Here is a 57115-nt window from a genome sequence, read left to right as displayed (position 1 = left end):
CGGCCCCTGCCAGAAGGCGATGAACTCGCGCTTGCCCGCGTCGCCGCGCACCACCACGTGGTCGTAGGAGCCGGGGGCGGCGAATCCGGAGTACTCCATGCCGAGGTCGTACTGGTCCGAGAAGAAGTAGGGGACGCGGTCGTAGACGACCTCCTGGCCGAGCATGGCGCGGGCGGCGGCGGGGCCGCCGTTGAGGGCGTTGGCCCAGTGCTCGACCCGCAGCCGCCGGCCGAACAGCGGGTGCTCGGCCGAGGCCACGTCACCGGCGGCGAAGACCGCCGGGTCGGAACTCCGCAGCGAGGCGTCGACGGCGATGCCCGCGCCGTCCGCAGCCTCGGCGATCGCGAGACCCGCGGCCTCGGCCAGCGCCGTCTGCGGGGCGGCGCCGATGCCGACGAGAACGGCGTGCGCGGGGTGCTCGTCCCCGTCGTCGGTGTGCGCGGCCAGCACCATGCCGTCCTCGCCCTCGATACCGGTGACGGAGGCGCCGAAGTGGAACTGCACGCCACGGTCCTGGTGCAGCTGTGCGAAGAACGAGCCGAGCTCGGGCCCGAGTGCCCCGTACAGCGGGGTGGGCTGAGGCTCGACGACGGTGACCTCCGCGCCGTAGCCACGGGCCGCCGCGGCGACCTCCAGGCCGATCCAGCCCGCGCCGATGATCAGCAGCCGCCCGTTCTCCCGGCCCAGGGTCTGCAGGGTGGCCCGCAGCCGCTCGGATTCGGAGAGCTTCCGCAGGTAGTGGACGCCGCCCAGGTCGACGCCGGGGACGTCGAGGCGGCGCGGGGCGGAGCCGGTGGCGAGCAGCAGCCGGTCGTAGCCGAGGACGGTGCCGTCCCCGAGGTGGACCGCGCGAGCGGCCCGGTCCAGCAGGGTGACCGGCGAGCCGAGTCGCATCTCGACCTCCTGCGCGGCGTACCAGTGCGAGTCGTGCACGAAGAGGTCGGCCCGCGGCGTGTTCGCCGCGAGGTAGCCCTTGGACAGCCCCGGCCGCTCGTACGGGGGCTCGCGCTCCTCCCCGACGAGGATCACCCGGCCGGTGAAGCCCTCGGCGCGCAGGGTCTCCGCCGCCTTGGCCCCGGCGAGCCCGGCACCGACGATGACATGGGTCTCGTGTGCGTCCACCACGGATGGTCTCCTGTCGGGTCATGGAACTGTGCTCAGCAGCGTCCCGCACCCGGAGGGAACGGTGAAGGGTGCGAACCTGTCGGGCTGCTGCCCGGCCGGGCCCGGCTAACGGGTGGTCAGCGCGCGATGTCGGGCCGCGGCCGACGCGTCGGTGAGGGTCGCGATCTGGTCCACCACGGCCCGCAGCCGGGCGGCGTCGTCCCGTGCCTCCTCGTACAGCGCACGGAAGACCGGGTCCAGGCCCTCCGGAGCGGCGTCGACCAGCACCTCCGCGAGCTCGCGGATCACGGTGCGCTGCCAGGTGCGCAGTTGCTCCTGGTCGTCGCGCTGCATGACGTAGCGGTCGGCGACGGCCTTCAGCACCGCGCACTCCAGCCGCACCCCGCGCGGGACGATCAGGTCCGCCCGGTAGCGGCTGAGCGGCCCCGGACCGTACTCGGCGCGGGTGGCCTGCTCGGCGGCGGTGCAGAAGCGGCCGATGAGCTGGCTGGTGGCGTCCTTGAGCGTGGCCCGGCCCCGGGCGGAACCGTCGTAGCTTCTGGGCCACCATTCCTCGTCCTGGAGCCGGTCCAGCGCCTCGGCGAGCTCGTCGGGTTCGGCGTTCGGGGCGTAGCGGGCGGCGACCAGGAACAGTTCTTCGCGTTCCTGCGGGGAGTGCAGGGCGGCCGGGGCGACATGGCCGGCGTGCAGGCCGTCCTCCACGTCGTGGACGGAGTAGGCGACATCGTCGGACCAGTCCATCACCTGGGCCTCCAGGCAGCGCCGGTTGGCCGAGGCGCCCTGGCGGAGCCACTGGAACACCGCGAGGTCGTCCTCGTAGACGCCGTACTTGTGCGGAAACTCCGGGTGGCTGCCGCGGGTCCAGGGGTACTTGGTCGCGGCGTCCAGCGCGGCGCGGGTGAGGTTCAGCCCGACGCTCCGACCTGACGCATCGTCAGTACTGCGCCGTGGTTCCCCGCCGTCGGTGCTGCGCCGTTGTTCCCCTCCGGCTCCGCCGTCAGTGCTGCGCCTTTGTTCCCCTCCGGCTCCGCCGTCAGTGCTGCGTCTCTGTTCCCCTCCGGCTCCGCCGTCAGTGAAGCGCTTCGGCTCCAGTCTGGTGAGGATGCGCAGGCTCTGCGCGTTGCCCTCGAAGCCGCCGCAGCCGGCGGCCGCTCGGTCGAGGGCCTGTTCGCCGGTGTGCCCGAACGGGGGGTGGCCGATGTCGTGGGCGAGGCAGGCGGTCTCCACCAGGTCGGGATCGCAGCCCAGGGCGGCGCCGAGCTCCCGGCCGACCTGGGCGCACTCGAGCGAGTGGGTCAGCCTGGTGCGCGGGAAGTCGTTGGCGAGCGGAGCGACGACCTGCGTCGTGCCGGCGAGTCGGCGCAGCGCGGCGGAGTGCAGCACGCGGGCGCGGTCACGCTGGAACGCGGTACGGCCGGGACGCTTGTCCGGCTCGTCCACCCAGCGGGCCTGGGCCGCGGCGCTGTACTCGGAACTGACGTGATCCCTGTTCTTGTCGTCCATATACCCGCAACCGTAGCCCGGGGGTAGGACAGCCCAGGCCAGACACGCTTCAGACAGTTCGGTCCGGGTCCGCTCAGACCGCGGCGCGGATCGCGCCGAGACGGTTCGCGGCGGCGCTGTCGCGAGCGACGTCGTAGCGGTCCAGCAGCAGCCGCGCCATCGCCTGCTGCGCGCCGAGTGGCGGCGCGACCAGCCAGGGTGCCGCACCGGCGGCGAGGGACGCGAACTCGCCGGGGGCGGTGAAATAGGAGGAGACCGCGATCCGCCGGTAGCCGCGTTCCCGCAGCGCGGCCACGGCCTGCGGCACGCTGGGCGCCGCGGCGGAGACGTAGGCGGGGACGACGGGGACGTGCAGCCGCGCCGCGAGCAGCAGCGCCTGAGTCTGCGCGTCCTTGGCCGAGGCGGGGTCCTTGGACCCGGAGGCGGCGAGGACGACCGCGTCGCGGGCGTCGCGGCGACGCTCCCTGGTGACCTCGGGGTCGTCCCAACCGACCTCCGCGAGTCGCAGCCGCAGGGCCTCGGCGAGCAACGGGTGCGGGCCGAGCGGGGTGGCGACCGCCGCGTCCAGCCGGGGGTGCCGGGCGACGGCCGCGGGTATGTCGACGCGTACGTGGTGGCCCCGGCCCAGCAGCAGCGGGACGAGGACTGCCTCGGCCGACCGCAGGTCGGCGAGGACGTCGTCGAGCAGCGGTTCGTTGAGTCCGAGGTGGGCCAGCCGGACGTCGAGGCCGGGACGCAGCGCACGGACCTGTTCGAGGAGCAGGCTGACGGTCTCGCGGGCGGCGGGGTCGCGTGAACCGTGGGCGACGGCGACGAGCACGGAACGCGCCGGACCCCGGGCGCGCCGGCCGGAGCGCTCCCGTCGGATGTCGACCGGGCGGATGTCGACCGGGCGGGACGAGAAGCTGTGGGCGATCTCGGCGATCAACTCGGCGTGGCTGCTACCGAGAGGGCCCCCTTCGGGGGTGGAGTCGGTCGGCGTCATGACGCCAAGCGTGCCGGACCGGTGTTTCGCCGCAGTTGCACGTCCGTCACGGGGGATTTCCCGCAGCTCACAGCCCGCAGCGGAGCGCGGAGCGGCAGCGCCGGCTTCGGCGGGGCCTCGGCGAGGCGTGGGCGCGGACTCAGCCAGGCCTGGGCGTGGACTCAGCCGAGTGCCTCGGCCTCCTGGTAGAGGGATTTCACCGCGCCGCCGAAGTAGCTGGCGTAGGAGATGTCGGGCGTGTCGCCGCCCTCCTGGTAGCCACCGATGACGCCGACCAGCGTGCCCCGCCCGGTCGCGGCGTCGATGCCGGTCAGCACGGGTCCACCACTGCTGCCGTCGGCAAAGCCGACGCAGTCGAACTCGGACTGCGTCGCCGCGTACGGCTTGAGGGTGTTCAGGCAGGCGACGGGCTGCTCCGCGGCGGTGGGGTAGCCGATCACGCCGACAAGCTGAGGGCGCTGCGGCGAGAAGCCGATGTGCTGGGCGCCGACGAGGTCGGCGAGCCGGGCCTTGGGTGTGCTCGGCTGCTGGACCACGACGAACGCGACGTCGTAGTCGGGGTCGTTACTCGCCGACCAGTGCGGGTCGACCAGGACCTTCACGGCCGTCCACTCCCCGTACGGCTCCACGCCGTCGTGGTAGCCGGGGACAAAGACGAACTGCGAGGTTGTCGGCACTCCGTTGACCGCGCTCTCCACGCAGTGGGCGGCGGTCGCTATGACGTCGCCCCCGGGGCTGTCGACCACGCTGCCGGTGCAGTAGTGGTGGTGGTCCGACCGGCCCTGCTGGTCGACGGTGAAGATCGCTCCGACGCTGGGCAGTCCGGTGAAGGGCGCACTGGCGGTGGCCGCCGCCGCGTGCGGGCCGGCCAGCGCCGCGGGCACGGACACCGAGGCGTCGGCGGCGGGAGCGGGTTGGGGCGGCGCGGGGGCCGGCTTACTACCGGCCTCGGCGCGATCGAGCACCAGAACGAAGCACACCCCGAACACGAGGACTCCGAGAATGCGGGAGATCACGCGCAGTTGGGAGCGGGTCACGCCGACGTGCTCCTTTCCGAACCAGAGACTAGATCGGATGATATGCATGAGTCGCTTACCCGTACACAGCCGCGACACGCTGCGGCGATGCCTCCCCTTCGTGCCGACGCCGGGGTCCGCACTCTCGGTGAGGGTGGCCATTTCCGGAATTATGCCGCAAGCCGGGGCGTGGGGCCCCGCGCCACCGTGTGCCTGACCAGGTGCCGGACCTGCCGCGAGGCCTGCGCGCCGGCCCGGCTCACACCCGCCCGCGGGCCGCGCTGAGGGCACCGTACCTGCGGGGTAACGCTGGGGATGCCGTCGCGAAACCCGGCCACCGCAGGCTCGCGGTATGGACGCCGCCACCATCCCCGACGCTGCCGCCCCCGTACCGACCGTGGCCGCAATGTCCGCCGCAGCCACCGTCGCGGCCGGTACCACCGCGACGCACTGCCCCTACTGCGCCCTGCAGTGCGGTCTCGGCCTGCAGCCCAGCAGCGGCGGACCGGTACCGCTGGTGGTCGTGGAACGGCCCGACTTCCCGGTGAACCGTGGGGCCCTCTGCGGCAAGGGAGCCACCTCCGCCGCCCTGCTCGATCCGGCGCTGCGGCTCACCACCCCCCTGGTCAGGGACCACCGTGGCGCCGCGCTGCGCCCCGCGAGCTGGGACGAGGCCCTGGACCGCACCGCCGCCGCCCTCTCCGCGGCCGCGCTGCGACACGGCCGGGACTCCGTCGGGGTATTCGGCGGCGGCGGCCTGACCAACGAGAAGGCGTACCTGCTGGGGAAGTTCGCCCGCACCGTGCTGCGCACCTCCGCGATCGACTACAACGGCCGCTTCTGCATGTCCTCGGCGGCGGCAGCGCAGATCCGGGCGTTCGGCCTCGACCGCGGCCTGCCGTTCCCGATGGAGGACATCACCCGCACCGGCTGCCTGATCCTGGTCGGCGGCAACCCGGCCGAGACCATGCCGCCCTTCGTCCGCTTCCTGAGCGAACTGCAGGACAACGGCGGCACCCTGATCGTCGTCGACCCGCGCCGGACCCGCACCGCCGAGCTCGCCGACCTCCACCTGCAGCCCCGTCCCGGCACGGATCTCGCGCTCGCCCTCGGCCTGCTGCACCTGCTCGTCGCCGAGGGCCGCACCGACGACGCCTACATCGCCGAGCGCACGACCGGCTGGGCCGAGGCCCGCTCCGTCGCCATGGCGCACTGGCCCGAGCTGGTCGAGTCGATCACCGGCGTGCCGCTCCCCCAGCTCCGGGAGACGGCCCGGCTCTTCGCGGACGCGCACTCCTCGATGGTGCTCACCGCGCGCGGCCCCGAGCAGCAGTCCAAGGGCACCGACACTGTCAACGCCTGGATCAACCTCTGCCTCGCCGCCGGCCGCCCCGGCCGGCCGAACTCCGGCTACGGCTGCCTCACCGGCCAGGGCAACGGCCAGGGCGGCCGCGAGCACGGCCAGAAGGCCGACCAGCTCCCCGGCTACCGCAAGATCGACGACCCGGTGGCACGCGCCCACGTCGCCGCGGTCTGGGGCGTCGACCCGGAGAGCATCCCCGGCCCTGGCCGGTCCGCGTACGAGTTGCTCGACTCGCTCGGCAGCGACGTCCGCGCGCTGCTGGTCACCGGCTCCAACCCGCTGGTCTCCGCACCGCGTGCGGGGCACGTGGCGCAGCGCCTGGCCTCGCTGGACTTCCTCGCCGTCGCCGACGTGGTGCTCTCCGAGACCGCTGCGACCGCCGACGTCGTCTTTCCGGTCACCCAGTGGGCCGAGGAGACCGGAACCATGACCAATCTGGAGGGCCGCGTCCTGCTGCGCCGGCAGGCCGTCACCCCGCCCGCGCAGGTCCGCAGCGACCTCGAACTGCTGCACGGCCTGGCGGCCAGACTCGTCGAGCCTTTGGGTGGACTGGACGAGCGGGCCTTTCCGACCGACGCCGAGAGCGTGTTCGCCGAGCTGCGCCGCGCCTCGGCGGGCGGGCCCGCCGACTACGCCGGCATCAGCTACCAGCGGATCGAGGCCGAGCAGGGCGTCTTCTGGCCCTGCCCGCAAGCGCCGGAGGGCGACCGCCCCGGGGCGAGCCACCCGGGCACGCCCCGCCTTTTCACCGAGCGCTTCGCCACCCCCGACGGCCTGGCCCGCTTCGTCGCCGCCGGACACCGTCCGAGCGCCGAGGAGCCCGACGCCGACTACCCGCTGCGGCTGGTCACCGGGCGGGTCCTGGCGCAGTACCAGTCCGGGGCGCAGACCCGCCGGGTCGCCGACCTCAACTCCGCGGCCCCCGGCCCCTACGTCGAGCTGCACCCGAGGCTCGCCGAGCGCCTGGGCGTACTCGACGGGGCGCCCCTGTCCGTCGTCAGCCGCCGCGGTCGGGCGACCGCCCCGGCCCGGATCAGCACGGCGATCCGCGAGGACACCGTGTTCATGCCGTTCCACTGGTACGGGGAGGGCCGGGCCAACTCGCTCACCAATCCGGCACTCGACCCGGTGTCCAGGATGCCCGAGTTCAAGCTGTGCGCGGTGAAGGTCACACCTGCGTAGTCCCTGACCGGGACGCTTTCCTGTACCTGCTGGTCGTCGCCACCAGCGCCGAGGACCGGTTCAGCCGCGTCGCCGACATCACCGCCCTGCAGAAGGCCGCGCAGCGGCCCACCACGGTCGCCGCCCCGCTGATCCTGCCCACCGGCGGCCACAACCGGAACACCTGGCAGCGGATGTTCCCCACGGTCTTCCTGACGGCGGGCGTTCGCTCACACCGGACCCGGTGGTGCGCTGAGCGCACTGTTCCTGCGGTGAAACGCCGTCGGACGCGGCGGGTAACACCGGCCGTCGACCGTGGAGTACATGACCCCACCCGAGAGCCTCCTCAACCCGCCGCGCGGCGCGGCCCGTCGCACCGTGGTGGTCGGCGCGGGGACGGCCGGGCACCGGGTGGCGGCCCAGCTTGCCGCCGCCGGCGGCGGCGGCGCCGACGACGGCAGCGAGATCACCGTCCTCGGCGAAGAGCAGTGCTCTCCTTACAACCGCGTCCTGCTCGCCGAGGTGCTGGCCGGCCGCTACACCCCCGAGGTCGCGGCGCTGCCCTCGCTGACGGGGCCGATCGTCCTGCGGCGCGGCGTCCGAGCCGTGCGGATCGACCGCCGGCAGCGCCGGGTGCTGTGCGACGACGGCTCGGTCGAGCGCTACGACGACCTGGTACTCGCCACCGGCAGCAACCCGGTCCTGCCTCCGCTGCGCGGCCTGTTCGACGACTCCCGAACCGGCGCTGAACGCCACCAACTCCCCGACGGCGTCCACGCCTTCCGCACCATGGACGACTGCGCCGCCCTGGACGCCCTGCTCCGGGCCGGCGGCGGGGGTACCCGCGCCGTGGTCGTCGGCGGCGGCCTGCTCGGCGTCTCCGCCGCCCGCGCACTCGCCGCTCGCGGCGTGCCGACCATGCTGGCCCACCAGGGCGAGCACCTGATGGAGCGCCAGCTCGACCCGGCCTCCGCGGCGCTGCTCGCCGCGCACCTGGAGTCACTGGGGGTCGAGATCCATACCGAGTGCCGGGTCCGCTCCATCCGGACCTCGGCCGCCGGGCGCAGCGTGACCGGCGTCGAACTCGCCGACGGCTACCGCCTCGACGTGGACCTGCTGGTGCTCGCCTGCGGTGTGCGGCCCCGCGTCGGCCTTGCCGCCGCGGCCGGGCTGGCGGTCCGCAGGGGCGTCGTCGTGGACGACCGCCTCCGCACGGACGACCCGCGGATCCGCGCCGTCGGCGACTGCGCCGAGCACCGCGGAGTCAGCTACGGCCTCGCCGGCCCCGCGCTGGAACAGGCCGACCTGCTCGCCCGGATGCTCGCCGAGCCCGAGCGGGCGGCCGACCCCGAACGGGCGGCCGACCCGCAGCCCGAGCGGCAGGCCGGCGTCCTCCGCTACGACGGCAGCCGCCTGCTCACCCGGCTCACCCTGCCCGGCACCCCCGGCCTGGACCTCGCCGCGTTCGGCGACCCAGGGGAGGTGAAGCCCGACGACCACGTACTCCAACTCGCCGACGGCACCCGCCGTGCGTACCGCAAGCTCGTCGTCCGCGACGACCACCTGGTCGGCGGCATCCTGCTGGGCGACCTGGCCACCGTCGGCGACCTGGCCCAGGCCTGGTCCGCCGACACGGTGCTCGACACCCCACCGCTCCACCTTCTGACCACTCACGGAGGGCATTCCTGATGACCACCAAGCCCACAGTCCTGCTCGTCGGCTACGGCATGGTCGGCCACCGCTTCCTGGAGGCCCTGGCCGAGAGCGGCGCCACCCAGCGCCTACAGCTGACCGTCCTCGCCGAGGAACCGCGTCCGGCGTACGACAGGGTCCACCTGACGTCGTACTTCTCCGGCACCAGCGCCGAGGAGCTGCTGCTCGCCGAGGACGGCTTCGCCGAGAAGCACGGTATCGACGTGCGCCTCGGCGACCCGGTGACGGCGATCGACCGCGAGGCCCGCACCGTCACCACCCGGGCCGGACACGTGCTCGGCTACGACACCCTGGTGCTGGCCACCGGCTCGTACCCGTTCGTCCCGCCGGTCGAGGGCAAGGACGCCGAGGGCTGCTTCGTCTACCGCACCATCGAGGACCTGCACGCCATCGAGGCGTACGCGCAGCAGGCCAAATCCACCGGACGGGGCGTCGGCGCGGTCGTCGGCGGCGGGCTGCTCGGCCTGGAGGCGGCCGGCGCGCTCAAGGGCCTGGGCCTGGAGACGCACGTCATCGAGTTCGCCCCGCGGCTGATGCCGGTCCAGGTCGACGACGGCGGCGGTGCTGCGCTACGCCGCACCATCGAGGATATGGGGGTCGTCGTCCACACCGGGATCGGCACCAGGACCATCACCGTCTCCGACGGCGGCACGGCCACCGGCATGACCTTCACCGACGGCTCCGACCTCGCCGCCGACCTGGTGGTCTTCTCCGCGGGCGTCCGCCCCCGCGACGACCTGGCCCGCTCCAGCGGCCTGCCCGTGGGCGAGCGCGGCGGCATCGTCGTGGACGCCCAGTGCCGCACCGAGGACCCGGCGGTGTACGCGATCGGCGAGTGCGCCCTGGCCGTGGACGGCAGGGTGTACGGCCTGGTCGCCCCCGGCTACGCCATGGCCGAGGCCGTCGCCGCCCAGCTCAACCAGCAGTCGGGCAGTTTCACCGGCGCCGACCTCTCGACCAAGCTCAAGCTCCTCGGCGTGGATGTGGCCAGCTTCGGCGACGCCTTCGGCGCCACCCCGGGCGCGCTCGACGTCGTCTACTCCGACTCCCGCGCCGGCGTCTACAAGAAGCTGGTGGTCACGGCGGAGGGCGCACTGCTCGGCGGCATCCTGGTCGGCGACGCCGAGGCGTACATGAGTCTGCGCCCGCTGGCCGGCACCGGCACCCCGCTCCCCGTCTCCCCCGAGGCCCTGGTCCTCCCGGCCGGACTCGGCGCCCCGGTCTCCCTCGGCGGCTCGGCGCTGCCCGACGACGCCGTGGTCTGCAACTGCCACAACGTCACCAAGGGCGAGATCCGCGCCGCGGTGACCGAGCACTCCTGCGCCTCCGTGCCCGAGGTCAAGAAGTGCACCAGGGCCGGCACGGGCTGCGGCTCCTGCGTGAAGCTGCTGGGCACCCTGGTCGACGAGGAGTTGGAGGCCTCCGGCGTCGTCGTCGACAAGGGCCTGTGTCCCTGCTTCGCGCACACCCGCACCGAGTTGTACGAGATCGTCCGGGTCACCCGTATCCCCACCCACGCCCGGCTGCTCGCCGAGCACGGCCGCCCGGAGGCACGCGACGGGGAGGGCTGCGAGGTCTGCAAGCCGACCGCAGCGTCGATCATCGCCTCCCTCGCCCCCGAACTGGACGCCTCGGGCCACATCCTCGACGGCGAGCAGGCCGCCCTGCAGGACAGCAACGACCACTTTCTCGCCAACATCCAGCGCAACGGCTCCTACTCGGTCGTCCCGCGCATCCCCGGCGGCGAGATCACCCCGGACAAGCTGATCGTCATCGGCGAGGTGGCCCGCGACTTCGGCCTCTACACCAAGATCACGGGTGGCCAGCGGATCGACCTCTTCGGAGCGACCGTCGACCAGCTGCCGCAGATCTGGTCCCGCCTGGTCGACGCCGGGTTCGAGTCGGGGCACGCCTACGGCAAGGCCCTGCGGACCGTGAAGTCCTGTGTCGGCTCGACCTGGTGCCGCTACGGCGTGCAGGACTCGGTCGCCATGGCGATCCAGCTGGAGCTGCGCTACCGGGGCCTGCGCAGCCCGCACAAGCTCAAGTCGGCCGTGTCCGGCTGCGCCCGCGAGTGCGCGGAGGCGCGCGGCAAGGACTTCGGCGTCATCGCCACCGCCGAGGGCTGGAACCTCTACGTCGGCGGCAACGGCGGCGCGACGCCCCGCCACGCCGACCTGCTCGCCAAGGACCTCACCGACGACGAGCTGATCCGGCTCATCGACCGCTACCTGATGTTCTACGTCCGCACGGCCGACCGACTGGAGCGCACCTCCGCCTGGCTGGACCGGATGGAGGGCGGCCTGGAGCACCTCCGCCAGGTGATCGTCGAGGACAGCCTCGGCATCTGCGCCGAACTGGAGGAACTGATGGCCCATCACGTCACCGACTACCAGGACGAGTGGGCCGCCACCCTGCGCGACCCCGCGCGCCTGGCCCGGTTCACCTCCTTCGTGAACGCCCCCGGCGTCCCCGACCCCTCGGTCCGCTTCGTCGCCGAGCGCGACCAGATCCGCCCCGACCTGAACGTCCTCACCGCAGAGGACGAGGAAATCCTCGCCATGCCCGCGCTCATCGCGGGTCCGCTCCTGGAGGTACGTTCCCGATGACCGCCCCGACGATGGACCCCGCCGCGCTCGACCTCACGACCCGCGTCGAAATCCTGGTGAACGGCGCCTGGATCCCGGTCTGCGACGCCTCGCTGCTGGTCCCCGGCCGGGGAGTCGCCGTGCTGCTGCCGGACGGGCGTCAGGTCGCCGTCTTCAGCGACCGCCACGGCCGGGTCCACGCCATCGGCAACCGCGACCCGTTCACCGGCGCGTTCGTCCTCTCGCGCGGCCTCACCGGCTCCGCCGGGGGCCGCCTCTACGTGGCCTCACCGCTGCTCAAGCAGCGCTTCGACCTGACCACGGGCGAGTGCCTGGAGGACGACAGCGTCTCCGTCCCCGCGTACTCCGCGCGCACGAACTGAACCCAGGTCGTCAGAGCTCGCCGGAGCCCGAGCCGTCGCCGTGTTCCGCCAGGAACTCCTCGAAGGCCCGGCCGAGCTCGTCCGCGGACGGCAGGTCGGCCGGCTCCGCCAGCAGGTTCTCCCGGTCGGCGGCGCCGGCCACCGCGTCGTACTGCTGCTCGAGCCCTGCCACGGCGCCGCGCAGTTCCTCGTCGCCCTCCGCGATCTGCAGGTCGATGTCCGCCCGGACCTCGTCCAGCTTGGTGCGCAGCGACACCCCCGGCAGCACCAGGCCGGTCGCGGACTGCACCGCCTCCAGCACGGCCACCGCGGCCTGCGGGTAGGGCGTCCGCGCCAGGTAGTGCGGGACGTGCGCCGCGAAGCCCAGCACGTCGTGCCCGACCTCGGCGAGCCGGAACTCCAGCATCGCCGCGACGCTCGCCGGGACCTGGACCTTCTCGAACCAGCGCGGGTACAGGCCCAGCAGGTCGTCGCGGTTGCCGTGCGGGGTGAGCCCGACCGGTCGGGTGTGCGGCACGCCCATGGGGATCCCGTGGAAGTTCACCGACAGGCGCACGCTCAGCCGCTCCACCACCTGGCGCACGGCCGCCGCGAAGCGCTCCCACTCCACGTCCGGCTCCGGTCCGCTGAGCAGCAGAAACGGCGCGCCGGCCGAATCGTGCAGCAGGTACAGGTCGATCGCCGGGGCCTCGTAGGAGGCCCACTTGTCGCGGTCGAAGACCATCGCGGGCCGGCGGGCCCGGTAGTCGACCAGCCGGTCGGCGTCGAAGCGGGCCAGCAGCGTGCGTTCGGGGTCCTCCAGCAGGTGCTCGACGATCTGGTCGCCGACCTCTCCCGCGTCCATGAAGCCCTCGAAGAAGTGCAGCAGCACCGGGCCCGCCGAGGCAGCGCCCGACGCCTCGCCACCGCCCATGCCGAAGGCCGCCTCGACGGCCTCCAGAGCCTGCGGCTCGAATGCGTACAGCGCCTGCGGATCAAGCACGGTGAACCCAATCTCCCGAGGTCCGCGCCCCACTGCGCGCGGACTCCACTATCCAATCACCAGCATCCCCGACCTGCCGCACATTCCCGACCAGCGCAGCTTTCCCGAATCCGGCACCGCGTGAATACTTCGGGCGCGGCGCAGGATGACTTGGCTGCCCGCTGCCGGTATGGTCCTCTCGCTGCACCGCATCGCTGCCGTCAGCAGACCTTGCCACCGTTGTACCCTCGCACCACCCGCAGCACCCACGCATCGCACCTTGCCTTCACCTGGCCGCCCGCTGTCCTTCGCGCTCTCGTTCCTTCCTCGGCCATCTCCTGGACAGACACTGTCCCCCCGCTCCCTGCGCCGCCACGGCTGACGCGCTCCGTCGCCGTACCCGGTCCCGGCAGGGCGCACCCTCCTGTCCCGCCGCCTGAAGGACACAAGGCCCGTGCCTCTTCCTGTCTTCCTCCTCGGCCGCACCGTGCGGCTGGAGCCCCTCGCGGAGCGCCACATCGAGGCGCTGGCCGCCGCTGCCGCCGAGGATCGCAGCAGCTATGCCTTCACCCCCGTCCCGCACGGGACCGAGGCGACCGCCCGCTACGTCGCGGACGCCCTGGCCGCTCAGGAGGCGGGGCGGGCGCTGCCGTTCGCCACGGTCAGAGCGAGCGACGGCCTGGTCGTCGGCTCGACCAGATTCTGTGATCTTGATTACTGGCAGGGCCCGGTGATCTGGCCGCCGGCGCCGCGCGGGCCGGTCGGCGATCCGCTCGCCGCCATCCCCGACGCCACGGAGATCGGCGCGACGTGGCTGTCCGCCCGCGCCCAGGGGACCGGGATCAACACCGAGGCCAAGCTGCTGATGCTGCGTCACGCCTTCGAGACCTGGGGTGTGCGCCGGGTCTCCATGCGCGCCGACGCCCGCAACGGGCGCTCGCGTGCGGCGATCGAGCGGCTGGGGGCGGTCCTGGAGGGCGTGCACCGGGCGCACACCCGCGGGCTGGACGGGCTGGTCCGGGGCACGGCCTTCTACTCGATCCTGGACGAGGAGTGGCCGGCGGCCCGCGCTCAGCTGGAACGCCGGGCCTTCACCCCGCGAGTCGCCGCGGAGGACTCGAGACCGCTGATCTCCGCCTGACGCGCGGGCGCACCGACGCGCGGGCGGGGACTGGCGCCTCTCGTGGGGCTGCGCCCCACACCCCGCCCCCGCTGCGCGACACACCCGCCCGGCGGTCCGGGGCACCAGCCCCGGCGGGCGCCACACCCGCCCGGGGTCCGGGGCGGGAGCCCCGGGGGCGGCGGGGGACCTGACTGCACAATGCCGGGGCGGGTCGCCCCCGGACGCCATTGTCCAGGGGTGACCCGCCCCAGCGTCACGGCGGCTACTCTGCGCCGAGCTCCGCCGCGACCGTGGGCGGGCAGCTCCCCCTCCGGCCCTCATCCTTGGTCGGGGACGGGGGTGTGTGGAGGGGGTTGCCTCACGCTGACACCGGGTGAGGGTTCCCTGCGGAGGGACCCGGTGAGGGGTATGTCAGCGCGAGTCGCTGCCCGCGGTCTCGATGGCGGCGCGGCCTGCCTCCAGGCGCGCCACCGGGATCCGGAAGGGCGAGCAGGACACGTAGTCCAGCCCGGCCTCGTGGAAGAAGTGGACCGAGTCCGGGTCTCCGCCGTGCTCACCGCAGACGCCGAGCTTGAGGTCGGGCCGGGTCGCCCGGCCCTCCTTCACGGCGTGCTTGATGAGGGCGCCGACGCCGTCGCGGTCGATGGTCTCGAACGGGGACACCCCGAAGATGCCCTTCTCCAGGTACGCGGTGAAGAACGAGGCCTCCACGTCGTCCCGGGAGAAGCCCCAGACCGTCTGGGTGAGGTCGTTCGTCCCGAAGGAGAAGAACTCCGCCGCCTCGGCGATCTGGCCCGCGGTCAGTGCGGCCCGTGGCAGCTCGATCATCGTGCCTAGCTTGATGTCGAGCTTCACGCCGGTCGCGGCCGCGACCTCCGCCAGCACCTGCTCGCACTCGTCCCGCACTATCTCCAGCTCCTGGACCGTGCCCACGAGCGGGATCATCACCTCGGGGCGCGGGTCCCCGCCGCCCCGGCGCCGCTCCGCGGCGGCCTCGGCGATGGCGCGGACCTGCATCCCGAACAGGCCGGGGATGACCAGGCCGAGGCGCACGCCGCGCAGGCCCAGCATCGGGTTGGACTCGTGCAGCTTGTGCACGGCCTGGAGCAGGCGCAGGTCGTTCTCGTTGGGGTCCTTGCGGGCCTCGGCGAGGGCGACGCGCACCGACAGCTCGGTGATGTCGGGGAGGAACTCGTGCAGCGGCGGGTCGAGCAGGCGCACCGTCACCGGGAGCCCGTCCATCGCCTGGAAGAGCTCGACGAAGTCGCCCTTCTGCAGCGGCATCAGGGTCGCCAGCGCCGACTCGCGGTCCTTGTCGTTGTCCGCGAGGATCAGGTGCTCGACCTCCTTGCGGCGCTCCTCACCGAGGAACATGTGCTCGGTGCGGCACAAGCCGATGCCCTGGGCGCCGAAGCGGCGGGCGCGGTTGGCGTCGTCGGCGTTGTCGGCGTTGGCGCGTACTCGCAGCTTGCGGCGTACGTCGGCGTGGGCCATCAGCCGGTGCACGGCCTGGACCAGGCCGCCGTCCTCGTCCGCGCCGGCGTGCAGCGTGCCCTCGAAGTACTCCACGACCGGCGACGGCACGACCGGGACCTCGCCCAGGTAGACCTTGCCCGTGGAGCCGTCGATGGAGATCAGGTCGCCCTCCTCGACGACCTTGCCGTCCGCCGTGGTGAAGCGGCGCTTCTTGGTGTCGACCTCCAGCTCCTCGGCGCCGCAGACACAGGTCTTGCCCATGCCGCGGGCGACGACCGCCGCGTGGGAGGTCTTGCCGCCGCGCGAGGTGAGGATGCCCTCGGCGGCGATCATGCCGTCCAGGTCGTCCGGGTTGGTCTCGCGGCGGACCAGGATGACCTGCTCGCCGGAGCGGGACCACTTGACCGCGGTGTAGGAGTCGAAGACGGCCTTGCCGACGGCCGCGCCGGGCGAGGCGGCGATGCCCCACGCGACGCGCTCGGCCTTGGTGGCCTCGTCGAAGCGGGGGAACATCAGCTGCGCCAGCTGCGCGCCGTTTACCCGGTGCAGCGCCTCGTCCAGGTCGATCAGACCCTGGTCGACGAGCTGGACGGCGATCCGGAACGCGGCGGCGGCGGTGCGCTTGCCGATCCGGGTCTGCAGCATCCAGAGCTTGCCGCGCTCGATGGTGAACTCGATGTCGCAGAGGTCCCGGTAGTGGTTCTCCAGGGTGTTCATGATCGACATCAACTGGTCGTAGGACGCCTTGTCGAGGCCCTCGAGATCGGCCAGCGGCACGGTGTTGCGGATGCCGGCGACGACGTCCTCGCCCTGCGCGTTCTGCAGGTAGTCGCCGTAGACGCCGGCGTGGCCGCTGGCGGGGTCGCGGGTGAAGGCGACGCCGGTGCCGGAGTCGGAGCCCAGGTTGCCGAACACCATGGAGCAGATGTTGACGGCGGTGGCCAGGTCGCCCGGGATGCGCTCCTGGCGGCGGTAGAGCTTGGCCCGGTCGCTGTTCCAGCTGTCGAAGACGGCGTGGACGGCGAGGTCCATCTGCTCGCGCGGGTCCTGCGGAAAGTCCCGGCCGGTGTGGTCGCGGACGATGCGCTTGAAGGTCTCGACGATCGACCTGAGGTCGTCGGCATCCAGATCGAGGTCGTCACCGGTGCCCTTGGCCTGCTTGGCCTCGTCCAGCGCCTCCTCGAAGAGCTCGCCGTCGACGCCCAGCACGGTCTTGCCGAACATCTGGATCAGGCGGCGGTACGAGTCCCAGGCGAAGCGGTCATTGCCCGCCTGCGCGGCGAGACCGGAGACCGAGGCGTCCGAGAGGCCGATGTTGAGGACGGTGTCCATCATTCCCGGCATGGAGAACTTCGCCCCGGAGCGGACCGAGACCAGCAGCGGGTCGGCCGCGTCGCCGAGCCGCTTGCCCATCTTCTGCTCCAGCGCGTCGAGGTGCGCACTCACCTCGTCGCGGAGCGGAGCGGGCTCGTCGCCTGTCTCCAGGTAGACCTTGCACGCCTCGGTGGTGATCGTGAATCCCGGGGGGACGGGAAGCCCGAGGTTGGTCATCTCGGCGAGGTTCGCACCCTTCCCGCCGAGCAGGTCCTTCAGGTCCTTGTTGCCCTCGGTGAAGTCGTAGACGAATTTCTGCTCTGCCGCCACGAGTCGGTCTCCTGCCGCACGGTTGCCCTGACGCCGGAGAACATACCCAGATCAAAGGCGGTTCACCGCCCCCATTGGGCCGTCAGTGGCTTGTACCCATCGGTAACCCGATAGATCGAATGCACCGGATCGGCGTTCGCCTGTGAAAGTTAAATCGTCGCCCTGACGCTAGCTTGCGTTCAAAGGTTGAAGGAACGGAAACCCCAAGATCACACAATAGGCACTCACTGTTCATGATCCGTGTCGCAGGAGTTGCCTTGGCTTGATTCCCTGCACGAAGCCGCCGGGCCGCCGCCCGCGCCCCTTCGGGAACCGATCCACGTTCTGGCGCACCCCGTCGCACGGGTCACGCCGCGCAGCGCGAGGACTCGTGTGGCCAGCGTCACGCTGCCGTCTCAACCCTCGTACGTAGGGCGTCTCACCCTGAGTCGCTGCATGTCCACGCTAAGTGGACAGCGATCAGCCGCCGGAGGTGTCCAGCTCGGCGTCGGCGCTGGGCACGGCGCAGTCGTAGGGGTCGTCCAACCAGCCCTCGGGCAGCACCACCCGGTTCGCACCGGACGTGCGGCCGCGCGGCCCGTCGGCGCTCTCGGGCCACCGCTGGTCCTGCTCCACTGCGGCGAGGTGGCCCGCCAGCTCGTCCAGGGAGGAGGCAAGCGCGAGGCTCCGGCGCAGCTCGGAGCCGACCGAGAAGCCCTTGGTGTACCAGGCGACGTGCTTGCGGAAGTCCACGACGCCGTGCTTCTCGTCGCCGATCCACTCGCCGAGCAGCTGGGCGTGACGCAGCATCACGCCGGCGACGTACGAGAAGTCGGGGCGGGCGTACTGCGCCTCCCCTTCGAACACCGAGACGAGCTCCTTGAACAGCCACGGCCGGCCGAGGCAGCCCCGTCCGACCACCACGCCGTCGCAGCCCGTCTCGCGCACCATCCGGACCGCGTCGTCCGCCGACCAGATGTCGCCGTTGCCGAGCACCGGTACGTGTGCCGGGACCGCCTCGCGCAGGCGGGCGATGGCCGACCAGTCGGCCGTGCCGCTGTAGTGCTGGATCGCCGTACGGCCGTGCAGTGCGATGGCGGCGACACCTTCCTCGGCGCCGATCCGCCCGGCGTCCAGGTACGTCATGTGGTCGTCGTCGATGCCCTTGCGCATCTTCATCGTCACCGGCAGCTCGCCCGCCCCCGCGACGGCCTCACGCAGGATCTGCCGCAGCAGGTTGCGCTTGTACGGGAGCGCGGAGCCGCCGCCCTTGCGGGTCACCTTGGGCACGGGGCAGCCGAAGTTGAGGTCGATGTGGTCCGCCAGGTCCTCGTCCGCGATCATGCGGGCGGCCTTGCCGACGGTGGCCGGGTCCACCCCGTAGAGCTGGATGGAACGCGGCTGCTCGGACGCGTCGAAGCGGATCAGCCGCATGGTCTTCTGGTCCCGCTCGACCAGGGCCCGGGTCGTGATCATCTCGGAGACGAACAGTCCCTTGCCGTCGCTCTGCTCCCGGCACAGCGTGCGGAAGGGCGCGTTGGTGATCCCGGCCATGGGAGCGAGCACGACCGGCGGCCACACCTCGATCGACGTGCCGAGGCGCAGCGGCGCGGCGGTGGGGGCTTCGACGGTCGTGGTCATCTGTGGTTTCTTCCCGGTTCTTCCGGATCGGCGGGCGGCAGACCCCCTATTGTCCCATCCGGTCGGCGTGGCCGAGTCCGTCGCCGAGCTCATCCGCCGGCGACGGCGATCGCGTGCAGCTTCTCGACCCGTTCCCGGGTCTCCTCGTCGGCGGGGGTGTAGGTGATCAGGCGGGTGCTCTGGCGCGGGCCCAACCAGAGGGTGGTGAACTCGAAGTGCAGCAGGCCGACCTCGGGGTTGAGGAAGCGCTTCTCGCCGTGCCCCGAGGTGCCGACCTCATGCTGCCGCCACAGCGCCTCGAACTGCGGCGAGGCCAGTAGCAGCCGCTTGACCAGGGACTTCCACGCCGGTTCTGCGACGTGATCGGCCATCGCGGCGCGGAACTTGGCGACCATCAGCGCGGTGGCCGCCTCGTAGTCGACCAGTGAGCGCTTCCAGTCGGGGTGGGTGAACGCGAGCAGCATGATGTTGCGGTCCTCGGGCGCGATCGCGTCCAGATCGCCCAACATCCGTCCGTACGTGCGGTTGTAGGCAAGGATGTCGTAGCGGCTGTTGGCGGCGACCGCGGGCAGCGGCTCCAGCTTCTCCATGATCGCCAGGACGGCCGGGGTGACCGTGGGACAGGTCATGATGGGTGCCGGGTCGGCGGCGTCGGCCAGCGAGAACAGGTGCTGCCGCTCGTTGATGTCGAGCAGCAGGCCGCGCGCGATGGCGTCCAGGACCTGCGGGGAGACCTGGATGTCGCGGGCCTGCTCGAGCCAGGTGTACCAGGTGACACCGACAGCGGCGAGCTGTGCGACCTCCTCGCGGCGCAGCCCTGGAGTACGGCGGCGGCCCACCGCCGGCAGCCCGACCTGCTCCGGTGAGATGCGCTCGCGCCGGCTGCGCAGGAACGCGGCGAGCTCGCGGCGGCGGAGGTCCTCGGGTTTCACGGAGGTGGAGTGGACAAGTTCGAGCGGGGCTGCTGGAGTGGCCATGTCTACCAGGATGCTCCATAAGACATCCCTGTGCCAGGTACTTCTTATACCTGGATAACCACACTCTGGTACCAGGCTGAGGATCGGCGGATCTTTGAGCCATGGCTACTCCACTGACCGCCCCCGCGACCCGGGCGAACGTCCTGCCTCAGGTGACCCGACTCTCCTCACCGCCTTCCACGTCCGCCGCTCCGGCCGGCCCCCGGCTCAGCACCCTGGGCCTGATCACCGTCCTGCTCGGCGCGTTCCTGCCGATGCTGGACTTCTTCATCGTCAACGTGGCGCTCCCCACCATCGACCGCGACCTGGTCGCCGGCCCGGCCACCCTGGAGCTGTTCGTCGCCGGGTACGGCATCGCCTACGCGGTGCTGCTGGTCCTCGGCGGACGGCTGGGCGACCTCTTCGGCCGCCGCCGGCTGTTCATCGCCGGCTCCCTCGCCTTCGGCCTCACCTCGCTGGCCTGCGGCCTCGCCCCCACCGCGCTGGCGCTGGTCGGCGCCCGGGCGCTGCAGGGCGCGGCCGCAGCGCTGATGCTGCCGCAGGCGCTGGCCACCATCCAGTCCGCGACGCAGGGCGAGCGCAAGGCCCGCGCCATGGGCATCTACGGAGCGGTCGGCGGGATCTCCGTGGTCGTCGGCCAGGTCCTGGGCGGGCTGCTGCTCTCCGCGAACCTGTTCGGCACCGGCTGGCGCTTCATCTTCCTGGTGAACGTCCCGGTCGCGCTGGTCGCCGCCGTGCTGGCGCTGCGCGCCGTGCCGGAGACCCGGTCGGCCAACCCGGCCCGGGTGGACCTGCCCGGTACCGCGCTGCTCGCCGCGACCCTGCTGGCCCTGCTGGTGCCGCTGATGGAGGGCCGCGCCGTCGGCTGGCCGCTGTGGACCTGGCTGCTGCTCGCCGCCGTCCCCTTCCTCGGCACCACGTTCGTCATGGTGGAGCGCCGGGCCGAGCGAGCGGGTTCCATCCCCCTCATTCCGCTCTCGCTGCTCCGCATCAACGGCCTGCGCACCGGCCTGACCATGGCCGTCCCCTTCTTCACCGGATTCGGCGGCTTCATGCTGGTGATGGCCGTGGCCCTGCAGCAGGGACTGCGCGAGGGGCCGATCGCCTCCGGCTTGGCGATGGTCCCGATGGCGGTGGGCTTCTTCGCCGCCTCGCTGGCCGGACCGCGCCTGCTGAACCGCTTCGGCAGCAAGGTGATCCGTACCGGCGCCGTCATCCAGGCCGTCGGCCTGCTGGTGCTCACGGTCACGGTGCTGACCGACTGGTCCGGCGTCAGCCCGCTGGTGCTGCTCCCGGGCATGGTCATCGCGGGCACCGGCCAGGGCCTGGTGATGCCCCCGCTGATCCGGCTGGTGCTCTCCGAGATCCCGGTGGAGCGCGCGGGCGTGGGCGGCGGAATACTCGCCACCACCCAGCAGTCCAGCCTCGCCCTGGGCGTCGCGACCCTGGGAACGCTCTTCCTGACCCTGTCACCGAGCATCGGCATGCACGACGCCCTGACCTGGGTCCTCGCCCTGCAGTTCGTGCTCACCCTCGGTGTCATCGCCCTCTCCACCCGCCTCCCCAAGCGCGTCGGGTGACCGGGCGCGCGCCGTCCGCCAGGCCGGTCCCGGCGGGCGGCGCGGGGCAGCGCCCTCACGATCTGGGGGCGATAGGGCTCGGGCGCCCACCGCCCGGCACCTCCGCTTGCCGCGTTGCCGCTCTGACGCCAGCGGCCGGCGCCGCAGGGCCCCAGTAGCTCCGCTACAAGGGCGTCCCGGCACCTTGCAGGCGAAGGCCACGCGGCGGAGCCGCACGGTGTCACTGCGACGGCGCGCGCTGACCCGAGCCCGATCGCTCCCCAGATCGTTACATCGCGGGGTGCGCCGGGACGTGCGTGCTCTCCTCGATGTCGTGGGCCGCCTTGGCGAGCAGCTGGCGAGCGAGGTCGTTGAGGGTCCTGGCCGCGGCGAGCTCCTCGCCGACGCGGGTCTGCAGGTCGTCGTTGGGGTGCTTGCTGGCATGACCGTGGGCGCGGAGCTCCGTACCGTCGGGAAGCCGCAGCAGAACGGCAGCGCGGGTCTTCGAGGAGCCCTCGTGGAAGTCCATCTCGATGTGCCACCTGACGAGTGTCGGCATGGCGTCGCCTCCCTCAGTACCCCTCCAGGGTGCGCCTGCCCGCGTCTCGCTGGCTACCCCGGGCCACCGGGCAGGACCGCGGGAGCCTCCGGCGAGGGAAACCTCGTCGCCCGTTGTCAGTGGCGGATGCGAGGATCGCCGCCATGACGACGACGGAGCAGAAGCACCCGGCGCAGGCCCGCGGCCGGGAGGAACTGGCCGCGCTGATGGCCGCGGGGGCGCAGCCGAAGTGGCTGATGTTCTGGGGGCACCAGCCGCAGCAGGACGGTTCGATCGGGGCGGGGTCGCTCAGCCAGTGGTGGCCGTCGCCGTTCACCGTGGACGGGGTGGAGTACGCCACCGCCGAGCACTGGATGATGGCGGGCAAGGCCCGCCTGTTCGGTGACGAGGCGTCAGTACCGTCGATACTCGCCGCAGCGACCCCCGCAGAGGCGAAGAACCTCGGGCGGCTGGTGCGAGGTTTCGACGACGAGCGCTGGCGGGCGGCCCGGTTCGAGCTGGTGGTGGCGGGCAACGTCGCCAAGTTCGGGCAGGACCCGGCCCTGCGCGCGTACCTGCTGGGCACGGCCAACCGGGTGCTGGTCGAGGCCAGCCCACGGGACCAGGTCTGGGGCATCGGCCTCGGCGCAGCCAACGACCGCGCCACCGATCCGTCCCGATGGCGCGGCCTCAACCTGCTCGGCTTCGCCCTGATGGAGGCACGAGCCCGGCTGCAGTAGGCGGCCGCGGGCGCCGTCGCGGTGCGGTGGCGGTAGGCGCACGCTTGAGGTATGCACGGGCTGTGGATCGTGGTCGGGATGGTCGCCGTTGTGGCGGCCCTGGTCGTGCTCGTGTACTTCCGGGTCCGGGCCCACGAGCAGCGGCGGGAGGAGGACGAGGCCTGCGCCGGCGCGGTCGTCGTGGGCTGGAACGGGCCCGGTGCCGCGGCGCCCTACAGTCCCGAGGCGGTCATCAGCAACAGGGGCGAGCAGCCCGTGCGCGATGTCGAGATCACCCGGGCCGTCGTGCACGACCATCGAGGCAAGGAGTGGGTCGGTGTGCTGCCCGGCGGGCCGCCGTACCGCCGTTCGCTCGGCGCCGGCGAGGCCTGGCCCTGCGTGCTTCCGGGGCCGTACCGGCGGCACGGTGAGTCCCACACGGTGGTCGGGGACGACCGGTTCCTCGTGACCATCCGGTTCACCGACCGGCACGGGCATCAGTGGGAGCGCGAGGGGGACGATCAACCCCGCCTGATGCACACCGAGTGGGCCAGACCCCATTGGCATGCCTCATCGATGCGTCCCGGCGGCGCGGCCTGACCTGCTCGGTTTCGCGTAGCGCGCTCAGCGCAGCAGGACGACCTTGTGCATGCCCAGGAAGGCGTGCGGGATGCCGTCACTCAACTCACTGTGCGGCGTAGCCGATGTCGACCGGGCCGGAGCCGGTGTTCACCGCGACGCTGCCCGGCGCGGAGTCCTGGGCCAGCCCGTCGACGACGTCACGCGGCCCCGACGAGTCTCCGCTGACCCGGTAGTGGCTCCCCCGGGGCAGCTCCACCTCGATCGGCCCCGAGGCCGACTGCAGCTGGACGTCCTTCGGCGGCAGGGCGAAGGCCAGGTGCAGCGGCCCGGAGCCGCTCTGGCCGAAGACCCGGCTCGACCGCACACCGGTGGCCTCGACCGGCCCTGAGGCGGTGTGCACCTGGACCGCTCCGGTCACGTTCTGAAGATCGATCTCCCCCGACGCGGAGGTGAGGTCCAGTGGCCCGCCGAGGCCCTGCACGATGGTGCGCCCCGAGCCGGCCACCGAGCGCACCGAGGCCAGCGGAGGGAGCTGGATTCTGACGTCCACCCGGCAGCCCAACTTGGAGAACAACCCGAAGTCGTCGCACTGCACGGTGACATGCAGGGTGCCGCCGGTCTGCTGCACGTCCACCGTGGGGCGGGTGGTGGTCCAGTGCAGGTGCTCGGACACCGTCGCCCTGCGCACCGGTCCGCGGCTGACGGTGACGGTTCCTCCGGAGAGGTGCAGATCCAGCGCGCTCACATCGGCGTACGCACGACTGCTGCTCCGGCTCTCCGCCGTCAGCCGGCTGACCAGGGTCACGCCGCTGGTCAGCGCGACCACGAGGGCGGTCAGTACGGCCACCCCGTACCAGGCGCGACGCGGGGTCATCCCGGCGAGCGGGCTGCCCGGGTACCGTCCGGGCCCGCTCATGAGTTGTCCAGGAACTGGAGGACCGCCATCACCCGTCGGTGCTCGCCCTCCGTCGGGGAGAGTTGCAGCTTCATGAAGATGCTGTTGATGTGCTTGGCCACCGCGCTCTCGCTCACCACCAGCGCCTGCGCGATGGCCGCGTTCGACCGTCCCTCCGCCATCAGCGAGAGGACCTCCCGCTCGCGCGGGGTGAGCGAGTCCAGCGGGTCGCTCTGCCGGCGCAGCAGCAGCTGCGAGACGACCTCGGGGTCCAGCGCCGTGCCGCCGCCCGCGACCCGCTCCAGCGCGTCCAGGAAGTCGTCGACATTGGCCACCCGCTCCTTGAGCAGGTAGCCGACCCCGCGGGTGTTGCCGGACAGCAGGTCGGCGGCGTAGCGCTCCTCGACGTACTGGGAGAGCAGCAGCACGGCTATGTCCGGCCACTGCTGACGGATCACCAGTGCTGCGCGCACCCCCTCGTCGGTGAAGCCGGGTGGCATCCGCACGTCCGTCACCACGACGTTCGGCCGGTGCTCGGCGACTGCTGAGAGCAGTGACTGCGCATCGTCGACGGCGGCCACGACCTCGTATCCCACCGCCTCGAGCACCTTGACCAGTCCGACTCGCAGCAGGACCGAGTCCTCGGCGATCACAGCGCGCACGGCAACTCCACGGTGAGGGTGGTGGGGCCCCCGAGGGGGCTGTCGATGGTCAGGGTGCCGTCCACGGAGGCGGCGCGCTGCCGCAGGCCGGACAGTCCGGTGCCCTTGGCCGGGTCCGCGCCGCCGACACCGTCGTCGGTGACGGCGATGACCAGCCGCGAGCTGCCCGCCTGCGCACCTGGACGCCCGTCACTCTGCCGTACGGTGACCTCGGCGCGCGAGGCGCGGGCGTGCTTGGCGATGTTGGCCAGCGCCTCCGAGACGACGAAGTACGCCACCGCTTCCACCGGTGGGGCGGCGCGCTCCGGCAGGTTCACGGACAGCCGAACCGGCAGCGGGGCGCGGGCGACGATGCCGGACAGGGCCGCGTCCAGGCCCCGGTCCTCCAGTACCACCGGGTGCAGTCCGCGCACCAGGTCCCGGAGTTCGGCGATGGCCGCCTGCGCCTCCAGGTGCGCCTCGTCGATGACCTTCATGGCGCGCACCGCCTGCTGCTCCGGTGGCAGGCCCCTCAGCATCCGTCGCGCCAGCCCCAGGTTCATCGCCATCGACACCAGGCGCTGCTGCGCGCCGTCGTGCAGGTCGCGTTCGATCCGCCGCCGTTCGGCGTCCGCCGCGTCGACGACCTCGCTGCGGCTCTCCGCCAGCGACTCGACCCGCCGCTCCAACTCCCGGGCCCGGTTCGGGCCGAGGAGGGCGGCCGCCGCGCGCGTGTCCAGCCGGACGAGGAGTCGTGCGGCCCAGGGCATGGTGAGGACCAGCACTACTCCGAGCGCGCTGAGCCAGAGGTCGGTCTCGTTCTGCCCGCTGAAGGCGACGCTGTCCGGCGGTGCGGCCCACGCCCAGGCGAAGATCGTCGAGAGCAGGAACCCCACCGTCCACCCGCACAGCACGAGCACCGCGCCGGTCGCCAGCAGAGGCGAGGCGATCAGGTGGTAGCCGAGCTGCCGCCAGGTCGTCTCGGAGCGGAACCAGCGGACGGTCTGCCAGCTGATCCATGGTCCTTCGCGCTCGGGTGCCGCGGGTATCTCGAGCCCCAGCATCGACTGGAACCGGTCCCGCTGAAGGCGGGTCAGCAGCCGGTGGCAGAGCACCACCACGAGCAGGATCGTCAGCATCACCGTGCCGCTGAGTTTCCCCGGCAGTACCACCGCGAGGGCCCCGGCCGTGGGCAGCGCCATCGGCACCCCGGCAGCGACGAACGCGGTCTCGTGCCAGGCCCGGCGGGTGAACGGCGCGTAGCCGACGCGCAGCGCCGTCCGCCAGACGGGCGCCCGGTCAGTGGGGCCCGCATCCGGTCCTGAGGTTGCCATGCCGCAGAGCCTAGGGCTCAAGATCGCCGGTCGCCATGAACCCTGATGCCGGCTAAGGGTGTAGCTGGCACCACCCCCGACTCGGTCATGAGCACTACCGACTCGACCCACCCCGATCCGGGAGTCTGATCAGTGTGCACAGGCGCCCTGCAGGACGGCTTGCAGGAAGCGCACAGCTAGGGGAGGGACCCTGATGACCATGCAGCACTCGACACTCGATCTCGACTTCGACGGACTGCCCCTGCTCGACTCGCCGTGGTCGGTGCGCTTCGCCCAGAGCACCCGGGGCCGCGTCGCCCTGGAGGTCTACAACGCCGGGCTGCTGCTGGACGTGCTGGTGGCCCAGCCGCTCACGGCGGACGTGCTGCGCGGTGCCCGCCGCACCGGGCGAATCGGGCGGCCCTCGGTGCTCGCCTGGGGACATCTGCCACCCGACGGGGCGCCACCGGAGGTGACGTTCACCCAGCGGCACCGCGCGGCGCTTCCCGCCACGGCGGTCGCGACGGCCGGGGGGTTCTGGATAGCCGTGGCCGAGGGCTGCTACGACCGGGTCACCGCGACCGGGCAGGACGGAACCAGCGAGCGCCTGCGGGTCCGCGCGGGGTGGTCCCGTTGAGCATCGCCCTGCCGGCCGTCGGCGGCCGCACCGGCCGCACCGCCCGCCCCGTCGCCCGCCCCGCCTTCGGTCCCGCTGCCTCGCCGAAGGCGCGAAGCGGCACCCGGCCGCGGCCCGGCGTCCGCCCGCAGCCGCACTCCCGGCTGCTGCTCGGCCTCGGCCTGGCCCTGCTCCCCTGGATGGTGGTGCTCGCCACCTCGCTCCCGACCAGCGCCACCGCCTCGCACTGGTCCCTCGCCTGGGTCGGCCTGGACGCCCTGGAGGCGGCCGGCCTGATCAGCACCGGCATCCTGCTCCACCGCGACGACCCGCGCCACAGCCTCACTGCCGTGGCCACCGCCGCCCTGCTGCTCACCGACGCCTGGTTCGACATCACCACCGCCGCCCCGGGTGGGGACTTGACCACCGCAGTCGCGACGGCGCTGATCGTCGAGCTCCCCGTTGCCTTCGTCTGCGCCCGCCTCGCCCTCCGCGGCGTGACCACACGCGGCTGAGACGACGCAGAAGCGCGGGGAACTGCGCTGCCGGCCCTCTACGGAGGTGCGTGATCGGCAGCGCGGTTCCCCGCGCCCTTTGTCGTCGGCCTTGTCGTCGGCCCCGTCGTCGGCAGCGTGCTAGCAGCCGATCAGCTTGCCCGCGAGGAAGCCCTCGACCTGGTCGAGGGAGATCCGCTGCTGCTCCATGGTGTCGCGCTCGCGCACGGTCACCGCGTTGTCGTCCAGCGTGTCGAAGTCGACGGTGATGCAGAACGGCGTGCCGATCTCGTCCTGGCGGCGGTAGCGGCGGCCGATCGCGCCCGCGTCGTCGAACTCGACGTTCCAGTGCCTGCGCAGGTCCGCGGCCAGGCCGCGGGCCTTCGGCGAGAGCGCCGCGTTGCGCGACAGCGGCAGCACCGCGACCTTGACCGGCGCGAGCCTCGGGTCGAGGCGCATCACGACGCGCTTCTCCATCACACCCTTGGCGTTGGGCGCCTCGTCCTCACGGTAGGCGTCCAGCATGAACGCCAGCATGGCGCGGTTGACACCCGCGGCAGGCTCGATGACGTACGGGAACCAGCGCTCGCCGGACTCCTGGTCGAAGTACTTGAGGTCCTGGCCCGAGTGCTCCGAGTGCTGCGCCAGGTCGTAGTCGGTGCGATTGGCGACGCCCTCGAGCTCGCCGAACTCGTTGCCGCCGAACTGGAAGCGGTACTCGATGTCCACGGTGCGCTTGGAGTAGTGCGAGAGCTTCTCCTTGGCGTGCTCGTAGAAGCGCATGTTCTCCTCGCGGAGACCCAGGTCCGTGTACCAGTTCCAGCGCTCCTGGGTCCAGTACTCGAACCACTTCTCGTCCTCGCCGGGCTTGACGAAGAACTCCATCTCCATCTGCTCGAACTCGCGGGTGCGGAAGATGAAGTTGCCGGGGGTGATCTCGTTGCGGAAGCTCTTGCCGGTCTGGGCGATGCCGAACGGCGGCTTCTTGCGCGAGGTCTGCTGCACGGCGGCGAAGTTCACGAAGATGCCCTGCGCGGTCTCCGGGCGCAGGTACGCCAGACCGGCCGGGTCGTCCGCGTTGAAGGCGCCCAGGTGGGTCTGCAGCATGCCGGACATCGGCCGGGGCTCGGTGAAGCCGCCCTTGTTGCCGCAGTTGGGGCAGTTGACGTCGGCGAGGCCGTTGGCGGGGACGTGGCCGTGCTTGGCCTCGTACGCCTCTTCGAGGTGGTCCGCCCGGTAGCGCTTGTGACAGGAGACGCACTCGGTCAGCGGGTCGCTGAAGGTGGCGACGTGACCGCTTGCCTCCCAGACCTCGCGGGCCAGGATGACGGACGAGTCGAGACCGACGACGTCCTCACGGCTGGTGACCATGTTGCGCCACCACTGCCGCTTGATGTTCTCCTTCAGCTCGACACCCAGCGGTCCGTAGTCCCAGGCGGCCTTCTGGCCACCGTAGATCTCGCTGCAGGGATAGACGAAGCCACGGCGCTTGCTCAGGCTGACGATGGTGTCGATCTTGTCGGCGGCCACAGTGCTCTCTTCAGTACGACGAATGCGGTCAGTGATGGATTTCATTGCACGCGGGGCGCGCCTGGGCCGCTGGAGCGCGGGCCGGGGACGCGACCGAATACCTCAGGTTACCGGCCCATGCGGCAGAGGTTTCAAATCGATTGGAAGGACGGGACGATGCGACGGGCGGACCCGGCCGTGCGGCCCACACCTATTTGACAATGGTTTCCATTTGGATTGAAAATGGTTGTCTCGAGCTCGGCCCCCGGCTGGCAGAATGGCCGGGGGAAACCCCGTTCGAGACCACGTTCGAGACCCCCGTTCGAGACCCACCAGACCCACGAGACCTTGAGGAGGCCCGGTGACGCCGCCGCCTGCGAACCAGTCGTCCCCCGCCCGGTCGACCAGGCAGCGCACCGCCGTCGCCTCGCTCCTCGCGGAGGTCGACGACTTCCGCAGCGCCCAGGAGCTGCACGACCTGCTGAAGCATCGCGGCGACTCGGTCGGCCTCACCACCGTCTACCGCACCCTGCAGTCCCTGGCCGACGCGGGTGAGATCGACGTGCTGCGCACCGACGACGGCGAGGCCGTGTACCGGCGGTGCAGCAGCGGGCACCACCACCACCTGGTGTGCCGCTCCTGCGGTCGTACCGTCGAGGTGGAGGGGCCCGCCGTGGAGCGCTGGGCCGAGGGCATGGCGCGCGAGCACGGCTTCGTGGACGTCGCGCACACCCTGGAGATCTTCGGCACCTGCGCCGACTGCGCGGCCCAGGCGAACTAGCGCCGGCCCCGGGGCCCGGCCTAGATCTTCAGCACCCCTCCTAGCTCTGCCGGCCCTGCGGCTCGGGCTGCGGCTGCTCGGGGAGGGTGACCTCGTTGGGCAGCGCCCCGCCGTAGCGCCGGTCGCGGGAAGCGAACTCCTCGCAGGCCCGCCACAGGTCCCGGCGGTCGAAGTCGGGCCAGAGCACGTCCTGGAACACCATCTCCGCGTACGCCGACTGCCACAGCAGGAAGTTGGACGTCCGCTGCTCGCCACTGGGGCGGATGAACAGGTCCACGTCCGGCATGTCGGGGTGGTACATGTACTTGGCGAGGGTCTTCTCGTTGACCTTCTTCGGGTCCAGCCGCCCGGCCGCGACGTCCGCCGCCAGCGCCGCGGCCGCGTCGGCGATCTCGGCCCGGCCACCGTAGTTGACGCACATGTACAGCGTCATCGCGTCGTTGTCGCGGGTCATCTCCTCCGCGACCTGCAGCTCCTGGACGACGCTCTTCCACAGCTTCGGCATCCGCCCGGCCCAGCGGACCCTGATGCCCATGGCGTTCATCTCGTCCCGGCGGCGGTGGATCACGTCCCGGTTGAAGTTCATCAGGAAGCGCACCTCCTCGGGCGAGCGCTTCCAGTTCTCGGTGGAGAAGGCGTACAGGGAGAGGTTCTTCACGCCGAGCTCGATGCAGCCCTTGAGCACGTCCAGGACGACGCTCTCGCCGACCTTGTGCCCCTCCGTGCGGGGCAGGCCGCGCTCCTTCGCCCAGCGGCCGTTGCCGTCCATGACGATGGCGACGTGCTCGGGGACCAGCTCGCCCGGGATCTTGGGCGGCCGGGCGCCACTCGGGTGCGGCGACGGGGGAAGGTAGTCCCGCTGCCGACCGCCGCCGAAGAGTCCACGCCGTGCAGTTGCCATGAGCTTCTCGTTCTCCACAGTCGGTTCAGCGATCCACGTACTTGAGCGAGCGCAGGCCCCGCTCCAGGTGCCACTGGACGTACGCCGCGACCAGTCCGCTGCCCTCACGGCAGTGGCGCGGTTCGCAGGCGTCGGCCGTCGCCCAGTCCCCGGACAGCAGCGCGCCCAGGAGTTCCAGTGTCTCAGGGGAGGGTACGACACTGCCCGGCACCCGGCAGTCGGGGCAGAGGGCGCCGCCGGTCTGCACGGAGAAAAAACGGTTCGGCCCGGGCAGTCCGCACTTGGCGCAGTCACCGAAGGAGGGCGCGTAGCCGTTGACCGACAGCGAGCGGAGCAGGAAGGCGTCCAGCACCAGCGGTGCGTCGTGCTCGCCGGAGGCGAGCGTGCGCAGCGCCCCGATCAGCAGCAGGTACTGCTGGACGGCGGGCTCGCCCTCGTTCTCGGTGAAGCGCTCGGCGGTCTCCAGCATCGCCGTCGCAGCGGTGTAGCGGCCGTAGTCGTCGACTATCCGGCTGCCGTACGGGGTGATCGTCTCCACCTGGGTGCAGAGCGCCAGGTGGCGGCCGACGAGTTCCTCGCCCCGGGAGAAGAACTGCACGTCGACATGCGAGAAGGGCTCCAGCCGCGCGCCGAACTTGGACTTGGTCCGGCGCACTCCGCGGGCGACGGCGCGCACCCGGCCGTGCTGCCGGGTGAGCAGCGTGATGATGCGGTCCGCCTCGCCCAGCTTCTGGGTGCGCAGCACCACCCCGTCGTCGCGGAACAGACTCATGCGGCCCATTCTCGCGTACGGGACCGACAGTCCCCGACGCGAACGTTCAGTCGGCCAGGTCGGCCAGGTCGGCCAAGAAGGCGTTCAGGAGTGCGGCTGCCGGGCCGCCGCCTCCAGCGTGGCGTCGATCTGCTCGGGGCCGAGCTTGAGGCAGCTGCCGGCGGCCCGGAGCGCCTCCCGCTCGGCGGGGCGGTAGGGGCCGTCCGCGAGAGCGATCCAGGCGCCCTGGAGCAGCAGCCGCTCCCGGCCGGGCTCGGCGAGGTGCGCCGCGAGCGGCTCCAGCGCCGTGTGCAGCTCGATGGCGAGGCCGCTGCCGCAGCCGTACAGCTCGCCGAGCTCCTCGTCGCCGCCGGTCAGTGCGGCGAGCGCGGCCAGGACCTGGGGCTCGTCCAGCTCCGGGTGGCCGGCCTCGTGGATCACGCCCACAGCCGCGTCGCGGGCCGCACGGGCGGTGCCGCCGGCGGCGAGGACGGCGAGGGCGATGGTGTACTGCGCGGTGCGCAGCATCACCAGCAGATTGGCCGAGGTGGGCCGTTCCAGTGCGTCCAGCCCGTAGCGGGCGCGGCAGGCGGTGCACTGCAGGGTCGTCCCGGCGTCGCCCAGCGGCAGCACCGGCAGGCCCAGCAGCCGCAGCCATCTGCGCCCGCTCTGGCGGCGGTAGTTGCGGTCGCCGCCGCAGCCCAGGCAGAAGAACTCCCCGAGCGACTCGGTACGCCACCGGGCGCGCAGCTCAACAAGCTTGGGGGCCACTAGCTGTGTCACGGCCACTCCCTCTGCCCCACCGACTCCACTGTCGGTTGCACAGATGCTGCCACGCGCAATGACGCCCTGTCAGTACCCCCGACGGCCGACAGATCAAAAAATTGTGTCCCAGAACACAGTGGCCCCTCGCTGAACAGCGAGGAGCCACCGGGGTGCTGCGGATGCGAACTGCGGGTGTCAGCCGCGCTGCGCCCGGTTGACGGCGCTGACGACGGCCTTGATCGACGCCAGCACGATGCTGGTGTCGATACCGACGCCCCACAGCACCTTGCCGTCCACGGCGCACTCCCAGTAGGAGGCGGCCTGGGCGCCCGAGCCCTGGCTCATGGTGTGCTCGACGTAGTCCAGCAGGCGGGCGTCGATGCCGATCGAGGCCAGCGCGGCGAAGAAGGCGTCGATCGGGCCGTCGCCGACTCCGGCCAGCTCGACCGGCGTGCCGTCCACGACGGCCTGGACGCTGATCGCGTCCTTGCCCTCGGGGGTGCTGCCGAGCCGGTAGGCGCCCAGCTGGATGCGGCCCCAGGCGTCGCCCGGGGTGGGCAGGTACTCGTCCTCGAAAGCGGCCCAGATCTGCGCGGGGGTGACCTCGCCGCCCTCGGCGTCGGTCTTCGCCTGGATGATCCGGGAGAACTCGATCTGCATCCGGCGCGGCAGGTCCAGCTTGTGGTCGTTCTTCAGGACATAGGCGATGCCGCCCTTGCCGGACTGGCTGTTGACGCGGATGACGGCCTCGTAGGAACGGCCGACGTCCTTCGGGTCGATCGGCAGGTACGGCACGCCCCAGGTGTGCTCGCCGACCGGGTGCCCCGCTGCGGCGGCGTCCGCCTCCAGGGCGTCGAAGCCCTTCTTGATCGCGTCCTGGTGCGATCCGGAGAAGGACGTGTAGACCAGGTCGCCGGCGTAGGGGTGGCGCTCGGGGACGACCATCTGGTTGCAGTACTCGTAGGTGCGGCGGATCTCGTCGATGTCCGAGAAGTCGATCATCGGGTCGACACCCTGCGAGAACAGGTTCATGCCGACGTTGACCAGGTCCAGGTTGCCGGTTCGCTCGCCCTGCCCGAACAGACACCCCTCGACCCGGTCGGCGCCTGCCATCAGGGCCAGCTCCGCGGAGGCCACGCCGGTGCCCCGGTCGTTGTGGGGGTGGGTGGACAGCGCGATGAACTCGCGGCGGGACAGGTTGCGCGACATCCACTCGATCTTGTCGGCGTAGACGTTCGGTGTGGAGCGCTCCACCGTGGTCGGCAGGTTCAGGATGATCTCGCGGCCCTCGCCGGGCTGCCAGACGTCCATGACCGCCTCGCACACCTCCAGCGCGAAGTCCAGCTCGGTGTCGATGAAGATCTCCGGCGAGTACTGGTAGCCGAAGACGGTCTCGGCACCCGACGACGAGCGCGTCAGCAGCTTCTCGGCGTACTCCATGACCAGGCGGGTGCCGTCCACGGCGATCTGCTTGACGTCGTCCTTGGAGCCCTTGAACACCACCCGGCGGAACAGCGGCGCGGTCGCGTTGTACAGGTGCACGGTCGCCCGGGGCGCACCGACCAGCGATTCGACGGTGCGCTCGATCAGCTCCTCGCGGGCCTGCGTCAGGACGCTGATGGTGACGTCCTCGGGAATCGCGCCCTCCTCGATGATGGAGCGCACGAAGTCGAAGTCGGTGGCGCCGGAGGAGGGGAAGCCGACCTCGATCTCCTTGTAGCCCAGGCGCACCAGCAGATCGAACATGGCCCGCTTGCGCGCCGGGGACATCGGGTCGATCAGTGCCTGGTTGCCGTCCCGCAGGTCGGTGGACAGCCAGCGCGGGGCCTTGCTGATGACCTTGCTGGGCCAGGTGCGGTCGGGCAGGTCCACCGTGCCGAAGGGTACGTAGCGCTGGAACGGCATTCCCGAGGGCTGCTGGCGGACGGAGGCGGCGGTGACGGGCGTGGGCCGCTCGACGAAGGGCCGGCCGGGGTTCGCGCGCTGGGTGTCGGACATGGGTCTCATGCTCCCTGAGGTGGGTGGGCTGTCGATGACTGAGGACCGACGGCCGACGACTGCGGCAAGCAAGAAGCGCACAGCACGAGTCCCCGCGGCGAGGGAGTCGGCCAGTTCCACACTCTGCGGTGTGTACTACAGGCCCTCGCCGCGGCAGCTAAGAAGCAGCAGCCCGGTACGCATGATGGAGCCACAGTAACCCAGCGTCGCCGCTGGACACAGCAGAACCCACGGACGTTCCGCCCATTGAGACAGGACCTTGATCCCGCGGACCTGTCGCAACCACCACTCTGCGGAGCAGACTGGACACCATGCGTATCCAGGTGACCCGTTCCGGCGGCGTCCTCGCGGACGAGTACCGCGCCGTCCTCGACACCCAGGGGCGGCCGGACGCCCCCCACGTCCACGCCCTGGCCAGGGAAGCGGTCGGCGCCTGCACCCGCACGCCGACCTTCGGCATACCCGCCGGCTACCACTACGCGATCACCCTCGACGACCGCGCCACCGGCCACTGCGCCGACCCCCAACTCACAGCCAGCCAACGCAACCTGATCGCCCTGGTCCTGTCCCAGGGCGGGTGACCGCAGACGCGGCGGGTCAGCCTGCGGCGGGCACGTCGAGGGCGACGGTCAGCGGGCGGTCGGCGGCGCTGCGGCCGGCCTCCACCGCGTAGCTGCCGGGGCGCAGCGCCCAGCCGTTCGGGCCCCAGGTCTGGAACGCGCGCAGCGGCAGGGGCACGCGGGCCTCCGCTACCTGGCCCGGCTCCGCCGAGACCACTGCGAAGCCGGCGAGCCTGCGGTCGGGACGGGACCGGTCCGCACCGTCCGGCGCCAGGTAGACCTGGACGGTCTCGCGACCCGGCCGGGCGCCGGTGTTGCGTACCCGGACGACGGCCTCGGCACGGACCGCGTACGGATCGTCGTCGGCGCCGGGGGCGGCGGAGACGCCTGGGGCGGCGGAGACGCCTGGGTCGACGGAGACGCCTGGGTCGACGGAGACGTCGTCGCGCAGCCGCACGTCCAGGCCCTCGTAGGCCCAGTCGGTATAGCCGAGGCCGTGCCCGAACCAGTACGCCGGTTCCGCCGACGCGCGCCGCTGCCATGCCGGGTAACCGATGAACAGGCCCTCGTCGTAGGCGAGCCGGCCGTCCGTCGGCTCCACCTCCCAGACCGGGCAGTCCGCCTCGTCGGCGGGCCAGGTGGTGGGCAGACGGCCGCCCGGCTCGCTGAAGCCGAGCAGCACGTCGCTCAGGGCCGCGCCCGCCTCCTGGCCGGGGAACCAGGTCAGCAGCACCGCCGCGACGTCGTCACGCCAGGGCATCAGCACCGGCGCGCCCGCGTTGACGACGACGACCGTGCGCGGGTTGACCGCGGCGACCCGGGCGACCAGCTCGTCCTGGCGTCCGGGCAGGGAGAGCCGGTCGCGGTCGACGCCCTCGCTCTCGACCTCGTCGGTGGTCCCCACGACGACCACGGCGACATCCGCGGCGGCAGCCACGGCAACCGCCTCGTCGATCAACTCGTCAGCGGTGCCGACCGGTTCGGCGTGGCCGAGGGAGAACGACACCAGGCCGAACCCGGCGAAGCCGGAGCCGGGCGAGAGGGTGTGCCGCAGCCTCACCTCGACCGGCGCGGTGGTCGGCAGGTCGAGTTCGAAGACGGCCTCCGGCGGGTTGAGGAAGGCCCCGCCCGGGTCGGTGCCCTCGAACTCCACGACACCGTCGAACAGCACCGCGCCGTCCGCCTCCAGCCGGAATCTCCCCGCGCCCCGGATCGCGAGCCTGTGCACGCCGGTGACCCGCGGGACGAGCGTGCCGGTGGCGAGCACGCCGCCGAGCACGTCGAAGCCGACGCCCTCCGGGAGCCGGCCCAGCCAGCGGACGTCGCCGTCCGGCAGCGAGGCCGAGGCCAGGTGCTCGCCGTCGCGGCCCAGCAGCTCCGCGCGCAGCGGCTCGGCGAAGGGCGGAACGTGGGTGCGTGGGTCCGCGCCCACCGCGTAGCTGAGCGCGGTGCTGGGCTGCAGCCCCGCGCGCAGCCCCTCCAGCGGGCTGACCACCCGGGTGGGGAAGACCCTCGCGCTGCCGCCGCCACCGATCCGGACCTCCGCGGCGGCCGCGCCGATCAGGGCGACCGAGCCGAGCTCCGTACTGAGCGGCAGCATGCCGTCATTGCGGACCAGGGTGAACGAGCGGGCGGCGACCTCGCGGGCCAGCGCCTCGCCGTCGATCCGGTCAGGCGTAACGGTGACAACGGCGGGGGCGTCGGCGAGGAGTCCGACCCGCGCGGCGAGGAGCAGCACCCGCCGGGCGAGGTCATCCACCGTCTCCTCGGGGACCCGGCCGTCGCGGACGGCGGCGACCAGCCGCTCCCCGTAGACGGTGACCGGTCCCGGCATGGCGACGTCGAGGCCGGCGAGGGCGTTCCTGACGGTGTCACGCGCTGCGGTCCAGTCCGAGACGAGGATCCCGTCGAACCCCCACTCCTCGCGCAGCACACGGTTGTTGAGCTCGTCGTGCTCGCTCATGCTGTGGCCGTTGACCTGGTTGTAGGCGGCCATCAGGCCCCATGGGCGGGCCTTGCGGACGATCGCCTCGAACGGCGCGAGGTAGAGCTCGCGCAGGGTGCGCTCGTCGGCCAGCACGTCCACGGTGAAGCGCTCGGTCTCGGAGTCGTTGGCGACCCAGTGCTTGGGCGTGGTCGCCACGCCGCCGTCCTGGACGCCGCCCACCAGGGCCGCGCCGATCTCGCCGGTGAGGAACGGGTCCTCGGAGTACGCCTCGAAGTGGCGTCCGCCGCGCGGGCTGCGGTGCAGGTTGACGGTCGGTGCGAGGACGACGTGCGCGCCCTTGCGGCGTGCCTCCTGGGCGAGCAGACCGCCGGTGCGGCGGGCCAGGTCGAGGTCCCAGGTGGCGGCCAGCGCGGTCGGCGAGGGGATGGCGATGGAGGGGTCCTCGGCGGTCCAGTACTCGCCGCGTACTCCGGCCGGGCCGTCGGACATGACGAGCCGTCCGAGGCCGATGTCCTCGTTGGCCGGGAGCGACCACCTGTCGGCCCCGGCGAGCAGGGCGACCTTGGCCGCCAGGTCCAGCTTGCCGAGGGCCGCCTCGACGGCCTGGGCCCGCTGGTGGTCGGTGGGGGTGGTGTCGGTGCTGCCCATACTCGGATCCAGCCTTCCAGCGAGGTCGTGAAGTCGTCCCGGTGGAAGGTGTGCCCGGCTCCGGCGACCGTACGCACCATGAAGCCGCTCGCGCGAGGCTGAGGCGGGGCTGGAGTGGGCTGGACCGAGCGGGCTGGGCAGGGCAGGGCTGGGCGTCAGAAACCGAGCTTGCGAAGCTGCTTGGGGTCGCGCTGCCAGTCCTTGGCGACCTTGACGTGCAGGTCCAGGTAGACCGGGGTGCCGAGCAGCGCCTCGATCTGCCGGCGCGCCACTGTGCCCACATGCTTCAACCGCGCCCCCTTGGCGCCGATCACGATGGCCTTCTGGCTCTGGCGCTCGATGTAGACGTTGGCGTGGATGTCCAGCAGCGGCTTGCCCTCGGGGCGGCCCTCGCGCGGCAGCATCTCCTCGACGACCACGGCGAGCGAGTGCGGAAGCTCGTCCCGTACGCCTTCGAGCGCGGCCTCGCGGATCAGCTCCGCGACCATGACCTGCTCCGGCTCGTCGGTGAGGTCCCCCTCCGGATACAGCAGCGGGCCCTCGGGGAGCAGCGGCACCAGCAGGTCAGCGAGCAGCTCCACCTGCGTGTCGCCCACGGCGGACACCGGGACGATCTCGGCCCAGTCGATACCGAGCTCGGCGCCCAGCTGCGACAGCGCGATCAGTTGCTCCGCGAGCTGCTTGGAGTCCACCAGGTCGGTCTTGGTGACGATGGCGACCTTGGGGGTGCGCTTGATCCCGGCGAGCTCCTTGGCGATGAACTTGTCGCCCGGGCCCAGCTTCTGGTCCGCGGGGACGCAGAAGCCGATGACGTCGACCTCGGCCCAGGTCGACCGGACCACGTCGTTGAGCCGCTCGCCCAGCAGCGTGCGCGGCTTGTGCAGGCCGGGGGTGTCCACGAGGATCAGCTGCGCGTCGGGGCGGTGCACGATGCCCCGGACGGTGTGCCGGGTGGTCTGCGGCCGGTCGGAGGTGATCGCGACCTTGATACCGACCAGGGCGTTGGTGAGGGTGGACTTACCCGCGTTGGGCCGCCCGACGAAGCAGGCGAAGCCCGACCGGTGCGGGCGGGCCCCCTGGGAGGCGGCGTCGTCGGCGATGGGCCTGGCGGACTGCTGGGTGGGGCGAGAGCTCATGGCGACCATTCTCCCCCATGGCGGGGATCGGCACGGTCACCGCAGGCGGAGCGGATCTTCCGAACGGGCGAGCGCCCGGCTACTTCCCGCGCTTGAAGAGTGAGCCGAGCCCGCCGACGACGGTGAACAGGGCCACCACGATCGAGGCCGCCAGCCAACCGGGGCTCCTGGTCTCCTGCCAGTGGCCCATCCCCATGAGCACGAACAGGACGGCCGCGATAAAACCTATGCCCCCCACAGCATCCCTCCCCCTCGGATCCCCCCAGCAGTTCCGCCCCGACCCTAGTCGGGTCGGGGCGGAAGGCAAGACGTCCATCCGAAGACGGCGGTCGAAGCGCGGTCTCAGTGCGCCTCGGCCGTCAGCCGCAGCGAGCCGTCCGGGCCGGCCAGCAGCACGGGGGTGCCCGCGCCGCCGAGGTCCCGCGCCGCCGCGAGGTCGGCGGCGGCGAGCTCGCTCGCCTCGCTGACGACGGCTGCCGCCTCCAGTCCCTTGGCGCCGCTGGCCACGGCCATCGCCACGGCCGTCTGCAGCGCGCTGAGCGTCAGCGACTCCAGCGAGACGGTCCCGGCGACATAGGTGCGCCCGGTCTCGTCCCGTACGGCCGCACCCTCGGACACGCCGTTGCGGGCGCGGACGGACCGCGCCAAGGTGATGATCTTCTTGTCTTCTGGGTCCAGGCCCGCCGTGAGGTCGCTGTCGCTCATGCGTCCGAGGATACGGCCCGGTCCTGCCTGGTCAGGACGACCACCGGGATGGGGCCGGGCGCGGTGGCCTGGAAGTCCGCCATGAACGGCGCCAGCTCGATGCGCTTGGTCCACAGCCGGTCCCGCTCCTCGCCCTCGGCGAAGGTCGCCACGGCCGTGAACGTCTCCGTGCCGACCTCGACCGTCACCTTCGGGTCGGCGCGCAGGTTGTGGTACCAACCCGGGCGGGTCGGCCGGCCCCCGTTGGCGGCGAAGACCACCCAGCTGTCGCCGTCCACCATGCCCGCGAGCGGCATCGTCCACGACTCACCGGTCCGGGCGCCCGTGGTGGTCAGCAGGAGCAGCAGCGATCCCTCGAACTGGCCGCCCACCACCCCCTCGTTCGCCCTGAACTCCTCGATGATCTACTGGTTCCACTTGAGCCGCTCTGCCTGCTCCATCGCCCGAACTCCTTAGACTCGTGGCCTGGTTCAGCCGAAGATCCGGCTTTGGCCATCCGGCTTGAATCCTGACAGAGCCCCTTCGCTGACTGCCAACATCCGGCGAGTGACTTCCGGACTCACCGCGGCTCGGATCCCGGCGAGTTGACGGCCATTGACAACGGCCTGGGGAGCGACAGGGCCCGCGGCGCCGGCCGCTGATGTCGGAGTCGGCAACGCGGCGAGCGGAGGTGCCGGACGGTGGGCGCCCCAGCCCTGTCGCTCCCCCGGTCGTAAATGCTTCCGGCGGTGGGTAGCGTGCGCGCATGACTCGTCATCGGATCGGCGTGATGTATGACCGTGCCTCTGTGCCGGAGGGGCTGCCCGGGTTCGCGAGGGCTGCGGAAGCGCTGGGGGTGGACGACCTGTGGGTGGTCGAGGATCTGGAGTGGGCCGGATCGGTCGCGTCCGCCGCTGCGGCGCTCGCGGTGACCGAGCGGCTGCGGGTGGGCATCGGGATCGCCCCCGCGCCGCTGCGGAACGCGGCGCTGCTGGCGATGGAGCTCGCCGCTCTGGCGCGGATGTTCCCGGATCGGCTGACGGCGGGGATCGGGCACGGGGTCGCCGAGTGGATGGCGAAGGTCGGCGCGGCGCCGCGCAGCCCGCTCGCGCTACTGGAGGAGACGGTGACCGCCGTGCGCGGGCTGCTGCGAGGCGAGGAGGTGACCGTCGACGGCCGGGAGGTGCACCTGGACGCTGTCCGGCTGGTGCATCCGCCGACCGTCGTACCGCCGGTGATCGCCGGGGTGGTGCGCCCGCGCTCGCTGGAGCTGGCGGGGCGGGTCGCCGACGGCACGCTGATCGCGGAGGGCCACGGCCCGGACGACCTGGCCGCGGCCCTCGCGCACATCGCCAAGGGCCGGGCGGAGGCGGCGGTCCCGACCCCGCACAGCTTGACCGTGTTCACCTTCCTCTGCGTCGAGGACGACCCGGAACGGCTGCGGGCCACCCTGGCGCCGGTCATCGGCCCCCAGGCCGAGTGGATGGACCGACCGGTCGCCGAGATGTTCGCCGCCACCGGACCGGCCGCCACGGCGGCCGCCCGGGTGCGCGAGCTGTGGGCGGCCGGAGCCGACACGGTGGTACTGCGGCCGGTCGGCCCCGACCCGTTGCGGCAGCTCGAGGCGGCCGTCAGCGCTCTTCGCCGATAGGAGCGGCGGCGAGCCTGCGCAGGGCCAGCTCGGCGAGCAGCGCCGCGCCGTCCGCCAGCACCGAGTCGTCGAAGACGGCTTCCGGCGAGTGGTTGTAGGGCGCGGTGGCCGGGTCCTTGCCCTCCGCGCACGCGCCGAGGAAGAAGTACCCGGAGGGGACCAGTTCCCCGACGTACGAGAAGTCCTCAGCTCCAGCCAGTGGCTGAGGCATCGTCACATAGCGCTCCTCGCCCAGAAGTTCGCGCGCGGTGGTGGCGACGAAGTCGGCCTCCGCCACGTCGTTGACGGTGACCGGGTAGAGGTCCTCGTACTCGGCGTCGACCTCCAGGCCGTGCGCCGCCGCGATGCCGCGCACGACGCGGAGCGACTCCTCCCGCACCCGCTCCCGGGCCTCGGGCGAGAAGGAGCGCACGGTGGCCTCGAAGAAGGCGTCGTCCGGGATGACGTTGTTGATGGTCCCGGCGTGGAAGGTGCCGACCGTGACGACGACCGGGTCGAAGGCGTCGAAGCGGCGGGTCACCATGGTCTGCAGCGCCAGCACCGCCTCGCAGGCGGCGGGCACCGGGTCGAGCGCGGCGTGCGGCGCGGAGCCGTGGCCGCCGCGGCCGCGCATGGTGACGGTCAGGGTGTCGGCCGCCGCCATGATCGGACCGCGGCGGCAGAGCACCTGGCCCCTCGGCATGGCGGAGGCCACGTGCAGCGCGTAGGCGGCGACTGGCGTGGAGCCGCTCGCGTCGAGCAGCCCTTCCTCGATCATCACCTTCGCGCCTCCCTTCCCCTCCTCCCCCGGCTGGAACATGAACACCACGTCACCGGCGAGGGTCTCGCGCCGCTCGGCGAGCAGCCGCGCCGCCCCCGCGAGGACCGCGACGTGCAGGTCGTGGCCGCAGGCGTGCATCGCGCCCGGGACGGTCGAGGCGTACGGCAGGCCGCTGGTCTCGTGCACCGGCAGCGCGTCCATGTCGCCCCGCAGCAGCACCGTCGGCCCGGGCTTCGCCCCCCGGAGCACCGCCGTGACCGAGCTGAGCTTCCCGCCCAGCGTGACGGTCAGCGGCAGCCCGTCCAGCGCGGCCAGGATCTTCGCCTGGGTCAGCGGCAGGTCCAGCCCGATCTCCGGCTCCCGGTGCAGGGCTTGGCGCAGCGCGGCCAGTTCGGGCTGGAGCAGGGCGGCGGACTCGGTCAGGGTCGGCAGCGAGGGGGCGGTGGTCATGAAGGGAGCTCCCGGCGGTAGTAGTGCGATCGGCAGACCGGACAAGCCCTATCACTGGAGCACGGCTCAGGTCACTACCGCCTTGGAGCCAAGCGGAGCGGCGCGCATTCGGGTATGGCCCGTCAGTCCGACTCCGGGCGCTCCTCGTCGCCCTCCTCGCCCCGGGTGCGGGCGTCCTCACCGCGCCGCCGCCTGCGCGGCACCGGCTCGGCGAGCAGCGTCCCGATGCGGTTGCGCCGGCCCGCGGTGCTCTCCGCTGTCAGCCGGATGGCGCTGATCGGCAGCTCGTCCCCCTCCGGCACCGGCACCTCGATGCCGGAGCCGGGGATCGGCACCCGGCCGAGGGCCTTGGCGAGCAGACCGCCGACGGTCTCCACGTCCTCGTCCTCCAGCTCGATGCCGAACAGCTCGCCGAGCTCCTCCACCGGCAGCCGCGCGGTGATCCGGTACGCACCGTTCCCGAGCGGCTCGACCGGCGGGGCCTCGCGGTCGTACTCGTCGGTGATCTCGCCGACGATCTCCTCCAGGATGTCCTCGATGGTGACCAGGCCGGCCGTCCCGCCGTACTCGTCGATGACGACCGCGACATGGATGCGGTCGCGCTGCATCTCCCGCAGCAGGTCGGCGACGGGCTTGCTGTCGGGGACGTAGGTGGCCTGCCGCATCACCGCGCTGACCGGCTCCGCCTCGGCCTCGCGGTTGACGTGGGTGCGGCGCACCAGGTCCTTGAGGTAGACGATGCCGACCACGTCGTCCTCGTTCTCGCCGACGACCGGCATCCGGGAGAAGCCGCTGCGCAGCGCCAGGGTCAGCGCCTGCCGGACCGTCTTCTCGCGCTCGATCATCACCAGGTCGGTGCGCGGCACCATCACCTCGCGGACGATGGTGTCGCCGAGCTCGAAGACCGAGTGCACCATGCGGCGCTCTTCGTCCTCGATCAGCGAGTCCTTCTCGGCGAGGTCCACCAGCGCCCGCAGCTCCGCCTCGGACGCGAACGGGCCCTCGCGGAAGCCCTTGCCCGGGGTGAGCGCGTTGCCGAGCAGGATCAGCAGGCGGGGGATGGGGCCGAGGATGCGGTTCAGTGGCAGCAGCACCACGGAGGCTGCGGTGGCCACGTTCATGGGGTGCTGGCGGCCGATGGTCCTCGGCGAGACGCCCACGGCGACGAAGGACACCAGCACCATCGCGCCGATGGCGACCAGCACCGCCTGCCAGGTCTCGTGGAAGGAGCGGACGCAGACCACGGTCACCAGGACGGCCGCGGCCATCTCGCAGGTGACCCGGATCAGCGTGGCCAGGTTGAGGTAGCGGATCGGGTCGCTGGCGAGGGTGAGCATCCGCCCCGCGCCCCGCCGTCCGTGCCGGAGGGCCTCCTCGGCGCGGAAGCGGGACACCCGGGAGATGCCCGCCTCCGCACAGGCCGCCAGCCACGCGAGGATCACGAGGAGGACGGCGACGACGAGAAAGCCGGTACTACTGCCACTCATGTCGAACTGCTCATTTCGGACTGCCGCTCACGGGGTCGCGCTCAGCGGGTCGTCGGGGCGGGGGACGGTCCGGTTTCACCGCGTGCGGCGCGCCAGTCGTCCAGGATGCGCTTCTGCAGCCCGAACATCTCCCGCTCCTCGTCCGGATCCTCGTGGTCGTAGCCGAGGACGTGCAGCACTCCGTGGACGGTGAGCAGTTGCAGCTCGGCGTCCATGGAGTGCCCGTTGGCCTTGCCCTGACTGGTCGCCACCTCCGGGCACAGCACGATGTCGCCGAGCAGGCCCTGCGGCAGCTCCTCGTCCTCCTTGCCGGGACGCAGCTCGTCCATGGGGAACGACATCACGTCGGTCGGTCCGGGCTCGTCCATCCACTGGATGTGCAGCGCCTCCATGGCCTCCGCGTCGACGACGATCACGGACAGTTCGGAGAGAGGGTGGATCCGCATCCGGTCCAGGGCGAAGCGGGCGACGTCCAGGATCGCCTGCTCGTCCATCTCCGTGCCGGACTCGTTGTTGATGTCGATCGACATGTCAGCTTTCGGTGCGTCGGGGCTGTCGGGACTGTCGGGCGGGTTGGGTCCTGTGGTTGACGCTCTGCTTCGCGTCGTAGTGGCCGTAGGCATCGACGATCTTGCCGACCAGCTTGTGGCGCACGACGTCCTGGCTGGTCAGCCGGCTGAAGTGGATGTCGTCGACATCGGCCAGAATCTCCTGGACGATGTTCAGCCCGCTGACGGTACCGCCCGGCAGGTCGATCTGGGTGACGTCGCCGGTCACCACGATCTTGGAGTTGAAGCCGAGCCGGGTGAGGAACATCTTCATCTGCTCGGCACTGGTGTTCTGTGCCTCGTCCAGGATGATGAACGCGTCGTTGAGCGTGCGCCCGCGCATGTAGGCGAGCGGAGCGACCTCGATCGTGCCCGCGGCCATCAGCCGCGGGATCGAGTCGGGGTCGATCATGTCGTGCAGCGCGTCGTACAGCGGGCGCAGGTACGGGTCGATCTTCTCGTAGAGCGTGCCGGGCAGGAAGCCGAGCCGCTCCCCCGCCTCGACCGCCGGGCGGGTCAGGATGATCCGGGTGACCTGCTTGGCCTGCAGTGCCTGCACCGCCTTGGCCATCGCCAGGTACGTCTTGCCGGTACCGGCGGGGCCGATCCCGAAGACGATGGTGTGGCGGTCGATGGCGTCGACGTAGTTCTGCTGGTTGAGCGTCTTGGGGCGGATCGAGCGTCCGCGGTTGGACAGGATGTTGGCGGTGAACACCGACGACGGACTGTCGGAGCCCTCCGGGCTGGTCGGGTCCTCGGCAGCCTTGCGCAGCATGGCGATGGAACGCTCCACGGAGTCCTCGGTCAGGGGCTGGCCGGTGCGCAGCACCAGCATCATCTCGTCGAACAGGCGCTGGACCAGGCGGGTCTCTGCGCGGTCGCCGGTGGCGGTGATCTCGTTCCCCCGGGCGTGGATGTCCAGGCTCGGGAAGCCCTTCTCGATCACCTTCAGGAGGGAGTCCGCGGCGCCGAGTACGGTCACCATCGGGTGGCTCTCCGGGATCACGATCTTCGCCTGGGCCCGGGGCCGCGTCGAATCCTGTGCCGGAGTAGGAACGCTGTTCGCGCGTGGTGTCGTAGAAGTCATGGGTCGGCCCTGGGGCCTGCCTCATCCCATCTCTCTATCGGGTCCGCCAGCCTCTCGGGCGTGGTCTGACAAGGGTACGACGGACGGTACGGCCGGAGAGAACGATCGTCCGCCCGTGCCGCGAGTGACGCCAGTCCTTTTATGTGTCGCAGCATGTGTCGCAGCATGTGTCGCAGCAGGTGTCACCGCATGATTCTCCGCGTCACTCGCCGCCTTGTTCTCGGGACGGCTCGATCTGCCGTCGCGCAGGGACGGCCACCCGCATCAGGTCCTCCGCCAGCACGATCTCGCCGTCGAAGTACCGCCGCGCCTCGTCGAGGTGCCCGGACAGGTCCGGGTAGCGCTGCGAGAAGTGGGTCAGGACCAGCGTCCGCACGCCGGCCTCGGCCGCGACCTGGGCCGCCTGCCCGGCGGTGAGGTGTCCGTGGTCCTCGGCCAGGGTCCGCTCGGCCTCCAGGAAGGTCGCCTCGATCACCAGCAGGTCCACCCCGTCCGCGAGTCGGGCGACGCCCTCGCACAGCCTGGTGTCCATCACGAAGGCCGCGCTCTGGCCTCGTCGCAGCTCGCTGACCTGGTCGAGAGTCACCGTCCTCCCCTCGCCGAGGGCGACCGCGCCGACACGCTGGAGCTGTCCGACGGCGGGCCCGGTGACGCCGAGTGCGGCCAGCCGCTCGGGAAGCATCCGCCGCCCGTCCGGCTCGGTGACCCGGTAGCCGAAGGACTCGACCGGGTGCGACAGGGCCACCGCCTCCAGGGCGAAGGGCGCGCCCGGCGCCTTGAGCTCGCTCGTCCCGCTGATCGGCTCCTGCCTCAGTTCCACGGTCTCGTGGAAGGCGCTGGCGTGCCTCAGACGCTCGAACCAGTGCTGCCCCGACGCCGGGTAGTAGGCGGTGACGGGGTGCGGCGGCCGGTCCAGGTTGATCCGCTGGATCACCCCCGGGAGGCCCAGGCAGTGGTCCCCGTGGAAGTGCGTGACGCAGATCCTGGTGATGGCGTGAGCGCTCACACCGGCGTGCAGCAGCTGCCGCTGGGTGCCCTCGCCGGGGTCAAAAAGCAGGCCCTCGCCGTCCCAGAGCAGCAGGTAGCCGTTGTGGTTGCGGTGCCGGGTGGGGACCTGACTGGCCGTCCCCAGCACCACGAGCTCGCGTTGCATCAGCGCCTCTCCTGCGGCCGATTCTCGGTGAAGCCCGGCTCAGACCAGCCTCTCGCGCAGGCCGTCCGCTCCACCGAGGACGTGGACGTGTGCGTGGAACACGGTCTGTCCGACGCCCCTGCCGGTGTTGAAGATCAGACGGTAGCCCGCGCCGCCGGCAGATTCCGCGACCTTCTCGTCCTCGGCCACCCGCCCCGCCTCGGCCAGCACGGTCCCGGCCAGCGCCGGGTCGGCGTCGGCGAGCGCGGCGGCATTGGGGTAGTGAGCCCTGGGGATCACCAGCACATGGGTGGGCGCCTGCGGGTTGATGTCGCGGAACGCGAGCGTCGACTCGGTCTCCCGCACCACGGTGGCCGGGATCTCGCCCGCCACGATCCTGCAGAACAGGCAGTCCGCCTGCGGCTCTCCCGACACGTCGTCATCTCCTCGGCTGCGGCCCGAAACAGACCCGCACATGGTCGCTGGTGTCGTCGTATCGTACCGGCGGAGGGGTGGGCCGCCGCCAGGCGGCAGCGGCCCACCCCTCTGGCCCCCGCTACAGGTCGGGGATGCTCGGCGGGGTCGCCGCCGGGGTCTCCTCCAGCGCGGCGAGCGCGATCCGGATCGCCTCGTCGAGCTGCGGGTCGCGGCCCGCCGCCCAGTCCTGCGGGGTGCAGACCACCTCGACGTCCGGGTCGACGCCGTGGTTCTCCACGCCCCAGCCGTAGCCCTCCAGCCAGAAGGCGTAGCGCGGCTGGGTCACACCGGTGCCGTCGACCAGGCCGTAGCGACCGTCGATCCCGACGACGCCGCCCCACGTGCGGACGCCGACGACCGGGCCGAGCTTCAGGGCCTGGAAGGCGGCGTTGACGATGTCGCCGTCCGAGCCCGAGAACTCGTCCGCGACCGAGACCAGCGGGCCGCGGGGCGCGTCCACCGGGTAGGGGATCGGGGTGCAGCCGCGGACGACATCCCAGCCGATGATCCGGCGGTTCAGCTTCTCGATGATCAGCTGGGAGGTGTGGCCGCCGCGGTTCTCCCGGACGTCGACGACCAGGCCCTCCCTCAGCATCTCGGTCCGCAGGTCGCGGTGGATCTGCGCCCAGCCGTTGGCAACCATGTCGGGCACGTGCAGGTAGCCGAGGCGGGTGCCGGAGTGCTCACGAACGTACGCGCGACGACCCGCGACCCAGTCGTGGTAGCGCAGCGGCTCCTCGTCCGCCAGTGGGATCACCACGACCGTGCGCACCGCGTCCCCGTCGGCCTGGCCGATGGTCAGTTCGACCGGCTTGCCCGCCGTGCCGACGAGCAGCGGCGCGGGCCCGGTGACCGGGTCCACCGGTCGGCCGTCCACGGCGAGGACCGACTCCCCGGCGCGGACGCTGACCCCGGGGGCCGCGAGCGGCGAGCGGGCGGCCGGGTCGGAGGACTCGCCGGGGAGCACTCGCACGACCCGCCACACGCCGTCGGCGGCGCGGGCGAGGTCCGCGCCGAGCAGGCCCTGACGGCGGTTCGCGGCGGGCCCGGACCTCGCCGGCTGGACGTAGGCGTGCGAGGTGCCCGGCTCGCCCTGGAGCTCCCAGAGCAGGTCCACCAGGTCGCTGTGGCTGCCGACCCGTTCCACCAGCGGCCGGTAGCGGCGCTGCACGGCGACCCAGTCCAGGCCGCCGAGGTCGACCCGCCAGAAGTTGTCCCGCATCAGTCGCGCGGTCTCGTCGAACATCTGCCGCCACTCGGCGGCGGGCTCGACCGTGACGCGCACCCGGGAGAGGTCCACGGTGACCACGTCGTCCGGATCGTCCTTTCCCGCCTTGCGGTCGGCCGGGACGATCCGCAGTTCGTCCCGGTCCACGACGGCGAGCCGGCTGCCGTCACCGGAGACCTCGAACCCGTCGAGGGCCTCGACCAGGGTCTCGGCCCGGCGGGTGCCGAAGTCGAAGCGGTGCAGGCTGCTGCGCCCCGGCTTCTCGTCCGGGGTCGCCCTGGCGTTGCCGAGCTCGCCCGTGAGCGGGCGTTCCTGCCACACCACGCCGCCCTTGACGGCCCGCAGCCGCGCGTAACGGCCGCTCGGCACCGGGAAGGGGACGATGCGGTCGGCGAGGCCCTCCAGGTCGAGCCGGGTCTCGGCGGGGCCGGACGCCTCCGGGGTCTCGGCGTCGCCTCTCGCGTCGCCGTTCGCGTCGCCGTGAGTGCTGTCCCTGTCGCCGCCCTTGCCCTCACCCTGGTCGCCGCCCTTGCCGAGGGCCCGGCCCTGAGGCTGCGGGCCGAACGGGGACAGCGTGTCCGCCGCCAGAGTCAGCAGGTAGGGGCGGCAGGCGATCGGGAAGGACAGGTCGAAGACCTGCTCGTCGTACACCGGGTCGAAGTCGCGCACCGACAGGAAGGCGAGGTGCTTGCCGTCGGTGGTGAACGTCGGCGCGTAGTCCGTGAAGCGGGGCGAGGTCAGTTCGGTGACCGTGCCGTCCGCGAGGCGGGCGAGCCTGAGCTGGCGCGGGCTCTCCTCCGAGCTGAGCGAGTGGGACCAGACCAGCCACTGCGAGTCCGGCGAGAAGGCGAGGCCGCTGGCCTGGGCGTTTCCGCTGCGGTCCAGCTCGCGGATGCCGCCGGTGTCGACCTGCACCAGCAGGACCAGGCCGTCCCGGTTGGCGGCTGCGACCCAGGTGCCGTCCGGTGAGGTGGCCAGTTCCTCGACCCGGCCGAGGCTGCCGACGGCGACGCGGCGGCCGTCGGAGAACTCCAGGCCGTCCTCGCCCTCGGCGTCGGTGACCCACACCGACGCTCCGTCAGGGAGCGCCTGGGGCATGCGGTTGCGCACCCCAGGCGTGGCCGACAGGGTGCGCGCCGGTCCGTCGCGGTGGGTGACCCGGTGGATGGTCCCGCGTACCTCGATCACGCTGGAGCGCGCGTCCCCGTCCGGTGAGACCGCCCCCAGGTAGCGTCCCGCGCTGACCGGGTACGGCTGGCGGCCGGTGCGCGGTCCGCCGAGGCGGACGTCCAGACGGCGCGGCCGGGCGTCCGTCAGATCGTCGACCAGGAACAGCTCCCCGGCGCTGTGGTAGACGACGCGGGTGCCGTCGGTGGCGGCGTTCCGGGCGTAGAACTCGTGGTCGCTGTGCCGCCGCAGGTCCGAGCCGTCCGGCAGGCTGGACCACAGCTGGCCGACGCCGTCGTGGTCCGACAGAAACGCGATCCGCCCACCCGTCGCCCGACCACCACCCCCGAGGGGGTCACTCCGTGACGCACCCCCTGTCACCCACATCGGAGAGTCCAGGTTTCCGTCCACGTCCGCGTGCACGCGCGCGAAGTCGCCCTCGACGCCCAGCCACAACTTCCCCGCCGTGCCACCCCGGTAGCGCTTCCAGTGCGCGGGCTCGCGGCCCATCCCGGCGGACGAGAGCAGCACGCGCTCCCCCTCCGGCTCCGCCGCGACCCCGCCGACCCGACCATAGGGCAGCTCCCGGGCCGGGCCGCCGTCCAGCGGCACCGCGAACGCCCACGGGTGGGCCCGCGACATCCGCCCGACCGAGCTGAGCGCGAGGACGTCGAAACCCGTACCGCCCGCCGCGGGCGTCCAGCCGAGCACCGCCGTCTGTGCGCTGCCCCAGTACGTCAACCGCCGTGCCTGGCCGCCGTCGACGGGCGCGACATGCACCTCGGGCGCGCCGTCACGGGTAGAGGTCCAGGCGAGCAGGGTGCCGTCGGGCGAGAACCGGGGCCGGGTCACCGGCACCTGGTCGGCGGTCACCCGCCATGCCCGGCCGCCCGCCAGGGGAGCCAGCCAGATGTCGTCCTCGGCCACGAAGGTGACCAGGTCAGCGTGGATATGGGGGTAACGGAGGTAGCTGTCAGCGTCTGTCACGCCGTCACCCTAGCTGTCACCACTTACCGTGCGACAGAAGTTTCCGCTCCCAGCGGATCAGCTGTGGCTGACGGCCTGGGGGCGACAGGGCTCGGGCGCCCACCGCCCGGTCGCTCCCCAGGCCGTCAGCCCCAGCGACCGGTACGACCGAGCAGCAGCGCCCCGGCGGCGACCCCCGCCGTGGAGGTCCGCAGCACCGAGGGACCGAGCCGGTAGGGGGCCGCCCCGGCCTCGGCGAAGCGCTCCAGCTCGTCCGGGGACACCCCGCCCTCGGGGCCGACGACCAGCACCAGGTCGCCCTTCGCCGGCAGCGGGGCGGAGGCCAGCGGCAACGAGCCCTCCTCGTGCAGCACCGCGCCGAGCGCGGCGCCTGCGAGCAGTTCGGCGACCTGCCGGGTGCTCATGGCGTCCCGCACCACGGGGAAGCGCAGCCGCCGGGACTGCTTGCCGGCCTCACGGGCCGTGGCCCGCCACTTGCCCAGCGCCTTCGCTCCCCGCTCGCCCCTCCACTGGGTGATGCAGCGCGAGGCCGCCCAGGGCACGACCTCGTCCACCCCGACCTCGGTCATCAGCTCGACCGAGAGCTCGCCCCGGTCGCCCTTGGGCAGCGCTTGGACCACGACGACCCGCAGGTGGGGCTCGGGCTCGGCAAGGACCGCCTGCACCCGGACCTCCAGCACGTCCTTGCCGACAACACCGACGACGGCGCCGGACACGCCGCTGCCCGCGCCGTCCGTCAGCACCACCGGCTCGCCAACGGTCAGCCGCCGTACGGCCACGGCGTGGCGGCCCTCCGCGCCGTCCAGGCGGACGACCGCGCCCACGGCCGCACGGCCGGGCGCGAGCTGCGCCGTCTCCACGACGAACACGGGGGCTGTCACGACGTACCTGCTTACTCTCTCCAGCTCCGAGCTACAGCTCCGAGCTGATCACGACCGGCCGTTGAAGGCGTCCTTCAGACGCGAGAACAGCCCCTGCTGGCCGGGGGCGAAGGTGCCCTTCGGCCGCTCCTCGCCGCGCAGCTTGGCGAGCCGCCGCAGCAGCTCCTCCTGCTCGGCGTCGAGCTTGTTGGGTGTCTGCACCTCGACGTGCACTATCAGGTCGCCGCGACCGCCGCCGCGCAGGTGGGTGATGCCGCGCGAGTGCAGCGGGATGGACTGGCCCGACTGCGTTCCGGGCCGGACGTCGATCTCGACCGTCCCGTCCAGGGTCTCCAGCGGCACCTTGGTGCCGAGGGAGGCCGCCGTCATCGGCAGGGTGACGGTGCAGTGCAGGTCGTCGCCGCGGCGCTGGAAGGTGGAGTGGGCGTTCTCGCTGATCTCGACGTAGAGGTCGCCGGCGGGGCCGCCGCCGGGGCCGACCTCGCCCTCACCGGCGAGCTGGATCCGGGTGCCGTTGTCGACACCGGCCGGGATCTTCACGGTGAGGGTGCGACGGGCCCTGACCCGGCCGTCGCCGGCGCACTCGGGGCAGGGGGTGGGCACGACCGTGCCGAAGCCCTGGCACTGCGGGCAGGGGCGGGAGGTCATGACCTGGCCCAGGAAGGACCTGGTGACCTGTGACACCTCACCGCGACCGCGACACATGTCACAGGTCTGCGCCGAGGTGCCGGGGGCCGCACCCTCGCCGTTGCAGGTGGTGCAGACGACGGCGGTGTCGACCTGGATGTCCTTGGTGGTGCCGAACGCGGCCTCTTCGAGGTCGATGTCGATGCGGATCATCGCATCCTGGCCGCGTCGGGTGCGCGACCGCGGTCCGCGCTGGCCGCCGGCCGCGCCGAAGAAGGCGTCCATGATGTCGCTGAAGCCGAAGCCCGCGCCCGCGCCGAAGCCGCCGGGGCCCGCGCCGCCGCCGTTCGTCGACAGCGGGTCGCCGCCCAGGTCGTAGACCTGCCGCTTGTTCGGGTCCGAGAGGACCTCGTAAGCGGCGTTGATCTCCTTGAACCGCTCCTGGGTCTTCGGGTCAGGATTGACGTCAGGGTGGAGTTCGCGCGCCAGTCGGCGGAACGCCTTCTTGATCTCGTCCTGACCCGCGTCACGCCGGACGCCGAGTACCGCGTAGTAGTCCGTGGCCACCAAAATGCTCCGCTTGCTTCCGTTCGCGCCGACGTTCCCGACACTGCTGGGTCGTTATGAGGCAGCCAGGATCTGGCCGACGTATCTTGCCACCGCCCGGACGGCGCCCATGGTGCCCGGGTAGTCCATCCGCGTCGGTCCGACCACGCCCAGTTTGGCGACGGTCTCGTCGCCCGAACCGTAACCCACCGACACGACCGACGTTGAATTCAGTCCCTCGTAGGCGTTCTCATGACCGATCCGGACCATCATGCCCGCGTCGGCCGTCTCCCCGAGCAGCTTCAGCAGGACCACCTGCTCCTCCAGCGCCTCCAGCACGGGGGCGATGGTGAGCGGGAAGTCGTGCGGGAAGCGGGTCAGGTTGGCCGAGCCGCCGATCACGATCCGCTCCTCGGTCTGCTCCGCCAGGGCCTCGAAAAGCGCGGTGAGCACGGCCGCGACCGCGCCCCGGTCCTCACGTTCGAACGCCTCCGGAAGGTCCTGGAGCAGCGTCGGCACCTCGGCGAACCGCTGGTTCGCCGCACGGGTGTTCAACCTGCTGCGCAGGTCGGCGAGGACGGTCTCGCCGACCGCCGAGGGGCAGTCGATGAGCCGCTGCTCGACCCGTCCGGTGTCGGTGATCAGCACCAGCATCACCCGGTTCGGGGTGAGTGCCACCAGCTCGACATGCCGGACCGTGGAGCGGGAGAGCGAGGGGTACTGGACCACGGCGACCTGCCGGGTCAGCTGCGCGAGCAGCCGCACCGTGCGGGCCACCACGTCGTCGAGGTCGACGGCGTGGTCGAGGAAGCTGCCGATGGCCCGGCGCTCGGCTCCGGACAGCGGCTTGACCTCGGTCAGCCGGTCCACGAACAGCCGGTAGCCCTTGTCGGTCGGCACCCGGCCGGCACTGGTGTGCGGCTGGTGGATGTAGCCCTCGTCCTCGAGCGTCGCCATGTCGTTACGCACGGTGGCGGGCGACACGCCCAGATTGTGCCGCTCCACGAGCGCCTTGGAGCCGACCGGCTCCTCGGTGCCCACGTAGTCCTGGACGATGGCACGCAGCACTGCCAGCTTGCGGTCGTCGAGCTTGCGCTCCTCGTTCACGGGGCACGCACCTCCTGCCTGGCGGTCTGCTCGGGTACTCCCGGTCCAACATCCTTCCGGTTCTGGCACTCTGGATGCAGGAGTGCCAATACCCGTTCGGCCAGTGTAAGGCGCGAGGGTACGGGTCCGGAACGGCTGGGCCCCCCCATACGTACCTGTGGGTAGGCCCGACAGGGCAGAATTGCTGGAGAAGGCACACTTTGAGGAGGGGCCATGGCCAGGACACGCTTTGCACCGGATAAGGGCTTGACGAGCCGGATGCTGGCGACGATGTTCTTCATCGGCCTGCTGTATGTCGTTTTCGTCGGTGTCCTGCTGGTGGTTCTCAAGGGAGCCTGGCCGATCATCGCCGTGGTCGCAGGCGGTCTCTTCATCGCCCAGTTCTGGTTCAGCGACAAGATCGCGACCTTCAGCATGGGCGCCCATGAGGTCACCGCCGAGGAATACCCCGAGCTGCACGGGACCGTGGACCGGCTGTGCGCGCTCGCCGACATGCAGAAGCCGCGGGTCGCCGTCGCCCAGAGCGACATCCCCAACGCCTTCGCCACCGGCCGCAACGAGAAGAACGCTGTGGTGTGCGTCACCACCGGCCTGCTGCGCCGCCTGGAGCCGGAGGAGCTGGAGGGCGTGCTCGCCCACGAGCTCTCGCACGTGGCGCACAAGGACGTCGCGGTGATGACCATCGCCGGCTTCCTCGGCGTGCTCGCCGGGATCATCACCCGGGTGGGAGTGCAGTTCGGCCTGTTCGGCGGCTTCGACCGCCGGGACAGCCGGGACGACAGCACCGGCATGGTGATGCTGATCGTGATCGGCGTCAGCGCGGTCGTCTACGCCATCAGCTTCCTGCTGACCCGGCTGCTGTCCCGCTACCGCGAGCTGTCGGCCGACCGCTCGGCGGCGCTGCTGACCGGCCGCCCCTCGGCGCTGGCCTCCGCGCTGACCAAGGTCACCGGGCAGATGGCCGCGATCCCGACCCAGGACCTGCGCCGGGCGCAGCCCTTCAACGCCTTCTACTTCGCCCCGGCGATCTCGGCGAAGGAGATGGCGAGCCAGGCGTTCTCGACGCACCCCTCGCTGCAGCAGCGTCTGGAGCAGCTCGGCAAGATCTCGGCCGAGCTCGGCCGTTCCTGACCGCCGTCCCTGACCCCCTGTGCCTTCGACCCTGTCTGTGCCTTCCTGAGGAGCAACCATGGGCTTCCTTGACGCCCTGCTCGGCCGTACCAAGCCCGTCAAGCCGGACCTCGACCAGCTCTTCGGCCTGCCGTCCGCCGCGATCACCCTGCAGGCGGCGGCCGGGTTCACCCCGACCGGCGTCGGCTCGGTCTGCTTCGCCGCCGCCGAGGGCGGCGCGTTCGCGCAGGTGCAGCAGGACGTGCAGGCACTGCTGGACATGGACACCGAACGGGGGGCCGCGGCTGGGGGACACAGTCCCATCGAGTCGACCCGCGACTCGTACGGCTACACCTGGCTGACCTCGCGCCATGCCGCGGACGACGTCGTCTCCCTGGTCAGCGATGTGCACGCGGTGAACACGGCGCTGGAGAGCAACGGCTTCGGCCCGCAACTGCTCTGCTCGCTGGTGAACTTCACCGACACCCAGGGGCGTCGGCTCGCTCTGGTCTACCTCTACAAGCGCGGCACCTTCTACCCGTTCGCGCCGATGCCGCAGGGTGGCGAGAAGCGCGACAACGCACTGGAGCTGCAGATCAAGGCGATGATCGGCGACGACCTGCGGGTCGAGCAGGATCTGACCCGCTGGTTCCCGGTCTGGGGAGCGCCCGGCCTGTGACCCCGCCGCCCCGCTCGTACAGCGCCGACCTCACCCCGCCCTGGAAGCGCAGCACCCCCGCCCCCGAGGTGCCCGCCGAGCGGGACCTGGTGGTGGAGGAGGTGACGACCGGATTCTGCGGCGCGGTGGTGCGCTGCGAGAAGACGGCGGAGGGTTTCACGGTCACCCTGGAGGACCGGAACCGCAGGCTGCGGGTCTTCCCGATGACTCCGAGCGGCTTCCTGCTGGACGGTCGGCCGGTCACGCTGGTCCGCCCGGCGGCCGTCGCTCCGCCGGTCCCGGTGGCCCCGGCCCGCACCGCGTCGGGCTCGGTGGGCGTCCCGGGCGCGCGGGCCCGGGTGGCGCTGCCGAGCCGGATCTATGTGGAGGGACGCCACGACGCCGAGCTGGTGGAGCGGGTCTGGGGCGACGACCTGCGGATCGAGGGCGTCGTCGTGGAGTACCTGGAGGGCGTGGACGACCTCCCCGCCATCGTCGCCGACTTCGCGCCGGAGCCGGGGCGACGGCTGGGCGTCCTGGTGGACCACCTCGTGCCCGGCTCCAAGGAGTCGCGGATCGCCGAACAGGTCAGCGGCGCGGACGTGCTGGTCGTCGGGCATCCCTACATCGACGTCTGGCAGGCCGTGAAGCCGTCGTCGGTGGGCATCGCGGCGTGGCCGGAGGTGCCGCGCGGCGAGGAGTGGAAGGAAGGCGTCTGCCGCCGTCTCGGCTGGCCGGTGAACACCCCCGCCGCATGGCGGCGCATCCTCGCCTCCGTCGACTCCTACCGCGACCTCGACCCGGTCCTGCTGGGCCGGGTCGAGCAGCTGATCGACTTCGTCACCACCTGACCTCAGCCCGGGAGTCGACCCGAGCACGCCAGTCCGCCAGTGCCCGCCAGTGCCCGTCAGTCCACCAGGTCGCGTACCACCGCGTCCGCCAGCAGCCGTCCGCGCAGGGTCAGGACGGCGCGACCGGCGGCGTACGGCTCGGGGGCGAGCAGCCCGTCCGCCAGGGCGCGGTCGGCTGCCTTGCGGCCGGCCTCGCGCAGCAGGTCCAGCGGGCAGCCGTCGGACAGCCGCAGCTCCAGCAGCACCCGTTCGACCCGGCGGTCCTCGCCGCCGAGCCGCTCGCGGCCGTGCGCGGGTGTGCGCCCTTCGCTCAGCGCCTGCGCGTACGCCGCCGGGTGCTTGACGTTCCACCAGCGCACTCCGCCCACATGGCTGTGCGCGCCGGGGCCCGCGCCCCACCAGTCCGCGCCGGTCCAGTACAGCTCGTTGTGGCGGCAGCGGGCCTCGGGCCGGGCCGCCCAGTTGGAGACCTCGTACCAGTCCAGACCGGCCGCGCTCAGCAGCTCCTCGGCGATCAGGTACCGGTCGGCGTGAACGTCGTCGTCGGTCATGGGGATCTCGCCGCGCCGGATCCGGGCCGCGAGCCTGGTCCCCTCCTCGACGATCAGGGCGTACGCCGAGACGTGGTCGGGCTCCGCGCCGAGCGCGGCCTCCAGGGAGGCACGCCAGTCGTCGTCGCTCTCCCCCGGCGTCCCGTAGATCAGGTCGAGGTTGACGTGTTCGAAGCCCGCCGCGCGCGCCTCCGCGACGCACGCCTCGGGACGGCCCGGGGTGTGCCTGCGGTCGAGCAGGTCCAGCACGTGCGGGCGGGCGCTCTGCATCCCGAAGCTCAGCCGGTTGAAGCCGCCCGCGCGCAGCTCCGCGAGGTACGCCGGGTCGACGGACTCCGGGTTGGCCTCGGTGGTGACCTCGGCGTCCGCGGCCAGGCCGAACTCGTCCCGGATCGCCGCCAGCATCCGCACCAGGTCCGCGGCGGGCAGCAGGGTGGGCGTGCCGCCGCCGAGGAACACCGTCCGCACGGGCAGGTCGGCGTCACCCAGGACCTTCCGAGCGTGCCGGATCTCCGCGACCAGGTTGTCCGCGTACGTGTCCTGCGAGGCGACCGCGCCGGAGCTGCGCAGCTCGGTGGCGGTGTAGGTGTTGAAATCGCAGTAACCGCAGCGGGTGGCGCAGTAGGGGACGTGGACGTAGAAGCCGAAGGGCCGCTGCCCGAGCTCGCTCAGCGCGTGCTCGGGCAGGGCCCCGTCGGCGGGGACGGCTTCGCCGTCGGGAAGTGCGGAGGGCATACCGCCCATTGTCCGGCATCGGCCGTCCGGGTCGGCACCTCCATGTGCCGGTTGGTCTTACGGCGTGGTGTGCGGTAGCCAGTGGTCGTAGTCTCGGCTGATCGGGAGTCGAGCCCGTGGATGGTGGCCAACGGCCGCGGGGGGTATTTGTGCTGCTGCGGGAGCGGATTCCAGTCGGTGATTCGGCCAGAGTCTGGTGGGGCGAATTGCCGAAGAAGGAGCGGCTTCGGGTCATCAGTGAAGCCGAGCACGGTCGCGCGTACGACGATCAGCGCGTCGCCGCCATCGCCGTGGGCTGGGCCTGGCAGTTCCTGGGACCGCCCGAGACACGACGGAGGCCCAGCATCCTGGAGCGGCTGCTCTTCGTCCTCGACGTCCTGACGACCACCGCCGGCAGCA

At 71.9% G+C, this 57115-nt stretch carries 50 protein-coding genes (1 of these 50 cut by a window edge); 17 read left to right on the top strand and 33 right to left on the bottom strand.

Translation table 11 applies throughout. The features are described 5' to 3' along the window. The 4 genes from ABIA33_RS16615 to ABIA33_RS16600 form a co-directional block, all read right to left on the bottom strand. On the bottom strand, positions 1-1125 hold the 5' portion of the coding sequence (locus ABIA33_RS16615) for an NAD(P)/FAD-dependent oxidoreductase (protein ID WP_370082162.1). It extends 135 nt beyond the left edge of the window; only the first 1125 of its 1260 coding nucleotides appear in the window; the start codon lies at positions 1123-1125; its stop codon lies beyond the left edge, outside the window. A gap of 105 nt (positions 1126-1230) precedes the next feature. Then, the gene (locus ABIA33_RS16610) at positions 1231-2628 is read right to left on the bottom strand and encodes a deoxyguanosinetriphosphate triphosphohydrolase family protein (RefSeq protein ID WP_370082160.1); all 1398 of its coding nucleotides are present in this window, start codon (positions 2626-2628) and stop codon (positions 1231-1233) included. A gap of 73 nt (positions 2629-2701) precedes the next feature. Next, positions 2702-3613: a sirohydrochlorin chelatase gene (locus ABIA33_RS16605; RefSeq protein WP_370082158.1), complete on the bottom strand. Its 912-nt coding sequence runs from the start codon at positions 3611-3613 to the stop codon at positions 2702-2704. A gap of 161 nt (positions 3614-3774) precedes the next feature. After that, the gene (locus ABIA33_RS16600; protein ID WP_370082156.1) at positions 3775-4650 is read right to left on the bottom strand and encodes a serine protease; all 876 of its coding nucleotides are present in this window, start codon (positions 4648-4650) and stop codon (positions 3775-3777) included. Positions 4651-5035: 385 nt separating this feature from the next. On the opposite strand from ABIA33_RS16600, the gene ABIA33_RS16595 reads away from it, so the two are divergent. The 4 genes from ABIA33_RS16595 to nirD all read left to right on the top strand — a co-directional run bounded on the left by ABIA33_RS16595 (position 5036) and on the right by nirD (position 11837). After that, on the top strand, positions 5036-7174 hold the full coding sequence (locus ABIA33_RS16595; protein WP_370082495.1) for a molybdopterin oxidoreductase family protein: 2139 nt from the start codon (positions 5036-5038) through the stop codon (positions 7172-7174). A gap of 303 nt (positions 7175-7477) precedes the next feature. Continuing rightward, positions 7478-8842 (top strand): NAD(P)/FAD-dependent oxidoreductase, encoded by a 1365-nt coding sequence (locus ABIA33_RS16590; RefSeq protein WP_370082154.1) that lies wholly within the window; start codon positions 7478-7480, stop codon positions 8840-8842. After that, positions 8842-11475 carry a nitrite reductase large subunit NirB gene (gene nirB, locus ABIA33_RS16585; protein WP_370082152.1) on the top strand — a complete coding sequence of 878 codons (2634 nt, stop codon included), beginning with the start codon at positions 8842-8844 and terminating at the stop codon, positions 11473-11475. Before ABIA33_RS16590 ends, nirB begins: the two co-directional genes overlap by 1 nt. An 11-nt stretch (positions 11476-11486) precedes the next feature. Continuing rightward, positions 11487-11837 carry a nitrite reductase small subunit NirD gene (nirD, locus tag ABIA33_RS16580; RefSeq protein ID WP_370082493.1) on the top strand — a complete coding sequence of 117 codons (351 nt, stop codon included), beginning with the start codon at positions 11487-11489 and terminating at the stop codon, positions 11835-11837. A 10-nt stretch (positions 11838-11847) separates the two neighbouring features. Here the strand turns inward: nirD and ABIA33_RS16575 are convergent, their stop codons facing one another. After that, positions 11848-12819 carry a proteasome assembly chaperone family protein gene (locus ABIA33_RS16575; protein ID WP_370082150.1) on the bottom strand — a complete coding sequence of 324 codons (972 nt, stop codon included), beginning with the start codon at positions 12817-12819 and terminating at the stop codon, positions 11848-11850. 433 nt (positions 12820-13252) lie between these two features. Here ABIA33_RS16575 and ABIA33_RS16570 point away from each other — a divergent pair, with 433 nt between their 5' ends. Further along, entirely contained in the window at positions 13253-13939 is a 687-nt protein-coding gene (locus ABIA33_RS16570) for a GNAT family N-acetyltransferase (RefSeq protein ID WP_370082148.1), read from the top strand. Positions 13940-14332: 393 nt separating this feature from the next. Here ABIA33_RS16570 and ppdK read toward each other — a convergent pair whose 3' ends face one another. From ppdK to ABIA33_RS16555, 3 genes are all read right to left on the bottom strand, one after another. Beyond that, positions 14333-17041 carry a pyruvate, phosphate dikinase gene (gene ppdK / locus ABIA33_RS16565; protein ID WP_370082146.1) on the bottom strand — a complete coding sequence of 903 codons (2709 nt, stop codon included), beginning with the start codon at positions 17039-17041 and terminating at the stop codon, positions 14333-14335. 459 nt (positions 17042-17500) lie between these two features. After that, positions 17501-18661 carry a tRNA dihydrouridine synthase DusB gene (dusB, locus tag ABIA33_RS16560; RefSeq protein ID WP_370082144.1) on the bottom strand — a complete coding sequence of 387 codons (1161 nt, stop codon included), beginning with the start codon at positions 18659-18661 and terminating at the stop codon, positions 17501-17503. Positions 18662-18750: 89 nt separating this feature from the next. Beyond that, positions 18751-19638 (bottom strand): helix-turn-helix transcriptional regulator, encoded by an 888-nt coding sequence (locus tag ABIA33_RS16555; protein WP_370082142.1) that lies wholly within the window; start codon positions 19636-19638, stop codon positions 18751-18753. A 101-nt stretch (positions 19639-19739) separates the two neighbouring features. On the opposite strand from ABIA33_RS16555, the gene ABIA33_RS16550 reads away from it, so the two are divergent. Continuing rightward, the gene (locus ABIA33_RS16550) at positions 19740-21218 is read left to right on the top strand and encodes an MFS transporter (protein WP_370082140.1); all 1479 of its coding nucleotides are present in this window, start codon (positions 19740-19742) and stop codon (positions 21216-21218) included. Between the two features lie 268 nt (positions 21219-21486). Here ABIA33_RS16550 and ABIA33_RS16545 read toward each other — a convergent pair whose 3' ends face one another. Beyond that, on the bottom strand, positions 21487-21756 hold the full coding sequence (locus ABIA33_RS16545) for a DUF1876 domain-containing protein (protein WP_370082138.1): 270 nt from the start codon (positions 21754-21756) through the stop codon (positions 21487-21489). 143 nt (positions 21757-21899) lie between these two features. Between ABIA33_RS16545 and ABIA33_RS16540 the strand changes: the two genes are divergently transcribed. Further along, positions 21900-22475: an NADAR family protein gene (locus ABIA33_RS16540; RefSeq protein WP_370082136.1), complete on the top strand. Its 576-nt coding sequence runs from the start codon at positions 21900-21902 to the stop codon at positions 22473-22475. Positions 22476-22526: 51 nt separating this feature from the next. Further along, positions 22527-23054: a hypothetical protein gene (locus ABIA33_RS16535; RefSeq protein WP_370082134.1), complete on the top strand. Its 528-nt coding sequence runs from the start codon at positions 22527-22529 to the stop codon at positions 23052-23054. Between the two features lie 85 nt (positions 23055-23139). Here ABIA33_RS16535 and ABIA33_RS16530 read toward each other — a convergent pair whose 3' ends face one another. The 3 genes from ABIA33_RS16530 to ABIA33_RS16520 are packed head-to-tail and all read right to left on the bottom strand — an operon-like array spanning position 23140 to position 25906. Continuing rightward, positions 23140-23952 (bottom strand): hypothetical protein, encoded by an 813-nt coding sequence (locus ABIA33_RS16530; protein ID WP_370082132.1) that lies wholly within the window; start codon positions 23950-23952, stop codon positions 23140-23142. After that, positions 23949-24593 (bottom strand): response regulator, encoded by a 645-nt coding sequence (locus ABIA33_RS16525; RefSeq protein WP_370082130.1) that lies wholly within the window; start codon positions 24591-24593, stop codon positions 23949-23951. Before ABIA33_RS16525 ends, ABIA33_RS16530 begins: the two co-directional genes overlap by 4 nt. After that, a complete protein-coding gene (locus ABIA33_RS16520; RefSeq protein ID WP_370082128.1) occupies positions 24581-25906 on the bottom strand; it encodes a sensor histidine kinase in 1326 nt (441 codons plus the stop codon). The genes ABIA33_RS16525 and ABIA33_RS16520 overlap by 13 nt, the downstream gene beginning before the upstream one ends. A 193-nt stretch (positions 25907-26099) precedes the next feature. On the opposite strand from ABIA33_RS16520, the gene ABIA33_RS16515 reads away from it, so the two are divergent. Next, positions 26100-26522 carry a hypothetical protein gene (locus ABIA33_RS16515; RefSeq protein ID WP_370082126.1) on the top strand — a complete coding sequence of 141 codons (423 nt, stop codon included), beginning with the start codon at positions 26100-26102 and terminating at the stop codon, positions 26520-26522. Beyond that, the gene (locus ABIA33_RS16510) at positions 26519-27016 is read left to right on the top strand and encodes a hypothetical protein (RefSeq protein WP_370082124.1); all 498 of its coding nucleotides are present in this window, start codon (positions 26519-26521) and stop codon (positions 27014-27016) included. Before ABIA33_RS16515 ends, ABIA33_RS16510 begins: the two co-directional genes overlap by 4 nt. 120 nt (positions 27017-27136) lie before the next feature. Here the strand turns inward: ABIA33_RS16510 and ABIA33_RS16505 are convergent, their stop codons facing one another. Continuing rightward, positions 27137-28525: a glycine--tRNA ligase gene (locus ABIA33_RS16505; RefSeq protein ID WP_370082122.1), complete on the bottom strand. Its 1389-nt coding sequence runs from the start codon at positions 28523-28525 to the stop codon at positions 27137-27139. Positions 28526-28865: 340 nt separating this feature from the next. On the opposite strand from ABIA33_RS16505, the gene ABIA33_RS16500 reads away from it, so the two are divergent. After that, complete coding sequence (locus ABIA33_RS16500) at positions 28866-29285, top strand: Fur family transcriptional regulator (RefSeq protein ID WP_370082120.1); 420 nt, start codon at positions 28866-28868, stop codon at positions 29283-29285. A gap of 40 nt (positions 29286-29325) precedes the next feature. Here the strand turns inward: ABIA33_RS16500 and ABIA33_RS16495 are convergent, their stop codons facing one another. From ABIA33_RS16495 to leuA, 4 genes are all read right to left on the bottom strand, one after another. Next, on the bottom strand, positions 29326-30186 hold the full coding sequence (locus ABIA33_RS16495; protein WP_370082118.1) for an isoprenyl transferase: 861 nt from the start codon (positions 30184-30186) through the stop codon (positions 29326-29328). Between the two features lie 25 nt (positions 30187-30211). Next, positions 30212-30958: a DNA repair protein RecO gene (gene recO, locus ABIA33_RS16490; protein WP_370082116.1), complete on the bottom strand. Its 747-nt coding sequence runs from the start codon at positions 30956-30958 to the stop codon at positions 30212-30214. Positions 30959-31042: 84 nt separating this feature from the next. Then, positions 31043-31720 (bottom strand): TerB family tellurite resistance protein, encoded by a 678-nt coding sequence (locus tag ABIA33_RS16485; RefSeq protein WP_370082114.1) that lies wholly within the window; start codon positions 31718-31720, stop codon positions 31043-31045. A gap of 177 nt (positions 31721-31897) precedes the next feature. After that, a complete protein-coding gene (leuA, locus tag ABIA33_RS16480; protein WP_370082112.1) occupies positions 31898-33700 on the bottom strand; it encodes a 2-isopropylmalate synthase in 1803 nt (600 codons plus the stop codon). Between the two features lie 311 nt (positions 33701-34011). On the opposite strand from leuA, the gene ABIA33_RS16475 reads away from it, so the two are divergent. Further along, on the top strand, positions 34012-34281 hold the full coding sequence (locus ABIA33_RS16475) for a hypothetical protein (protein WP_370082110.1): 270 nt from the start codon (positions 34012-34014) through the stop codon (positions 34279-34281). A gap of 16 nt (positions 34282-34297) precedes the next feature. Here ABIA33_RS16475 and ABIA33_RS16470 read toward each other — a convergent pair whose 3' ends face one another. The 5 genes from ABIA33_RS16470 to ABIA33_RS16450 form a co-directional block, all read right to left on the bottom strand. Beyond that, the gene (locus tag ABIA33_RS16470) at positions 34298-36856 is read right to left on the bottom strand and encodes a beta-glucosidase (protein ID WP_370082108.1); all 2559 of its coding nucleotides are present in this window, start codon (positions 36854-36856) and stop codon (positions 34298-34300) included. 155 nt (positions 36857-37011) lie between these two features. After that, positions 37012-38001 (bottom strand): GTPase Era, encoded by a 990-nt coding sequence (era, locus tag ABIA33_RS16465; RefSeq protein WP_370082106.1) that lies wholly within the window; start codon positions 37999-38001, stop codon positions 37012-37014. Between the two features lie 70 nt (positions 38002-38071). Then, the gene (locus ABIA33_RS16460) at positions 38072-38230 is read right to left on the bottom strand and encodes a hypothetical protein (protein ID WP_370082104.1); all 159 of its coding nucleotides are present in this window, start codon (positions 38228-38230) and stop codon (positions 38072-38074) included. A gap of 104 nt (positions 38231-38334) precedes the next feature. Beyond that, complete coding sequence (locus ABIA33_RS16455) at positions 38335-38697, bottom strand: cytidine deaminase (RefSeq protein WP_370082102.1); 363 nt, start codon at positions 38695-38697, stop codon at positions 38335-38337. After that, positions 38694-39068, bottom strand: a complete 375-nt coding sequence (locus ABIA33_RS16450) for a nitroreductase/quinone reductase family protein (protein ID WP_370082100.1) — start codon at positions 39066-39068, stop codon at positions 38694-38696. The genes ABIA33_RS16455 and ABIA33_RS16450 overlap by 4 nt, the downstream gene beginning before the upstream one ends. Positions 39069-39442: 374 nt before the next feature. Here ABIA33_RS16450 and ABIA33_RS16445 point away from each other — a divergent pair, with 374 nt between their 5' ends. Next, the gene (locus tag ABIA33_RS16445) at positions 39443-40327 is read left to right on the top strand and encodes an LLM class flavin-dependent oxidoreductase (protein WP_370082098.1); all 885 of its coding nucleotides are present in this window, start codon (positions 39443-39445) and stop codon (positions 40325-40327) included. On the opposite strand, the gene ABIA33_RS16440 is transcribed toward ABIA33_RS16445, so the two are convergent. The 10 genes from ABIA33_RS16440 to hrcA all read right to left on the bottom strand — a co-directional run bounded on the left by ABIA33_RS16440 (position 40308) and on the right by hrcA (position 52811). After that, positions 40308-41537, bottom strand: a complete 1230-nt coding sequence (locus ABIA33_RS16440) for a M20 family metallopeptidase (protein WP_370082096.1) — start codon at positions 41535-41537, stop codon at positions 40308-40310. The genes ABIA33_RS16445 and ABIA33_RS16440 overlap by 20 nt on opposite strands. A 122-nt stretch (positions 41538-41659) precedes the next feature. Then, positions 41660-43024 (bottom strand): hemolysin family protein, encoded by a 1365-nt coding sequence (locus tag ABIA33_RS16435; protein WP_370082094.1) that lies wholly within the window; start codon positions 43022-43024, stop codon positions 41660-41662. Between the two features lie 41 nt (positions 43025-43065). Continuing rightward, positions 43066-43554, bottom strand: coding sequence for an rRNA maturation RNase YbeY (ybeY, locus tag ABIA33_RS16430; RefSeq protein WP_370082092.1), 489 nt, complete (start codon positions 43552-43554; stop codon positions 43066-43068). A 1-nt stretch (position 43555) separates the two neighbouring features. Continuing rightward, a complete protein-coding gene (locus ABIA33_RS16425; RefSeq protein WP_370082090.1) occupies positions 43556-44659 on the bottom strand; it encodes a PhoH family protein in 1104 nt (367 codons plus the stop codon). A gap of 202 nt (positions 44660-44861) precedes the next feature. Continuing rightward, positions 44862-45815, bottom strand: a complete 954-nt coding sequence (locus ABIA33_RS16420) for a ribonuclease Z (protein WP_370082491.1) — start codon at positions 45813-45815, stop codon at positions 44862-44864. 36 nt (positions 45816-45851) lie between these two features. Further along, entirely contained in the window at positions 45852-46226 is a 375-nt protein-coding gene (locus ABIA33_RS16415) for a histidine triad nucleotide-binding protein (protein WP_370082088.1), read from the bottom strand. A gap of 121 nt (positions 46227-46347) precedes the next feature. Next, on the bottom strand, positions 46348-49650 hold the full coding sequence (locus ABIA33_RS16410; protein WP_370082086.1) for a PDZ domain-containing protein: 3303 nt from the start codon (positions 49648-49650) through the stop codon (positions 46348-46350). Between the two features lie 125 nt (positions 49651-49775). Next, positions 49776-50531: a 16S rRNA (uracil(1498)-N(3))-methyltransferase gene (locus ABIA33_RS16405; RefSeq protein WP_370082084.1), complete on the bottom strand. Its 756-nt coding sequence runs from the start codon at positions 50529-50531 to the stop codon at positions 49776-49778. Positions 50532-50579: 48 nt separating this feature from the next. Beyond that, the gene (gene dnaJ / locus ABIA33_RS16400) at positions 50580-51725 is read right to left on the bottom strand and encodes a molecular chaperone DnaJ (RefSeq protein ID WP_370082082.1); all 1146 of its coding nucleotides are present in this window, start codon (positions 51723-51725) and stop codon (positions 50580-50582) included. Positions 51726-51779: 54 nt separating this feature from the next. Beyond that, positions 51780-52811 carry a heat-inducible transcriptional repressor HrcA gene (gene hrcA / locus ABIA33_RS16395; RefSeq protein WP_370082080.1) on the bottom strand — a complete coding sequence of 344 codons (1032 nt, stop codon included), beginning with the start codon at positions 52809-52811 and terminating at the stop codon, positions 51780-51782. A 213-nt stretch (positions 52812-53024) separates the two neighbouring features. On the opposite strand from hrcA, the gene htpX reads away from it, so the two are divergent. Genes htpX through ABIA33_RS16380 form a run of 3 tightly spaced genes read left to right on the top strand, consistent with a single transcriptional unit; the run spans position 53025 to position 55430 of the window. Further along, positions 53025-53942, top strand: coding sequence for a zinc metalloprotease HtpX (gene htpX, locus ABIA33_RS16390; RefSeq protein ID WP_370082078.1), 918 nt, complete (start codon positions 53025-53027; stop codon positions 53940-53942). Positions 53943-54000: 58 nt separating this feature from the next. Further along, positions 54001-54600, top strand: a complete 600-nt coding sequence (locus ABIA33_RS16385) for a hypothetical protein (protein ID WP_370082076.1) — start codon at positions 54001-54003, stop codon at positions 54598-54600. After that, the gene (locus ABIA33_RS16380; protein ID WP_370082074.1) at positions 54597-55430 is read left to right on the top strand and encodes a DUF3097 domain-containing protein; all 834 of its coding nucleotides are present in this window, start codon (positions 54597-54599) and stop codon (positions 55428-55430) included. Before ABIA33_RS16385 ends, ABIA33_RS16380 begins: the two co-directional genes overlap by 4 nt. Positions 55431-55486: 56 nt before the next feature. On the opposite strand, the gene hemW is transcribed toward ABIA33_RS16380, so the two are convergent. After that, positions 55487-56716, bottom strand: a complete 1230-nt coding sequence (hemW, locus tag ABIA33_RS16375; RefSeq protein ID WP_370082072.1) for a radical SAM family heme chaperone HemW — start codon at positions 56714-56716, stop codon at positions 55487-55489. Between the two features lie 206 nt (positions 56717-56922). Here hemW and ABIA33_RS16370 point away from each other — a divergent pair. Next, on the top strand, positions 56923-57115 hold a 193-nt coding region (locus tag ABIA33_RS16370), incomplete at its 3' end, for a hypothetical protein (RefSeq protein ID WP_370082070.1).

The sequence above is a fragment of the Streptacidiphilus sp. MAP12-16 genome, from assembly GCF_041262165.1.
GTDB lineage: Bacteria > Actinomycetota > Actinomycetes > Streptomycetales > Streptomycetaceae > Streptacidiphilus.
This window is presented reverse-complemented; position numbering and strand designations above follow the sequence as displayed.

Bases quoted from the DNA above. Each gene is read 5' to 3' on its own strand.
- hemW (WP_370082072.1), bottom strand. From the start codon at position 56,716: ATGCCCTCCGCACTTCCCGACGGCGAAGCCGTCCCCGCCGACGGGGCC.
- era (WP_370082106.1), bottom strand. From the start codon at position 38,001: ATGGTCGCCATGAGCTCTCGCCCCACCCAGCAGTCCGCCAGGCCCATC.
- ABIA33_RS16545 (WP_370082138.1), bottom strand. From the start codon at position 21,756: ATGCCGACACTCGTCAGGTGGCACATCGAGATGGACTTCCACGAGGGC.
- ABIA33_RS16535 (WP_370082134.1), top strand. From the start codon at position 22,527: ATGCACGGGCTGTGGATCGTGGTCGGGATGGTCGCCGTTGTGGCGGCC.
- ABIA33_RS16475 (WP_370082110.1), top strand. From the start codon at position 34,012: ATGCGTATCCAGGTGACCCGTTCCGGCGGCGTCCTCGCGGACGAGTAC.
- ABIA33_RS16385 (WP_370082076.1), top strand. From the start codon at position 54,001: ATGGGCTTCCTTGACGCCCTGCTCGGCCGTACCAAGCCCGTCAAGCCG.
- ABIA33_RS16590 (WP_370082154.1), top strand. From the start codon at position 7,478: ATGACCCCACCCGAGAGCCTCCTCAACCCGCCGCGCGGCGCGGCCCGT.
- ABIA33_RS16445 (WP_370082098.1), top strand. From the start codon at position 39,443: ATGACTCGTCATCGGATCGGCGTGATGTATGACCGTGCCTCTGTGCCG.
- ybeY (WP_370082092.1), bottom strand. From the start codon at position 43,554: ATGTCGATCGACATCAACAACGAGTCCGGCACGGAGATGGACGAGCAG.
- ABIA33_RS16425 (WP_370082090.1), bottom strand. From the start codon at position 44,659: ATGACTTCTACGACACCACGCGCGAACAGCGTTCCTACTCCGGCACAG.
- ABIA33_RS16550 (WP_370082140.1), top strand. From the start codon at position 19,740: ATGGCTACTCCACTGACCGCCCCCGCGACCCGGGCGAACGTCCTGCCT.
- recO (WP_370082116.1), bottom strand. From the start codon at position 30,958: ATGAGTCTGTTCCGCGACGACGGGGTGGTGCTGCGCACCCAGAAGCTG.
- htpX (WP_370082078.1), top strand. From the start codon at position 53,025: ATGGCCAGGACACGCTTTGCACCGGATAAGGGCTTGACGAGCCGGATG.
- nirD (WP_370082493.1), top strand. From the start codon at position 11,487: ATGGACCCCGCCGCGCTCGACCTCACGACCCGCGTCGAAATCCTGGTG.
- ABIA33_RS16520 (WP_370082128.1), bottom strand. From the start codon at position 25,906: ATGGCAACCTCAGGACCGGATGCGGGCCCCACTGACCGGGCGCCCGTC.
- ABIA33_RS16605 (WP_370082158.1), bottom strand. From the start codon at position 3,613: ATGACGCCGACCGACTCCACCCCCGAAGGGGGCCCTCTCGGTAGCAGC.
- nirB (WP_370082152.1), top strand. From the start codon at position 8,842: ATGACCACCAAGCCCACAGTCCTGCTCGTCGGCTACGGCATGGTCGGC.
- ABIA33_RS16595 (WP_370082495.1), top strand. From the start codon at position 5,036: ATGTCCGCCGCAGCCACCGTCGCGGCCGGTACCACCGCGACGCACTGC.
- ABIA33_RS16435 (WP_370082094.1), bottom strand. From the start codon at position 43,024: ATGAGTGGCAGTAGTACCGGCTTTCTCGTCGTCGCCGTCCTCCTCGTG.
- ABIA33_RS16610 (WP_370082160.1), bottom strand. From the start codon at position 2,628: ATGGACGACAAGAACAGGGATCACGTCAGTTCCGAGTACAGCGCCGCG.
- ABIA33_RS16495 (WP_370082118.1), bottom strand. From the start codon at position 30,186: ATGGCAACTGCACGGCGTGGACTCTTCGGCGGCGGTCGGCAGCGGGAC.
- ABIA33_RS16555 (WP_370082142.1), bottom strand. From the start codon at position 19,638: ATGGCCACTCCAGCAGCCCCGCTCGAACTTGTCCACTCCACCTCCGTG.
- ABIA33_RS16455 (WP_370082102.1), bottom strand. From the start codon at position 38,697: ATGAGCGACAGCGACCTCACGGCGGGCCTGGACCCAGAAGACAAGAAG.
- ABIA33_RS16530 (WP_370082132.1), bottom strand. From the start codon at position 23,952: ATGAGCGGGCCCGGACGGTACCCGGGCAGCCCGCTCGCCGGGATGACC.
- ABIA33_RS16470 (WP_370082108.1), bottom strand. From the start codon at position 36,856: ATGGGCAGCACCGACACCACCCCCACCGACCACCAGCGGGCCCAGGCC.
- leuA (WP_370082112.1), bottom strand. From the start codon at position 33,700: ATGTCCGACACCCAGCGCGCGAACCCCGGCCGGCCCTTCGTCGAGCGG.
- dusB (WP_370082144.1), bottom strand. From the start codon at position 18,661: ATGACCACGACCGTCGAAGCCCCCACCGCCGCGCCGCTGCGCCTCGGC.
- ABIA33_RS16515 (WP_370082126.1), top strand. From the start codon at position 26,100: ATGACCATGCAGCACTCGACACTCGATCTCGACTTCGACGGACTGCCC.
- ABIA33_RS16440 (WP_370082096.1), bottom strand. From the start codon at position 41,537: ATGACCACCGCCCCCTCGCTGCCGACCCTGACCGAGTCCGCCGCCCTG.
- ABIA33_RS16540 (WP_370082136.1), top strand. From the start codon at position 21,900: ATGACGACGACGGAGCAGAAGCACCCGGCGCAGGCCCGCGGCCGGGAG.